Annotated in this window: 50 protein-coding genes and 2 tRNA genes (1 of these 52 running past the window's edge); 25 read left to right on the top strand and 27 right to left on the bottom strand. The window is 64.3% G+C overall.

From position 1 onward, the window contains the following. Nucleotides 1–351: 351 nt before the first annotated feature. The 3 genes from BM052_RS02900 to BM052_RS19805 are packed head-to-tail and all read right to left on the bottom strand — an operon-like array spanning nt 352 to nt 3,282. Nucleotides 352–1,245 carry a tyrosine recombinase gene (locus BM052_RS02900; protein WP_091143070.1) on the bottom strand — a complete coding sequence of 298 codons (894 nt, stop codon included), beginning with the start codon at nt 1,243–1,245 and terminating at the stop codon, nt 352–354. Nucleotides 1,246–1,252: 7 nt separating this feature from the next. Beyond that, nucleotides 1,253–3,127: a hypothetical protein gene (locus tag BM052_RS02905; protein WP_091143072.1), complete on the bottom strand. Its 1,875-nt coding sequence runs from the start codon at nt 3,125–3,127 to the stop codon at nt 1,253–1,255. Then, a complete protein-coding gene (locus tag BM052_RS19805; RefSeq protein WP_177198303.1) occupies nt 3,124–3,282 on the bottom strand; it encodes a hypothetical protein in 159 nt (52 codons plus the stop codon). The genes BM052_RS02905 and BM052_RS19805 overlap by 4 nt, the downstream gene beginning before the upstream one ends. A 58-nt stretch (nt 3,283–3,340) precedes the next feature. Between BM052_RS19805 and BM052_RS02910 the strand changes: the two genes are divergently transcribed. After that, nucleotides 3,341–3,928 carry a shikimate kinase gene (locus tag BM052_RS02910; protein WP_091143075.1) on the top strand — a complete coding sequence of 196 codons (588 nt, stop codon included), beginning with the start codon at nt 3,341–3,343 and terminating at the stop codon, nt 3,926–3,928. Next, nucleotides 3,919–5,034, top strand: a complete 1,116-nt coding sequence (gene aroB / locus BM052_RS02915) for a 3-dehydroquinate synthase (protein WP_091143076.1) — start codon at nt 3,919–3,921, stop codon at nt 5,032–5,034. Before BM052_RS02910 ends, aroB begins: the two co-directional genes overlap by 10 nt. A gap of 70 nt (nt 5,035–5,104) precedes the next feature. Here the strand turns inward: aroB and lepA are convergent, their stop codons facing one another. Continuing rightward, nucleotides 5,105–6,907 (bottom strand): translation elongation factor 4, encoded by a 1,803-nt coding sequence (lepA, locus tag BM052_RS02920; protein WP_091143079.1) that lies wholly within the window; start codon nt 6,905–6,907, stop codon nt 5,105–5,107. A gap of 46 nt (nt 6,908–6,953) precedes the next feature. Then, complete coding sequence (locus BM052_RS02925) at nt 6,954–9,692, bottom strand: EAL domain-containing protein (protein ID WP_091143861.1); 2,739 nt, start codon at nt 9,690–9,692, stop codon at nt 6,954–6,956. A 245-nt stretch (nt 9,693–9,937) separates the two neighbouring features. Here BM052_RS02925 and BM052_RS02930 point away from each other — a divergent pair, with 245 nt between their 5' ends. After that, nucleotides 9,938–11,242: an FAD-dependent oxidoreductase gene (locus BM052_RS02930; protein ID WP_091143863.1), complete on the top strand. Its 1,305-nt coding sequence runs from the start codon at nt 9,938–9,940 to the stop codon at nt 11,240–11,242. Between the two features lie 62 nt (nt 11,243–11,304). Here BM052_RS02930 and BM052_RS02935 read toward each other — a convergent pair whose 3' ends face one another. Continuing rightward, entirely contained in the window at nt 11,305–11,769 is a 465-nt protein-coding gene (locus BM052_RS02935) for an Lrp/AsnC family transcriptional regulator (protein ID WP_091143080.1), read from the bottom strand. A gap of 253 nt (nt 11,770–12,022) precedes the next feature. Here BM052_RS02935 and BM052_RS02940 point away from each other — a divergent pair, with 253 nt between their 5' ends. From BM052_RS02940 to BM052_RS02950, 3 genes are all read left to right on the top strand, one after another. Continuing rightward, nucleotides 12,023–13,840: an ATP-binding protein gene (locus BM052_RS02940; RefSeq protein WP_091143083.1), complete on the top strand. Its 1,818-nt coding sequence runs from the start codon at nt 12,023–12,025 to the stop codon at nt 13,838–13,840. 66 nt (nt 13,841–13,906) lie between these two features. Further along, complete coding sequence (locus BM052_RS02945) at nt 13,907–14,911, top strand: polysaccharide deacetylase family protein (RefSeq protein WP_091143085.1); 1,005 nt, start codon at nt 13,907–13,909, stop codon at nt 14,909–14,911. Nucleotides 14,912–14,978: 67 nt separating this feature from the next. After that, a tRNA-Ile gene (locus BM052_RS02950) sits at nt 14,979–15,054 on the top strand. Between the two features lie 81 nt (nt 15,055–15,135). On the opposite strand, the gene BM052_RS02955 is transcribed toward BM052_RS02950, so the two are convergent. Further along, entirely contained in the window at nt 15,136–15,945 is an 810-nt protein-coding gene (locus BM052_RS02955; RefSeq protein ID WP_091143088.1) for a universal stress protein, read from the bottom strand. A 455-nt stretch (nt 15,946–16,400) separates the two neighbouring features. After that, entirely contained in the window at nt 16,401–17,849 is a 1,449-nt protein-coding gene (locus BM052_RS02960) for an aldehyde dehydrogenase family protein (RefSeq protein ID WP_218151506.1), read from the bottom strand. A 299-nt stretch (nt 17,850–18,148) separates the two neighbouring features. On the opposite strand from BM052_RS02960, the gene BM052_RS02965 reads away from it, so the two are divergent. From BM052_RS02965 to BM052_RS02980, 5 genes are all read left to right on the top strand, one after another. After that, nucleotides 18,149–18,225, top strand: a tRNA-Arg gene (locus BM052_RS02965). Nucleotides 18,226–18,393: 168 nt separating this feature from the next. After that, nucleotides 18,394–18,615 carry a hypothetical protein gene (locus tag BM052_RS19340; RefSeq protein ID WP_143084732.1) on the top strand — a complete coding sequence of 74 codons (222 nt, stop codon included), beginning with the start codon at nt 18,394–18,396 and terminating at the stop codon, nt 18,613–18,615. After that, on the top strand, nt 18,612–20,060 hold the full coding sequence (gene purF, locus BM052_RS02970) for an amidophosphoribosyltransferase (protein ID WP_091143092.1): 1,449 nt from the start codon (nt 18,612–18,614) through the stop codon (nt 20,058–20,060). The genes BM052_RS19340 and purF overlap by 4 nt, the downstream gene beginning before the upstream one ends. Next, nucleotides 20,050–20,799: an SDR family NAD(P)-dependent oxidoreductase gene (locus BM052_RS02975; protein ID WP_091143095.1), complete on the top strand. Its 750-nt coding sequence runs from the start codon at nt 20,050–20,052 to the stop codon at nt 20,797–20,799. Before purF ends, BM052_RS02975 begins: the two co-directional genes overlap by 11 nt. Nucleotides 20,800–20,881: 82 nt before the next feature. Continuing rightward, on the top strand, nt 20,882–21,232 hold the full coding sequence (locus tag BM052_RS02980; protein WP_091143097.1) for a PilZ domain-containing protein: 351 nt from the start codon (nt 20,882–20,884) through the stop codon (nt 21,230–21,232). On the opposite strand, the gene BM052_RS02985 is transcribed toward BM052_RS02980, so the two are convergent. From BM052_RS02985 to BM052_RS03020, 8 genes are all read right to left on the bottom strand, one after another. Beyond that, nucleotides 21,216–22,088 (bottom strand): hypothetical protein, encoded by an 873-nt coding sequence (locus BM052_RS02985; RefSeq protein ID WP_091143099.1) that lies wholly within the window; start codon nt 22,086–22,088, stop codon nt 21,216–21,218. The genes BM052_RS02980 and BM052_RS02985 overlap by 17 nt on opposite strands. After that, complete coding sequence (locus BM052_RS02990) at nt 22,088–22,423, bottom strand: thioredoxin family protein (protein WP_091143866.1); 336 nt, start codon at nt 22,421–22,423, stop codon at nt 22,088–22,090. The genes BM052_RS02985 and BM052_RS02990 overlap by 1 nt, the downstream gene beginning before the upstream one ends. 166 nt (nt 22,424–22,589) lie before the next feature. Next, nucleotides 22,590–25,265 carry a M16 family metallopeptidase gene (locus BM052_RS02995; protein ID WP_091143101.1) on the bottom strand — a complete coding sequence of 892 codons (2,676 nt, stop codon included), beginning with the start codon at nt 25,263–25,265 and terminating at the stop codon, nt 22,590–22,592. Nucleotides 25,266–25,297: 32 nt separating this feature from the next. Continuing rightward, nucleotides 25,298–26,080: an energy transducer TonB gene (locus tag BM052_RS03000; protein ID WP_177198304.1), complete on the bottom strand. Its 783-nt coding sequence runs from the start codon at nt 26,078–26,080 to the stop codon at nt 25,298–25,300. A 122-nt stretch (nt 26,081–26,202) separates the two neighbouring features. Then, entirely contained in the window at nt 26,203–26,634 is a 432-nt protein-coding gene (gene exbD, locus BM052_RS03005; RefSeq protein WP_091143105.1) for a TonB system transport protein ExbD, read from the bottom strand. 25 nt (nt 26,635–26,659) lie between these two features. Next, the gene (gene exbB / locus BM052_RS03010) at nt 26,660–27,436 is read right to left on the bottom strand and encodes a tonB-system energizer ExbB (protein WP_218151507.1); all 777 of its coding nucleotides are present in this window, start codon (nt 27,434–27,436) and stop codon (nt 26,660–26,662) included. A 373-nt stretch (nt 27,437–27,809) separates the two neighbouring features. After that, a complete protein-coding gene (locus BM052_RS03015) occupies nt 27,810–28,835 on the bottom strand; it encodes a FecR family protein (RefSeq protein ID WP_091143108.1) in 1,026 nt (341 codons plus the stop codon). Nucleotides 28,836–28,866: 31 nt separating this feature from the next. Next, a complete protein-coding gene (locus BM052_RS03020; RefSeq protein WP_143084734.1) occupies nt 28,867–29,394 on the bottom strand; it encodes an RNA polymerase sigma factor in 528 nt (175 codons plus the stop codon). Nucleotides 29,395–29,481: 87 nt separating this feature from the next. Between BM052_RS03020 and BM052_RS03025 the strand changes: the two genes are divergently transcribed. After that, nucleotides 29,482–30,231: a hypothetical protein gene (locus tag BM052_RS03025; RefSeq protein ID WP_143084735.1), complete on the top strand. Its 750-nt coding sequence runs from the start codon at nt 29,482–29,484 to the stop codon at nt 30,229–30,231. A 112-nt stretch (nt 30,232–30,343) separates the two neighbouring features. Here BM052_RS03025 and BM052_RS03030 read toward each other — a convergent pair whose 3' ends face one another. The 4 genes from BM052_RS03030 to BM052_RS03045 form a co-directional block, all read right to left on the bottom strand. Then, nucleotides 30,344–32,149, bottom strand: a complete 1,806-nt coding sequence (locus BM052_RS03030; RefSeq protein WP_091143113.1) for an ABC transporter ATP-binding protein/permease — start codon at nt 32,147–32,149, stop codon at nt 30,344–30,346. Nucleotides 32,150–32,230: 81 nt separating this feature from the next. After that, the gene (locus BM052_RS03035; RefSeq protein WP_143084736.1) at nt 32,231–32,863 is read right to left on the bottom strand and encodes a hypothetical protein; all 633 of its coding nucleotides are present in this window, start codon (nt 32,861–32,863) and stop codon (nt 32,231–32,233) included. Nucleotides 32,864–32,998: 135 nt separating this feature from the next. Then, nucleotides 32,999–35,761, bottom strand: coding sequence for a TonB-dependent siderophore receptor (locus BM052_RS03040; protein WP_091143118.1), 2,763 nt, complete (start codon nt 35,759–35,761; stop codon nt 32,999–33,001). Between the two features lie 201 nt (nt 35,762–35,962). Next, nucleotides 35,963–36,433, bottom strand: coding sequence for an Lrp/AsnC family transcriptional regulator (locus BM052_RS03045; RefSeq protein WP_091143870.1), 471 nt, complete (start codon nt 36,431–36,433; stop codon nt 35,963–35,965). A gap of 115 nt (nt 36,434–36,548) precedes the next feature. Between BM052_RS03045 and BM052_RS03050 the strand changes: the two genes are divergently transcribed. From BM052_RS03050 to BM052_RS03060, 3 genes are all read left to right on the top strand, one after another. After that, nucleotides 36,549–36,800, top strand: coding sequence for a DUF6356 family protein (locus BM052_RS03050; protein WP_091143120.1), 252 nt, complete (start codon nt 36,549–36,551; stop codon nt 36,798–36,800). Next, the gene (locus tag BM052_RS03055) at nt 36,797–37,831 is read left to right on the top strand and encodes a YeiH family protein (RefSeq protein ID WP_091143122.1); all 1,035 of its coding nucleotides are present in this window, start codon (nt 36,797–36,799) and stop codon (nt 37,829–37,831) included. Before BM052_RS03050 ends, BM052_RS03055 begins: the two co-directional genes overlap by 4 nt. A 206-nt stretch (nt 37,832–38,037) precedes the next feature. After that, a complete protein-coding gene (locus tag BM052_RS03060; protein WP_091143125.1) occupies nt 38,038–39,426 on the top strand; it encodes an amidohydrolase family protein in 1,389 nt (462 codons plus the stop codon). A gap of 65 nt (nt 39,427–39,491) precedes the next feature. Here BM052_RS03060 and BM052_RS03065 read toward each other — a convergent pair whose 3' ends face one another. The 3 genes from BM052_RS03065 to BM052_RS03075 all read right to left on the bottom strand — a co-directional run bounded on the left by BM052_RS03065 (nt 39,492) and on the right by BM052_RS03075 (nt 41,161). Next, the gene (locus BM052_RS03065) at nt 39,492–40,313 is read right to left on the bottom strand and encodes an NAD(P)-dependent oxidoreductase (protein WP_091143127.1); all 822 of its coding nucleotides are present in this window, start codon (nt 40,311–40,313) and stop codon (nt 39,492–39,494) included. Nucleotides 40,314–40,325: 12 nt separating this feature from the next. Beyond that, nucleotides 40,326–40,769 carry a nuclear transport factor 2 family protein gene (locus tag BM052_RS03070; protein WP_091143131.1) on the bottom strand — a complete coding sequence of 148 codons (444 nt, stop codon included), beginning with the start codon at nt 40,767–40,769 and terminating at the stop codon, nt 40,326–40,328. 167 nt (nt 40,770–40,936) lie between these two features. Continuing rightward, complete coding sequence (locus BM052_RS03075; protein ID WP_091143134.1) at nt 40,937–41,161, bottom strand: hypothetical protein; 225 nt, start codon at nt 41,159–41,161, stop codon at nt 40,937–40,939. 15 nt (nt 41,162–41,176) lie between these two features. Here BM052_RS03075 and BM052_RS03080 point away from each other — a divergent pair, with 15 nt between their 5' ends. From BM052_RS03080 to BM052_RS03100, 5 genes are all read left to right on the top strand, one after another. Beyond that, nucleotides 41,177–42,499 (top strand): Hsp70 family protein, encoded by a 1,323-nt coding sequence (locus BM052_RS03080; protein WP_091143138.1) that lies wholly within the window; start codon nt 41,177–41,179, stop codon nt 42,497–42,499. After that, on the top strand, nt 42,496–42,963 hold the full coding sequence (locus tag BM052_RS03085) for a GreA/GreB family elongation factor (RefSeq protein WP_091143140.1): 468 nt from the start codon (nt 42,496–42,498) through the stop codon (nt 42,961–42,963). Before BM052_RS03080 ends, BM052_RS03085 begins: the two co-directional genes overlap by 4 nt. Nucleotides 42,964–43,107: 144 nt before the next feature. Then, a complete protein-coding gene (locus BM052_RS03090; RefSeq protein WP_091143143.1) occupies nt 43,108–44,415 on the top strand; it encodes a M20/M25/M40 family metallo-hydrolase in 1,308 nt (435 codons plus the stop codon). A 239-nt stretch (nt 44,416–44,654) separates the two neighbouring features. Then, nucleotides 44,655–45,440, top strand: coding sequence for an SDR family NAD(P)-dependent oxidoreductase (locus tag BM052_RS03095; RefSeq protein ID WP_091143145.1), 786 nt, complete (start codon nt 44,655–44,657; stop codon nt 45,438–45,440). A gap of 24 nt (nt 45,441–45,464) precedes the next feature. Continuing rightward, nucleotides 45,465–46,943: an aldehyde dehydrogenase gene (locus BM052_RS03100; RefSeq protein WP_091143147.1), complete on the top strand. Its 1,479-nt coding sequence runs from the start codon at nt 45,465–45,467 to the stop codon at nt 46,941–46,943. Between the two features lie 196 nt (nt 46,944–47,139). On the opposite strand, the gene BM052_RS03105 is transcribed toward BM052_RS03100, so the two are convergent. From BM052_RS03105 to BM052_RS03120, 4 genes are all read right to left on the bottom strand, one after another. Further along, on the bottom strand, nt 47,140–48,870 hold the full coding sequence (locus BM052_RS03105) for an N-acyl-D-amino-acid deacylase family protein (protein WP_091143149.1): 1,731 nt from the start codon (nt 48,868–48,870) through the stop codon (nt 47,140–47,142). Between the two features lie 100 nt (nt 48,871–48,970). After that, the gene (locus tag BM052_RS03110; protein WP_091143150.1) at nt 48,971–50,929 is read right to left on the bottom strand and encodes a CoA transferase; all 1,959 of its coding nucleotides are present in this window, start codon (nt 50,927–50,929) and stop codon (nt 48,971–48,973) included. Nucleotides 50,930–51,395: 466 nt separating this feature from the next. After that, nucleotides 51,396–52,259, bottom strand: coding sequence for a TauD/TfdA dioxygenase family protein (locus BM052_RS03115; protein WP_091143152.1), 864 nt, complete (start codon nt 52,257–52,259; stop codon nt 51,396–51,398). 23 nt (nt 52,260–52,282) lie between these two features. Next, entirely contained in the window at nt 52,283–53,272 is a 990-nt protein-coding gene (locus tag BM052_RS03120; protein ID WP_218151509.1) for an SDR family NAD(P)-dependent oxidoreductase, read from the bottom strand. A gap of 383 nt (nt 53,273–53,655) precedes the next feature. Here BM052_RS03120 and BM052_RS03125 point away from each other — a divergent pair, with 383 nt between their 5' ends. The 5 genes from BM052_RS03125 to BM052_RS03145 form a co-directional block, all read left to right on the top strand. Beyond that, nucleotides 53,656–54,465, top strand: a complete 810-nt coding sequence (locus tag BM052_RS03125) for a TauD/TfdA dioxygenase family protein (protein WP_091143154.1) — start codon at nt 53,656–53,658, stop codon at nt 54,463–54,465. Nucleotides 54,466–54,637: 172 nt separating this feature from the next. Beyond that, nucleotides 54,638–55,369 (top strand): SDR family NAD(P)-dependent oxidoreductase, encoded by a 732-nt coding sequence (locus BM052_RS03130; RefSeq protein WP_091143156.1) that lies wholly within the window; start codon nt 54,638–54,640, stop codon nt 55,367–55,369. 70 nt (nt 55,370–55,439) lie between these two features. Continuing rightward, entirely contained in the window at nt 55,440–56,729 is a 1,290-nt protein-coding gene (locus tag BM052_RS03135) for a cytochrome P450 (protein ID WP_091143158.1), read from the top strand. A 22-nt stretch (nt 56,730–56,751) separates the two neighbouring features. After that, nucleotides 56,752–57,072 carry a 2Fe-2S iron-sulfur cluster-binding protein gene (locus BM052_RS03140; protein ID WP_218151510.1) on the top strand — a complete coding sequence of 107 codons (321 nt, stop codon included), beginning with the start codon at nt 56,752–56,754 and terminating at the stop codon, nt 57,070–57,072. A 161-nt stretch (nt 57,073–57,233) separates the two neighbouring features. Further along, on the top strand, nt 57,234–57,671 hold the beginning of the coding sequence (locus tag BM052_RS03145) for a TonB-dependent receptor (protein ID WP_177198305.1). 1,845 nt of this gene lie beyond the right edge of the window; 438 of the gene's 2,283 nt are visible here — the first part of the coding sequence; it begins with the start codon at nt 57,234–57,236; the stop codon falls past the right edge of the window.

The following is a 57,671-nucleotide window of genomic DNA, read 5'->3' on the forward strand; positions in this document are numbered from 1 at the left end:
CAGTCTGATCAACCGTCGTCCTCAGCCGCCGCTTCCTACCATGTGCAGCGCTAAACACCCTCGCCGCTCATGCGGATCGGACAAGCTCGCCCAAAGCTCTTGACTACGAACATGACAATCAGCAATCAACGCTCCTGTCTACGACCACCCGCGCACAGGTCTCATTATAGTCTTCTCGACCGCACCAGGCAGTTTCAAGAAAGCACTGATTTTCGCCTTCGGGCACCCCCGAACCTGAAGTGGCGCGGTTGATCGGGATTCTGTCCGGGACTTGGCGAAAGACGCTCCCGGCATCCTGACCCATGGGCGCTTGTTCCCGGAATTCGCCGCTGGATTCTCCGCCAAGGCCAGCTATTTCCCGTGATCGCGCTTTCCCGCCAGGGGATGGCGGGCATTGACCAGCGCCACCAGGCGGGCGCTATCGACATGGGTGTATATCTGGGTCGTGGCGATGTCTGCATGGCCGAGCAGGAGCTGCAGCACCCTGAGGTCCGCTCCGCCCTCGAGCAGGTGCGTCGCGAAGGCGTGGCGCAGCACATGCGGTGAGACGCGCGTCGGGTCGATGCCCGCTCGCGCCGCCAGTTCCCGCAGCAGCTGGAACAGACGCACCCGCGTCAGATGGCCGCTCGCGCCGCTGGAGGGGAACAGGAATTTCGCACCGCTCCGCCGCGCCGCAAGCCAGCGCGAAAGGGCGGCGCGCGCGCGCGAACTCACCGGCACCATGCGCTGCTGCCCGCCCTTGCCGGTAACATGGAGGAACGGCGCATCTCGCGGAACCGCGGCGACCGTCAGCGAAACCAGTTCGCTGGCGCGCAAGCCCGAACCATACAGCAATTCCAGCAGCGCCAGCAGACGAACGGCCTCGGGCCGTTCGCCGGCGGTCTCCTCCTCGGCCAGGGCAAGGAACCGTTCGACCTCCTCTCGCGCCAGCAGGCGCGGCAGCGGCCGGCGTATGCGCGGCCGGGGCAAAGCGCCGGACGGATCGTCATCACGCACGCCCTCATCGACAAGGAAGCCGTAGAACTGGCGCAGCGCCGAGCACCTGCGGGCGAGGCTCGAGGCGGCCAGCCCCTCCCAGGCCTTGCCCAGCGAGGCAAGCGCGGGCCCGTCGGCCGATGCCGGATCCCCCAGCACTTCCCGCGCCGCGTCAAGATCGCGGCGGTAAGCTGACAAAGTATTCGCGGCCGCTCCGCGTTCGACCGCCAGCATCGCCAGGAAACGTTCGGCGAGGTCGTCTCCCGCCATCCGCCGATCAGGCTCTGGCGACCGCTTCCGCGGCGATCATGCGTGCTTCGGCCTCGAACCCGACCTGGCGCAGGGCCGATACGATGTGGAACAGGTAGCGCGGCGTCATCCGATGCCAATCCGATCCCTGCATGCCGAAACCGGCGAGCAGCACGACGCTGGCACCATCCCCGCGCCGCGCCGCGCCGTCGATCGCCTCGGTCCAGCGGGTATTGCTTGCAAGGCCGAGCGACATGTCGTTCGAGTAGCGTCCAGTCTCGTCCGCGCCGAGCCGCGCAAGCCCGGCAAGGCCGGCGAGCAGGAAGGCGGCCTTGCGCTTGCCGGCGCTCGCATCGTTGTCGATGAACTTGTTGAGCGCGCCGGTATCCACCGGGCTGGTCCGTCCGGACGCAGCGACCGCCAGCAGTCCCCAGGCCTCGCTGCCGGTGGGGACCACCGAGGCCCAGCGCATGGCGTTGACGTCGTAACCGGCGGATAGCATCGAGGCGATCAGCGGCGCGGCGTCGGCGGCGAGATCCTCGTTCACCGGCATGCGCGCGGCGGCCGCCGCCGTCAGCACCTGGCGCGAATAGCGCGCGGACGCGTCGCCCGCGCCGTCCCACAAGGACTGCATCGCCGCAAAGCGCGCGGCGACATCCTCTTGCGTATAGGCATCGCGCAGGCTTTCCGCGCGGTCCTGCCAATCCCCACCCACATCGGGGTCTGAATAGATCTGCGCATAAAGATCCACCATCGCCGCGTTGGAAAGCACGCCGGCGGCGCAGGCCCGGTCGGCTGCCGCGGCACGGCGTTCAAGCCCGACCATCGGCGCCAGCGCGGTCACGTATGCGTATTCGGGGCCGGCCGCGTCCATCAGGCTTGCCGGCGGTTCGAGCCCTACGCCGATCGCCAGGCCATAGCGCCAGGGCGTCATGTCCTGCACCTGGTCCCACTCGATCGTCACCGCGCGGCGCGCCTTGCCGGCGGCACCGGCATACTTCTGCGCCAGCAGCAGGTCGATCCGGGGCATCGTCCCGCGCGACATGTCGCGATCGAGCGTCGAAAGCGCGGCGGTGCTGTTGCCGCGAAAGGCCTCGCAGATGCGCTTGGCGACATCCCACTGCGAATCGTCGCGCAGGCTGCCCTGCGTGGCCATGACCGGGCACAGGCCGGTGAAATCGGCGGTCTTCTCGTACACCTCGAACGCGACATTGCCGATCGCCGGTGTATAGTTCGCGATGTCGATGTCCTGCAGCACGGCCCGGGCCGCATCGATCTCGCCCATGCGCAGCAGCAGGCCGACGCGCAGCGCCAGGAAATCCTCCGGGCTCATTCCCTGCGGCGCTTGCAGCCGGGAAGCGAGAGCACGGCGCAGCAGGATGTGCCCCCAACGCGAGACCAGCGTGCCCTTGTTGGCCGACAGCGCAAGCGCGATCAGCTTGCCGTTCTGGCCCGCCAGCGAATCCGCGCGCAGCCCTCCCTCGCTTTCGTCGAGCAGGCCCGCGCTTTCCATCGAGCGGCGCGCCTGGGGCGGCGTGTCGAACACGACGTCGCCACCGAGAATCGCTTCGAAATCGTCAGGCGACATCTTGGCAAGTTCATCGAGGCTCGGCACCCGCTTCAGCTTGCCTTCCTCCTCTCCATCCGGCGCAGCCGCCTCGCCCGGGGCCGTTTCGCCCAGACCGGGAATGGCCTGCACCACCGGGTTGGAGACCCCACGGGGCGTTCCCCCGCCGGCCGGCGGATTGGCAGGCGCCGCCGGCTTCGGAGCCGCCGGCCTGGGGTTCGCCGGCGCGGGATCATCGAACATCTTGGGAAGTAGCGATTCGGGCGTATCCTGGGCAACCGCCCAGGCCGAAGTCAGCGCCAGTACGGCCCCCGCCAGCAGATAGGCCGCCCTCATCGCGGCAGCTCCGGAACCGCGATCGTGAACGCCACGTCGCGAACCGGCTGGCGCCCGGCGTCGATCCAGGCCGCGACGCACAGGACGACGAGGGCCAGCGCAAGAGTCCAGGCAATCACGCCCCGTCGCCAGCGCCCGCGCATTTCGATCGTCACTCGCCTTCCTTCACCGATGCTTGCGCTGCGACCTAGCGCAACTATAGGCGGTGGGGCAATGGACGTTCAACAAACCCGCTTTTCCGCGCAGGAGATCGCGGCGCTGGCACGGCGCATCGATCGTCCCATAGTGCTTGTGGGCATGATGGGCGTCGGCAAGTCGAGCGTGGGAAAACGGCTGGCCTCGCTGTTGGATTGCCGCTTCGTCGATGCCGACGAGGAAATCGAACGTTCGGCGCAGATGACCATCGCGGAAATCTTCGAGACATACGGCGAGGCCTATTTCCGCGACGGAGAGCGGCGCGTGATCGCCCGGCTGATAAACCAAAGCACCGGTGAACCGGGCGGCTGCATCGTCATCGCCACCGGGGGCGGCGCCTTCTGCAATCCGGAGACGCGCGCGCTGATCCTGGACAAGGCGATCACCGTCTGGCTCGACAGCGAGATCGATACGCTCATCGAGCGCACCGCGCGCAAGGACCACCGCCCCCTGCTGAAGCAAGGAAACCCGCGCGAGATCCTGGCGCGCCTGCGTTCAGAACGCGAACCCTACTATTCGCAGGCCCCGATACATGTACTCAGTAGCAGCGGGCCGCACGTGCAGACCATCAACAAGGTCCTTCAGGGAATTTCGCAATGGCTGTGATTCCGGTAGATATCGCTGGCCGTCCCTACGAGGTACGCGTGGGCGCGGGCCTTCTTGCCGAGCTGGTCCCGCAGTGCCGCGGCCGTTTGCGCAAGCGCGGCGTGCCTATCATCACCGACGCCAATGTCCATGCCGCGTGGGGCGACATGGTCGAAACGAGCCTGCGCGACAATGGTCACGAGCCGCACTGGCGCATCCTGCCGCCCGGCGAACAGAGCAAATCGTGGGAGGAACTGGCCGCCACGGTGAACTGGCTGCTCGCGCTCGAAGTCGAGCGCGGCGATCATGTGATCGCGCTGGGAGGCGGCGTCATCGGTGACCTCACCGGCTTCTGCGCCGCTGTGCTCAAGCGCGGGTGCAAGTTCATCCAGGTGCCGACTTCGCTGCTCGCGCAAGTCGATTCGAGCGTGGGCGGCAAGACCGCGATCAACACGCCCGCGGGCAAGAACCTGGTCGGCGCGTTCCACCAGCCTTCCCTGGTCCTCGCCGATCTTTCAGTGCTCGAGACCCTGCCCGAACGGGAACTGCTCGCCGGTTATGCCGAAGTGGTGAAATACGGTCTCATCGACGATGCCGATTTCTTCGCCTGGTGCGACGGCAACGCCGCGAGGATGCTCGCCGGCGACAGCACGCTGCGCGAATACGCGGTCGCACACTCGGTTACGATGAAGGCGCGCATTGTCGCCGAGGATGAATTCGAAACCACCGGCCGCCGCGCGCTGCTGAACCTGGGGCACACTTTCGGCCATGCGCTGGAAGCCGAGACCGGCTTTTCCGCGCGATTGCTCCACGGCGAGGCAGTGGCGCTGGGAATGGTTCTCGCCGCCCGCTATTCGGCGCATCGCGGCCTGATGCCGCGCGCCAGCGCCGAGCATGTCGCGCAGCATATCGGCGAAGTCGGCCTGCCCGCGAACCTTGCCGGGCTCGGGCTCGACTGCGATGGGGCCGGCCTTGTGCGGCACATGCTGCACGACAAGAAGATGGACGCCGGCACCCTGCCCTTCCTGCTGATGAAGGGCATCGGCCATACCTACCTCGCGAAGGACGTCTCGCTGGAAGATGTCGCCGCATTCCTGGACGAGGAACTGGCCCGCGTCGCCGCCTGAACCCGGCGGCCATTAACCGGCCGAGACGATCAGAGCAGCGGCGGCGAGAGACTGCCGAAGGCGACGAGCCTCACTCCTCCCCCATCCGCAGCGCCGCGATGAACGCTTCCTGCGGGATGCTCACGTTCCCGTACTCGCGCATGCGCTTCTTGCCTTCTTTCTGCTTCTCCAGCAGCTTCTTCTTGCGCGTGATGTCGCCGCCGTAGCACTTGGCCGTCACGTCCTTGCGCATGGCGCTGATCGTCTCGCGGGCGATCACCTTGGCACCGATCGCCGCCTGGATCGGGATCTTGAACATGTGGCGCGGGATCAGCTCTTTCAGCCGCTCGACCAGCGCGCGACCGCGCGGTTCGGCCTGGCTGCGATGGACGATCATGGACAGCGCGTCGACCGGCTCGTTGTTGACGAGGATGTTCATCATCACGAGGTCGCCTTCGCGCAGGCCGATCTGCTCGTAGTCGAAGCTCGCGTAGCCGCGGCTGATCGATTTCAGGCGATCGTAGAAGTCGAACACCACTTCGTTGAGCGGCAATTCGTAAGTCACCTGCGCGCGGCCGCCGACATAAGTCAGGTCTTTCTGGATGCCGCGACGGTCCTGGCACAGCTTGAGGATCGAGCCGAGGTATTCGTCGGGCGTGTAGATCACCGCCTTGATCCACGGTTCTTCCATGTCCGCGATCTTGACCGGGTCGGGCATGTCGGAGGGATTGTGCAGTTCCTTGACGGAGCCGTCCGTCATGCTCAGGCGATAGACCACGCTGGGCGCCGTGGTGATGAGATCGAGGTCGTATTCGCGGCTGAGGCGTTCCTGGATGATCTCCAGGTGCAGCAGGCCCAGGAACCCGCAGCGGAAGCCGAAGCCGAGCGCGGCGCTCGATTCCATCTCGAAGCTGAAGGAGGCGTCGTTGAGACGCAGCTTGCCGATCGATTCGCGCAGCTTCTCGAAGTCGTTGGCGTCGACCGGAAACAGGCCGCAGAACACCACGGGCTGCACTTCCTTGTAGCCCGGCAGCGCCTGGGTGGCGCCGTTCTTGACCGTGGTGATGGTGTCGCCGACCTTGGCCTGCTCCACTTCCTTGATCTGCGCCGTGATGAAGCCGATCTCGCCGGGGCCCAGTTCGGGCAGGTCCACGCGCTTGGGGGTGAAGCAGCCGACGCGGTCGATAAGGTGCTCGGTCCCGCCTTGCATGAACTTGACGGAGAGCCCCTTGCTGATGACGCCGTCCATCACCCGCACGAGGATGACGACGCCGAGGTAAGGGTCGTACCAGGAATCGACGAGCATCGCCTTGAGCGGCTTGTCGCGCTCGCCCCTGGGCGCGGGAATGCGCCGGACGATGGCTTCCAGCGTCTCCTCGATGCCGATGCCGGACTTGGCGCTGGTAAGCACCGCCTCGCTGGCATCGATGCCGATGATTTCCTCGATCTCGGCGCGCACCTTTTCGGGTTCGGCGGCGGGGAGGTCGATCTTGTTGATGACCGGGACGATCTCGTGGTCGTGCTCGATCGACTGGTAGACGTTGGCGAGCGTCTGCGCCTCCACGCCCTGCGCCGCGTCCACCACCAGCAGCGCGCCCTCGCAAGCGGCAAGGCTGCGGCTTACCTCGTAGGCGAAGTCGACATGGCCGGGGGTATCCATGAGGTTGAGTTCGTAGGTGAGCCCGTCCTTGGCGGTATAGTTCAGGCGCACGGTCTGCGCCTTGATGGTGATCCCGCGCTCCTTCTCTATATCCATGTTGTCGAGGACCTGCGCGGACATCTCGCGCTCGGAAAGGCCCCCGGTGGTCTGGATCAGCCGGTCGGCCAGAGTCGATTTGCCATGGTCGATATGGGCAATGATGCTGAAATTGCGGATCTGCGAGAGTTCGGTCATGCACGCGCCGTTAGCAGTGCTTTTCGAAGCTGTCAGCCTGCGCCGTTCATCCCGTGCGCCGCAGCAGTGCCTGATCGCCGCGCTCGCGCTTCGAACTCGGCGGCGCGAACAGGACCGCACCGTTGGAATCGAGCTCGAGCGACTGGGCGAATTCGACTCCCATGCGGTCTTCCTTAGACCAGCGCGAAGTCGCCATCATGACGAAATCTTCGGACAGGTGCACGCCGAACGCAGTGCCGGGCGGCACGTTCCACAACCCCTCGATCATCGCCCCGCTCCGCGAGATGTTGCGGATGGTGCCGTTGTAGAAATGGTTGCCGTGCTCCAGCATGACCTTGCGCAGCATCGTCTGGCGCGCGGCACGGGCGGATCGCGGCCCGCGCGCGACGGCGATGAGCCCTTCCGCCAGACGCCGGAGCGCGTCTGCCCCGCTCAGCGGCTTTTCGTATATGTAGCCTTGGACGTGGCTGCAGCCCAGCATGCGCACCAGATCCAGTTCGTCCAGCGTCTCTACGCCCTCCGCCGTGGTTTCCATGCCCAGCGCTTCGGCTAGACTGACGATGGAGGAGATGATCGCGCCGTTACGGCTTCCTTCGATGGTCGCGCCCCGCACGAAGCCCTGATCGATCTTGATCTTGTCGAACGGCGCCTTCTTCAGGTAGCCGAGCGAGGAATAGCCGGTGCCGAAATCGTCCAGCGCCAGGCGCACGCCGATGCCCTTGAGCGCGGCGAACATCGCCTCGGTAGACTTGTCGTCACCCAGGAACACGCTTTCCGTGATTTCCAGCTCAAGCCGCGCCGGACTGATGCCGGCGGCGGCGATGGCGTTGGTGACGATTGCCGGCAAGGCCGGATTGGCGAACTGCAACGGCGATACGTTCACGGCGACGCGCACGCTCTCGGGCCAATTGGCAAGATCGCGGCAGGCGGTGCGCAGCGCCCATTCCCCGATCTGGGCGACAAGGCCGGTCTCCTCCGCCACCGGGACGAACTTGGCCGGCGACAAATAGCCGTGCCGAGGATGCTTCCAGCGCAGAAGCGCCTCGAAGCCGGTAATCTGCTCGGTCGTCGTGCGTACCTGCGGCTGATAGTACAGTTCGAACGAACCGTTGGCGATCGCATCGCGCAAGTCCTGTTCGAGCTGCTGGCGCTCCTTCGCGTCGGAATGCAGATCCTCGTCGTAGAAATGGTGCCGGCCGCGCCCGCTGCCTTTCGCCGCGTAAAGCGCGAGGTCTGCGTTGCGGATGATGTCGTCGGAATTGGTGCCGTCATCAGGACAGATCGAAATGCCGATCGAGGCGCCGATAACGACGCGCGCACCGTCTATCGAATAGGGATGGGAAAGGTTTTCGATGATCCGCCGCGCCAGATGGGCCAGCCCCTCGCGCTGGTGGCGTCCAGGCAGGATCACCTGGAATTCGTCACCACCGAGCCGTCCGACCCGACCCTTCTCGCCCACCGTGCTGGCCAGCCGCTCCGCCACCTGCTTGAGCAAGGCATCGCCGGCCGGGTGCCCCATGGTGTCGTTGACATGCTTGAAACGGTCGAGATCCAACAGCAGCACGGCGCAGACACGGCTCTCGACATGAGGGGCACCGAGAATCTTCTCGAGCCATTCCGACATCTGGAAACGGTTGGCGAGCTTAGTCAGCGAATCGAAACGCGCAAGCTGCGTGGCATGCTGCTGCGACTTGCGGGTTTCCGTCAGGTCGGTTCCGGACCCTCGAAAGCCCATGAAGTTGTTGAACTGGTCCATGACCGGGCGCCCGGTGATCGACCACCAGCGCTCTTCATCCTTGCCGGTCGCCGCCCGCACCGGAAGATCCTGGAACGAGGAGCGGGTCGAGAGATGAAAAACCAGCGTGCGCTCGCCCTGCTGTTCCCGGGCCGCCAGCATGAACAGGCTGGTGAAGGGCTTGCCCTCGATCTCGTCCGGGTCCTTGCCGAGCAACTGCGCGATACTCGGCGAGACGTAAGTCACCTGGCCCCGACGGTCGGTCTCCCAGAACCAGCCTTGCCCGGTCTGCTCGTATTCGTTGAGCAGTTCCTCCGCGCGGCGACGTTCGCGCTCTCGCTCCGCCCGCAGCCCCGATTCGGCGGCGGCGCGGCGGGCATCGCGGAAAACCAGATACAGCCCGAAAGTCGCGCCCAGCACAAGCAGCAGTGCCGAGTCCATCGTGCCCATGAAGATCGCCACACCGCCCCACATGGCAACCGTAGCCGCCACGATGGAGGTCGTGCGCCCCTCCAGCAGCGCCGTCACCAGCAGCATGACGACCACATAGGCATTGACTGTCATGTCCCAATCGAGCGGTTCCACGCGCGCCGTCCAGCGCGCCGTGCCGAAGCCGAACAGCGCCATCGGCACGGCGATACCCAGCGCCATGAGCGGATAGCGCGCCCAGCCTTCGTGATGGCATCGGCCTTCCAGCCAACTCAACAGCGGCGCGGCAAGGCAGATCGCGATCGCTCCCGCCATGCACGCGGCGGAAAACGAGCTAGGTGCCGAGCCCGATATCAGGCCCAGCAGCGCCGCCACTCCCAGGAGCCCCGGCGCCATCACCATCCATGTGCGGGGAATGAAAAAATGCAGCGGATCGCTCGACGCCTCGGAAATGAAACGTGCGACACTCCGGGCTTGCGCGCCGAGCCCGGCCGCCTCGGTTCCCGGGGCGACGGAGGATGGCTTTGGCCCGTCGGCGTTCGAATCGCGCAGGAGCGGCCGCGCGGAAGCGACGCCAGAGCGCACCTGTAAACGTTGCGGACGTGGAGCCTTTCTGGCCATCGCCGCTTTATGGCCGAAATGCCATTTCAAAACGGTTAAGTAAGCCTGTCCAATGCAAACTCGCTCATGCAAGCCTTGACCATGCCTTTTCGTCACTCCTTCCAGCGCCCATATTCTCCAGGATCGAGCCCCGACTTCATCGCGAAGGGCATAAGGCCGCGATTTCACTTGCCCGATGCCCTGCCGACATGCTTGCTTGCCCCGCAATGGGCGGCAGCCGATCCGCCTGAATGGGAGACAAATACGTGCGGCAGATAGCAATCGTCGGTTCGGGACCCGCCGGCTACTACACCGCGGAAGCGGCGCTCAAACAGTGGGGCGAAGGCGTGAGCGTCGATATGTTCGACACCCTCCCCGTCCCATTCGGCCTGATCCGCACCGGCGTCGCGCCCGATCACCAGTCGATCAAGGGCGTTTCCCGCCGCTACGAGGCGACGGCCCTGACGGAAAACGTGAGATTCGTCGGCAACGTCATGATCGGCAGGGATATTTCCGTCACCGAGCTTCAGGATTTCTATGATGCCGTGATTCTGGCGACAGGCGCCCCCAACGATCGCAAGCTGGGCCTGCCGGGCGAGGACTTGTCCAATGTCTTCGGCAGCGCCGCCTTCGTCGGCTGGTACAACGGCCACCCCAATTTCGCCGACCTCGATCCGCGATTCTCGCACGATACCGCGGTCGTGATCGGCAACGGCAACGTCGCGCTCGACGTGACGCGCATCCTCGCCAAGGCCCATGAGGAATTCACGGGTTCCGACATCGTCACCCACGCCCTCACCGCACTCGACGCCTCGCGGGTACGCCGCATCGTCGTCCTTGGCCGGCGCGGCCCGCACCAGATCGCGATGACGCCCAAGGAACTGGGCGAGCTTGCGCACCTCGCCCGCGCCCGCCCGCTGGTCGATCCCGTCGACCTGCCCGGTGAAAGCGAGGACGCCGTGCTCGATCCCGGCCAGCGCAAATCGGTCGCCCATTTGCGTGCCTTCGCAGCCGCCGAGCCGCGCGCGGATCGCGAGATCGTCATTGAATTCGATTTCTTCGCTTCGCCCAAGGCCATCATCGGCGACCAACGCGTCGAGGCAGTGGAAATCGAGCGTACCCGGCTGGTCGATGGCAAGGCCGTCGGCACCGGCGAAACCTATCGCATCCCCGCCGGCCTCGTCGTCGCCTGCATCGGCTACCAGACCTCGAAAATCCCGGATGTCCCCTTCGACGAGAAGGGCGGCCGCTTCGCCAATGTGGATGGCCGCATAAGGCCGGGCCTCTATTGCGTCGGCTGGGCCCGGCGCGGCCCCACCGGCACGATCGGCACCAACCGGCCGGACGGTTTCGCCGTGATCGAGAAGGTCGCTGAGGACATGGGCGACGGCACCGGCAAGCCCGGACGCCCCGCCTTCGACGCGCTGGCCGGGAAACGGGGCATCCACTACGTCAAGTTCACCGACTGGCAGAAGATCGACGAAGCCGAAATCGCCAACGCCCGCCAAGGCGCCCCGCGCGAAAAGTTCGTCGCGGTGGAACACATGATAGAGGCGGCCGGCAGGGGGTGAGGTTCGAAAAGTGCGCAGGACCAAGCGCGAGGCGGATCATGCCCTGTGCGCTGCCCGCCGCATCATTCCAGCGGCACGCCCGGCACGTTTTTCGCCGTGCGGATCGTCAGCGAGGTCTTGACGCTGTCCACGTTGGGCGCAGGGGTGAGCTTGCTGGTCAGGAATTCCTGGAAGCTCTGCAGGTCCCGGCTGACGATCTTGAGGATGAAGTCGATTTCACCGTTGAGCATGTGGCATTCGCGCACTTCCGGCAGGCCCTTCATGTGCTCCTCGAAGGCGCGCAGCGATTCCTCGGCCTGGCTCTTGAGACTGACGAGAGCGAAGACGGTAATCGTGAAGCCCAGCTTCGAAGCGTCGAGATCCGCGTGGTAGCCCTGGATGATGCCCGCTTCTTCAAGGCTTCGGACGCGGCGCAGGCACGGCGGCGCGGTCAGCCCGACGCGCTGGGCCAGTTCCACGTTGGTGATCCGCCCTTCCGCCTGCAGCTCGGCCAGCAACCGGCGGTCGATTTCATCGAGATTTATCATGCATGCATTCCTCGGCGGGCTTCGTCTGCGGCATTCCGATGCAATATCCACATCGAAAACACCAGCACCCTGTAATATTATTGTTCCATAGCGTAATCGTCCCGCTTTGCAACGCCCACAAAGTGAACGCTTCCGCTTGTCCGCCACTTTGGTAGGAGAGAACCTTCACCGGTCTTTTCCCGTCAATGGAAGGCGGAAAGACCTCTGGTCCGCACGGCTCGGCTGGGCTGCGCGGATCGCGCCTGGAGCCCGAATGCACTTCGACGATCGCCTGGAAACGGTGCTTCGCTTACCGGATTCCGGCGATGGCCTGGCGCGAATCCAGTATCGCCAGTTGATCGATATTCTCGGGCGCCTGCCTGGCGATGTCCACTCCGAAGCCGTGGATGCGGGACTCGCCAGGATCGAGGCGCTTTCCGCGCGGATTCCCGTGGCCGATCGCGCCCGCCTGCTGCGCCAGCCGCTGCAACCCTTGACCAACCCGCGCCTGCTCTGCCTGCTGGCGCAGGCCGAGCCAGACGTCGCCAGTGCCGCGATCGGCGCCGCGCGGCTCGGCGATGCCGAGTGGCTCGCGCTGATTCCCGAACTGCCCGTCCGCGCGCGCGGAATCCTGCGCCATCGCCGCGATCTCTCCGCGCCCGTCGAAACCCTGCTCGAAAGGCTGGGCATCCGTGACCGGGCGCTGCCGCCGATAGCCGAACCTTGCGGCGAGGCAGCCACCGGCTCCGGTCCAGCCATCAGCGCCGACCAGGAATATATTTCCGGCGATGTCCTGGAACTGCTCGACTTCGTCGACGATCCCCCGCCCCCGACCTCGCTCAGCGAATGGGCCCAGGCCAGGGCGGCCAAGGAACATGCCGCCCTGGCCGCCGCTTCAGCCGCTCCGGTATCGGCTTCCTCCGCCGATGCGGGGATCGGCGCCATCGTCCGGCGGATCGAGGAATTTCGCAAGGCGCGCGAAGCGAAAGGCGTGCCCGAGCCGGGTACGGACGCACCCCGGCTGCCGCTCGGCGATACGGCCCCTGTCCGGCTCGCGGTCGCGGTCGACTTCGCGACCGATCCGGAAGGCCGCATCACCTGGGCGGATGGACCCTGCGCGCCCGCGGTGTTCGGCCTCAATCTCACCGTGACCGGAGAGGAAGGCATTGGCGACCACGCTCTAGGCACGGCCATCCGCCACCGCCTGCCGCTGCGCGCGGCGCGCCTGCGTGTCTTCGGTGCTCCGGCAGTCAGCGGCGAATGGCAAGTCGACGCCGTTCCCCAGTTCGATCCGATGGGCGGCCGCTTCATCGGATACTGCGGCCGCATGCGCCGCTCCACCGCCGCCCCGCTCGACCTTCCCGCCTCGACATCCGGCGAGGCGGACCGCATGCGCGAGATCCTCCACGAACTGCGCACGCCGGCGAATGCCATCCAGGTCGCGGCGGAGATCATCCAGCAGCAGCTCTACGGCCCTGCCCCGCACGAATACCGCGCCCTGGCGGCGGCAATCGCCGGCGACTGCGCCCATATCCTGGCCGGTTTCGAGGAACTGGATCGACTGGTGAAGCTGGAAACGGGTGCGCTTACGCTCGACGCCGGCGAGTGCGACCTGGCGCAAGTGCTCGCCCAGACAATCACCCGTCTGCGGGCCTGGACCGATCCGCGTCGCAGCGGTTTCGCGGTAGACCCGGCGACCACTTCACCCGCCCTTCCCGTCCGCGTCGACCGTGCCGAGACCGAACACCTGGTCTGGCGCCTCTTCGCCGCCCTCGCCGGCGCGACCGCCCCCGATGAAGTGCTGTCGCTGTCCTGGACGCACGAAGGCGGCCGCGCCATGGTCCATGTCACCCTGCCTTCGGCGCTCGCCTCGCGCGAGCGGGACGACCTGTTCGGCACTCCGCCGGGCGAGCGCGGGCAGGCGCTCTCGGCCGGCATGTTCGGGATCGGTTTCACCTTGCGCCTCGCCGCCGCCGAAGCGGCCGCGGCCGGAGGAGGCCTGCGACGCGAGCATAATACGCTATGCCTATGGTTGCCCGACTTGACCCCTGCCGGCACAGGCAATAGCACAGTTGAGAATTACTCGCGCTAATCCCGTGTCTTGTGGCCTTGCTTGGTAACAACGTCGGATGCGGCGCGAACGAGAGGGAAAGTTGCTTTGCCAGGGCCCAATCTCCTGGAACCGCCAGGCAAAGGCAATCTTGCCACCTTCCGCGAAGGTTTTGGCCAACGCTTTATCGTCACTGTCGATACCGAAGAGGAATTCAACTGGGACGCTCCGCTCGATCGGTGCACGCACAGTGTCATCACGGTTCCCGCGTTGCGCAAATTCCAGCAGTTCTGCCAAGGGTTCGGCGTCGTTCCCACCTATCTGATCGACTATCCCGTCGCCTGCTCCCGCTACGCGCCCGAAGCGATCGGGGATGCCGTGTCGAAGGGTCTGGCCGAAATCGGCGTGCAGCTTCATCCCTGGGTCAGTCCCCCGTTCGAGGAAGAAGTCACCGAGTTCAACAGTTACGCCGGCAACCTTCCCTTCGCCCTGGAGCGTGAGAAATTCCGCACCCTTCGCGACCGCATCGCGCAGGCCTTCGGCACCTCGCCCCTGATATACCGCGCCGGGCGCTATGGCCTTGGCCCGCACACGGCGGAAATCCTGCGAGAATGCGGAATCGCCATCGACACTTCGGTACGCCCGCACTTCGACTATAGCGGCAACGGCGGCCCGAACTATCGCGATCACCCGCTGCGGCCCTACTGGATCGACCCCGAACGCAGCCTGCTCGAACTGCCGCTCACCACCGTTTACTGGGGGCCGCTCCGACAGGTGGGTAACGTAATCTACCCCCACCTGTGGCGCGCACCTTCCCTGCGCGGCGTGTTGGCGCGCGCCGGCCTGCTGGAGCGCATTGCGCTCACACCCGAGGGGATCACCTTGGAAGAGGCCCTGCGCGGTGTCGATATCGCGATCGACGAAGGATTGCCGGTGCTGGTGTTCTCGTTCCACAGCCCCTCGCTCGCACCCGGCCATACCCCCTATGTGCGCAGTGACGAGGATCTCGACGCATTTTACGACTGGTGGCGCGCACTCTTCCTCCAACTGGAGCGGCGCGGCGTGAAACCGACGAGCGTGGCCGACATCATGGCATCGGTGAAGCTTGCCTGATCGCTCGAGCCGAGCTAACGCGCACCCGCCCCGGTCGGTCCTTGTCCCGCCGGAGCATGGCGACTGGGGGCCTGTAGCTCAGCGGTTAGAGCTGGCCGCTCATAACGGCTAGGTCGCGGGTTCGAATCCTGCCGGGCCCACCATTTCAATCCGGGCAGCCCGCAACGGCTGCCCGGATAAAATCCCGCCCCCCGGCCACCGATTGACCCCGGCCGATGCCGGGCTCAGTGAGCTAGGAACAGCGGCAAATCGCTGTGGGCAAGCATCGAACGGGTAACGCCGCCAAAAAGCGTTTCGACGGCAGGCGAATGACCGAAGGCTCCCATGACGATATAGGTGGCCTCGACTTCGTGCGCCTTTTCGAGCAGAGCGGCGTAGATCATGCCATCGACATCGGGCCGGGCAATCTCGATCCGGGGATGGATATCGTGCCGGGAGAGATATTTCGCGGCCGACGTAGCGGCAAACGCGCCTTCCGTTTCTTCGACGTCCAGCAGGATCACATTGCCCGACAGCTTGAGCAGCGGCACGGCATCGCGCAGCGCGGCGTCGGCCTCGCTCGACCCGTCCCAGGCGACCAGCACGGTGCCGGACAAGTCCAGCCCGCCCGCGTCCTTCGGAACGGCCAGGATCGGGCGACGCGCCCTTCCCGCGACCTGGCCGACAAGCCGCCGCAGTTCCGAAGGCTGGCCGTGACCGAACGGGCTCGACAGGACGATGAGATCGGCCAGGCCCGCCGCCGCTTCGACCGATTCGCCGGGAAAGCCCACGGCCTCCTTCAGGTCCCATGAGACATTCTCATGTGCGAGCCGTGCCTCGAGGCGAGAGCAATTGGCGGTTTCACGCAGCTGTTCGTCGGCCATCAGTTCCGCCGCGACGGCACCGCTGTAGGAATCGTAGGTGAGAGCCGCGGGCGGCACCACGACATCCAGGCAGGTAAGATGCCCCTCGACGGCCCGGGTAACGTCGAGCGCCACCTGCAAGCGGGCTTCCTGACCTTCATCGTCATGGGCAAGCAGCAGAATATTTTTCATGATAGGCTCCTCGTGCTGATCCAGGCCAGCTTATGAGCGCCTCATGCTGCCGCCATCGGGAATGTTACTGATGCCACGGTCACATCCGCTCCGCCACGGATTCGAAGTCAGCGCGAAATCCAGCAGAATGTCCGGCAGAATTCAGTCGATCGCTTGAACTGCAAAAACGCATATCCGATTGCCGAATTTGGGGAATAGCCTGGCAACAACGCCGAGACGATATGGCAGGCATCCGGCTACGAGGTGATCTATGCTTCCTTCCTTGTTCGTCTCACACGGGGCGCCGACCTGAGGCGATGCGATCTTCGTTGATGCCGCCGGATGGAAGCCGGGAATCGAATCTGACGCCCACGGCATGACGGGCTCCCGAACCCGCCATGCCGCTATCGTCCTCCGGGCAAAGCCGGCGGGATGCGAACCCGCTCGCCGATCGGATATCTACGCATCCTTGCGGCTCAGGTCGCGATGACGGCGGTCTTCTCGACCGTGAACTCCATGATGTCGTCGTGGCCGTAGCCGCTGTCCTTGATGCCGCCGAAGGGCAGTTCGTAGCGGGTCTGGAGGTAGGTGTTCACCCAAACATTGCCCGATCGAATGTCGCGGATGAAGCGGTTCACCCGCGCCAGGTCCCGCGTCCACAGGCCCGAGGCGAGACCAAAGCGGCTGTCGTTGGCGATCGCGATCGCTTCTTCCTCGGTATCGAAAGGGATAACCGCCGCAACGGGTCCGAAAATCTCTTCCTGACAGATGCGCAAGGCGTTATTCGTTGTCATGAACAGCGTCGGCTCGACCCAGAACCCGCCGGGGCGCGAAGGCACCAGCTCGGGCCCATAGCGACCGCCAAAGACAAGCTGCGCCTCCTGCTTGCCGATTTCGATGTAGCCGGTGACTTTGTCGAACTGCGGCTGCGAGATCAGCGGCCCCATCGTAGTTTCGGGATCGAACGGATCGCCAATCCTGATCTGCTTGGCGATCGCCTCCATCCGCCCAAGCATCTCATCCAGGATCGGACGCTGGATCAGGATGCGCGAGCCGCCGACGCAGGCCTGGCCGGCATTGGTGGTGTAGATCGCCTGCGTGGTGACGCCCGGCGCGGCCCGATCAAGATCGGCGTCGGCAAAGACGATGTTCGGGGATTTGCCGCCCAGCTCGAAGATGCACGAAGTGAGATTGTCGGCGGCGGCGCGCTGGATCATCCGCGCGGTATCGGGCGATCCCGTCATGGTGATCTTGCGCACGTCCGGATGGCGCACCAGCGGATCGCCGACATCCGCGCCGAGACCGGACACCATGTTGACCACGCCGGGAGGCAGGATCTCGGCCAGCAACTCTCCGAAGCGCAGGATCGCGGGCGAGGCCTGTTCCGGCGGCTTGAGGACGACGGTGTTACCCGCCGCGATCGCCAGCGAAGCCTTGGACGATGCCATGCCTTGCGGCGAATTGTAGGGCACGATCGCCGCGACCACGCCGTAAGGCTCGCGCCGGGTGATACCCATCGTGTTGGCATCGAGCGGCACGCTGCGCCCGGTGACGGCATCAAGCGTCAGCCCCGCCGCCCGGTCCCAGAGAAACGACAGGCCACCGGCAGGGGTGGGCACATTGCTCTTGCGCGCCTGGCAGCCGATGCCCATCAACTCGAGCCGGGTCAGCTCGTCGCTGTGCTTGCGGAATATGTCGCCCACCTGGCGCAGATAATGCGCGCGCCCGGCAGCCGGCAGCGCCGACCACGCGGGAAACGCCTTCCGCGCCGCATCGACCGCCGCTTCGACATCGGTCCGGTCGCTGGCTGGAACCCGCGCCCACACTTCGCCGGTGGCGGGATTGATGGAATCCAGGTATTTCCCGGAGGCTGGCGCCTGGAGTTTCCCATCGATCACATTGCGATACATTGGCAAATCGGTCAAAATCGCTCTCCGTTGGCTGTTCAAGCATGTTTCGGGTCGGACCCCGAAATCGTTCTGTTCCCAAACCTTCTGGCGCTTGCGCTTCCGGTTATCAAGGCAGGCGCGCCTGTGCATGGAACTGCCCTTCCTTCATAACTATATTTTTTCTTATATAGATAATCGCGAGCTAACAAGACCCGCGACGGGAGGTCGGCGGTCGCCACAAGATTCGCCGCGGCCCCGCACAGACGCGTAAAGCTCGACGCGTGTCAGTTTGCCACTGGAAACCCCCCGCCAGCTCTGCTAACCGCCGCTCCACTGCACCCGTAGCTCAGCTGGATAGAGCGCTGCCCTCCGAAGGCAGAGGCCACAGGTTCGAATCCTGTCGGGTGCACCATCTTTTCAAATACTTGGCGGCAACCCGCCCGATCGACAAAAGACCGAGCAGATGCGCGCAACAGGCAAGGAACGCCGTCGTGGGATGCCGGGCGAACGGGACCTGCGGACAATGGTGACGCTGAAACGAAGAACGGCGCCGCAAAGGAGGTTCAGGGCGGCGGGATGAATGGCAGGCACGGCCGTTGAATGCCCGCAGGAGGGCCACTGGGGCCGCAAGGACGATCGTATCCACCTCACAGGCGTCATGGAAATTTCCAGCAAATGCGGCAGTTTGCGAGTTTGCCCCCGTGCGACCGTCATCGTCGGCGCCCTGCCCCTTGCAATTGCGGACAATCCCTTCCAAATGCGCGGGCGTTTTGAGGCGCCAACGGGCCGGACGAATCCATGAACTTGACTCACCCCTTTCGTGATGCCGACGGGGACAAGCTGCACGAAGAGTGCGGCATTTTCGGCGTTATCGGAGCACGGGATGCGGCTAATATCGCCGCGGCCGGGCTCCATTCCCTCCAGCATCGCGGGCAGGAGGCAGTGGGAATCACCAGCTTTTCGGGCAGCGAATTCCACTCGCACCGGGGCCTGGGCCATGTGGCGCAAGTGTTTTCGCAGCATGAGCTGGACACCCTGCCCGGCATGATGGCCTCCGGCCATGTGCGCTATTCGACCACGGGCGGCTCGGGCCTGCGCAATGTGCAGCCGCTCTTCGCCGACCTTGCCGCCGGCGGCTTCGCGATCGCCCACAACGGCAACATCTCCAACGCGATGACGCTCAAGCGCGATCTCGTGTCCAAGGGTTCCATCTTCCAGTCGACTTCCGACACCGAGGTTATCATCCACCTCGTCGCGACCAGTCGCTATCCCACCCTGCTCGATCGCTTCATCGATGCGCTGCGCATGGTGGAAGGGGCCTACTCGCTGATCTGCATGACGCCCGAAGGCATGATCGCCTGCCGCGATCCACTGGGTATCCGCCCGCTGGTGATGGGCCGGCTCGGCGATGCCATTGTCTTCGCCAGCGAGACGGTCGCGCTCGACGTGATCGGCGCCGAATTCACCCGCGCGGTCGAGCCGGGCGAACTGGTCCAGGTCGACCACAAGGGCACGATCTCCAGCCACCGCCCGTTCGGCTCGATTGCCCCGCGCCCCTGCATTTTCGAGCACGTCTATTTCAGCCGCCCGGATTCGGTGATGGACGGCCGCTCGGTCTATGCGGTGCGCAAGCAGATCGGCGTCGAGCTGGCCAAGGAAGCGATCGCCGATGCCGACGTGGTCATTCCCGTGCCCGACAGCGGCGTGCCGGCCGCAATCGGATATGCGCAGGAATCGGGCATTCCCTTCGAACTGGGGATCATCCGTTCGCACTACGTGGGCCGCACGTTCATCCAGCCCGGCGAGCAGGCGCGCCACGCGGACGTGAAGCGCAAGCACAATGCCAACCGCGCCATCGTGGAAGGCAAGAAGATCATCCTGATCGACGATTCGATCGTGCGCGGCACGACCTCCAAGAAGATCGTCGAGATGATGCGCGATGCCGGTGCCGTGGAAGTGCACATGCGCATCGCCAGCCCGCCGACCGAACACTCGTGCTTCTACGGCGTCGACACCCCCGAACGTTCCAAGCTGCTGGCGGCGACCATGGATACGGCGGCCATGGCCGCGTTCATCAAGGCGGACAGCCTTGCCTTCGTATCGATCGACGGGCTCTATCGCGCGGTGGGCGAAATCCAGCGCAACGCCAAATGCCCGCAGTTCTGCGACGCCTGCTTCTCGGGCGAGTACCCGACCAAGCTGACCGACTTTTCCGAGCGATTCGCCTCCGAACTCAATGCCGCGTGAGGATGAGGAGACGGGCGGCGTGACCGATAAGTCCTTCGCGGATCAGGTGGCGCTGGTCACTGGATCGAGCCGCGGCATCGGCGCGGCAACCGCCCTGGCGCTGGCGGCGGCGGGCGCCCACGTCGTGCTCACCGGGCGTGATACCAAGGCGCTCGAAGCCGTGGAGGAGCGGATCTACCAGTCGGGCGGCTCGGCCACGATCGCCCCGGTCGATCTCGTCGAGCCGGACGGCATCGCGCGCCTGGCAACGGCGGTCTCGCAGCGCTGGGACAGGCTCGACATCCTTGTCATCAACGCCGCGATCCTGCCTGAACTGACCAGCGTCGCCGACATCGACCAGAAGGCCTTCAACAAGGCGCTGACCACCAACGTGCTCGCCACGCAGGCCTTGATCGCCAATTTCGACCCGCTGCTGCGGAAGAGCGCAAACGCGCGCGTCATCGGCATGACAAGCTCGCAATCGAGCAAGCCCCGCGCCTTCTGGGGTGCCTATGCCGCCACCAAGGCCGCTTTCGAGGTTCTGCTCGACTGCTATGCGCAGGAAGTCGCCAAGGTCTCGAAAATACGCGTCGCCATCGTCAATCCCGGCGCCACCCGCACCGCCATGCGCGCCCGCGCCTATCCGGGCGAGGCGCCCGAGTCGGTCAAGCCCCCGGAAGTGGTTGCCGGTCGGCTGGTCGCCCTGCTTGGTGAACAATTCGTCACGGGCCACCGCGAGTCCGTTAACCAACCTGTTTAAGGCGGAAGTAACCGCCCGCTGACATCCTTGCCGAAAGGCCGGCGCCGTGGAGACGCCGCCAACGCTCGGGACACAAGTGACGATGGTCCACACCCAGCAGGAGAAGTACGCGGCGGCGGCACAGGAAGATCGCAGCGCCCACCGCGTCAAGATTTCGATCCCGGCAACGCTGCGTCCCTCGGGCTCGAAGGGATTCCAGACGGCGGTCCGGGACTTGTCGCTGTCCGGCTTTTCGGCCACGGCGATGACCCGGATCCATCCCGGCACTTACTGCTGGCTGACGCTGCCGGGAATGGAGTCGCTCGCCGCCAAGGTGGTGTGGTGGGACAACGGCCTGGTCGGCGGCGCATTCGAGTCGCTGCTCAGCCCGATCGTGCTGGACAACATCCTCACCCGCTGGCGCGGAGACGGCCAGTTCAATCCGGGCGTTTGATATCCTGGGCAGATGACGTCAGGAACGCGCAGAGACTTTCACGCTGTTCATCGCCCCAGCGCTGTACCCCCGCATGGGATGCCTTGTGGGCGGCCATCGCGTGGCCCATCAGGTCGATCCTGCCTTCGCCATCGAACTGCTTGCGCATCAATTCCTCGAAGATTCTCTCTATCTCGACCCGATCCGTCGTATCCAACGCGCGCATCTCGGGCGCGATCCGCGTCTGATAGTCGCGCGCCAGCCGCGTATATTCCTGCTCCAGCGCGTCGGTCCAACCGGCCGCGCGCAGGGCATCGCGCCGCGCGGCGCTACACCAGGCCTGGATCACGTCGGTAATCGCACCGGGAGCCTTGCTGGTGTCCCAGGCCATCGCTTCGACCACCTCGACATAGTCGGCGATATCCGGGCCGGGTTCCGCCGCAAGAGCAAGCCCGCGGATCGCGGCCCGCCAGGCTTCGGCAGGGACTTCGCCCACCTGGCTGTCTTTCACCAGCTGGACTACGGTGCGCGCCGGTTCATGAACCGCGCTCCCCTCCAGCCGCGTCGCGAGCGTACTTTCCCAGCGATCGATCAGCCAGGCGCAAGCGATGCCCCCGGTCGGCTTGTCGAGCGGCAACGCCTCGATGACCGTGGCCACGAACTCCGTCCGCGCCGGCGATGTCGCCATGTCCGACAGCGCCGCGATGAGACGCACCAGCACCGGATCCAGGACATATTCCTGAACGATCACTGCGAAACGCTCCTCTATCGCGGCGCTGTTCAGCCAGATCCGCGTAAGCGCGCCATTCGCCCGAATATCGCTGAGGAGTTCATCGCGCTTGCGCACGGACCCGCGAAAGGCAGGCGCGGCGGCCATCAGTTCGCCTCCTCGATATATTGCTCGAACTTGGCGAGCAGCTTGCCGCGCGAGTGCTGCCCCATCAGCCGCTCCTTCACCTCGCCGTCCTTCATCAAGATGAGAGTCGGGACGCCCCGCACCTCGAACCGTTTGGCAAGATCGGGATTGTCATCGACATCGATCTTGAGAATCCTGCCGCGCCCCGCGACAGCGGCGGCGACATCTTCAAGCGCTGGAAGTAGCGCCTTGCACGGCGCGCACCAGCTCGCCGTGAAATCGAGAAGCACTGGAAGATCGGAGCGGATCGCCTGAACTTCGAAATCGCTGTCGCTGATCGACACAAGGTTTGACACAATCATCCTCCTGAATAGATTAGAAAATCTTGAATTCCGCGTAGGCACGAGCAGCACGGACGACCGCGCCTACGGCGTGGTCGTTGCATCTGGCCCGGGCGACGGCGTTAAGCGGAGAACATCACTTCGCGCGCACTGCGCAGGATCTCCATCGACTCGGTCCCCATCAAAGCCGGTGCCCCTGCGCATCGATATGCACCGCGTCCAATCCAGCCATATGGACCGGATCGCCCACCACGACCCAGCTGTAGCGATCCGGTTCGCCCAGCAGCGCAACCACTCGCGCAAGATCGTGTGCGGTCACGGCAAGTAGTCGGGCCTCGCTCTCACCGTGCCAGTCGTCGGGCAGATCGAAGGCGATCTGCTCGATCACCGCATCCGCCACCGCCCGGTTGGACGCCCAGGTGCTCGGGAGACGGACCAGCAAGGCTCGCCGCGCATCCTCCATCTCCTCGTCGGTGATCGGCCGCTCCCGTGACAGGCCGCGCAGTTCGGCCTCGATCTCGGCGAGGGCATCGAGCGTGCGTGCCGCCTCGACTTCGGCGGCGATGCGGAAGTTTCCGATCTTGGGGCTGACGGCGATCCTGCTGGAGATCCCATAAGTCCAGCCACGACGCTCACGCAGGTTGGCGTTGAGGCGCGATCCGAAGCTGCCTCCGAACAGGTTGTTGAAGAGGTCGAGCGCGACATCGTCCTGCCGGATCGCCGGTGAAGCCATCGCGATGTTCAGCGCGGTCTGCGCGCCGCCGCGCCGCTCGATCATGAAGCGACCGGGCTGCGGGGTCCATATCGATGGAGCGCCGTCGGGCCCGCCGTCCCGCGCGGTCCAGCCGCCAAGGGCACCTTCAACCAGCGTGACCAGTTCCGCCATGGCAATGTCGCCGACGACAACCAGCGTCGCCTGCGCCGGATCGAGCCACTGGCGGTGCCGTGCCATCATCATATGGCGCGTCAACCCGGTAAGGCTGTCCGGCGTTCCGGTCGCCGATCGCCCGAAGGCATGCCCGGCTCCATAAATCAAAGGCCGCGACGCCAGGTCCGCCGCCGACGCCGGCTTGACCGTCGCGCCCAGTGCTTGCGCGATGTGCCGGTCCAGCAGCAGGCTAATCTCATTCTCCGGGAAACTGGCTTCCAACAACAGTTCCGCAAGCAGGTCCAACGCTATACCCGCCTGATCCTTGAGCGCGTTCATCGACAGGATGGCGCTGTCGTGGCGAACGTCCACGCCATATTTTATGCCCGTCTCGGCCCATGTTTCCGACAGCATGTGCTTGGTCCGCCGCGCCGTGCCCCGATCGAGCGCGGCCAGCGCCATGCGCGAGAGCCCTTCCGCTCCCACCGGATCGAGCGTCGCGCCCCCTTGCAGGTACAGCGCCATCTCCACCGATTGCGTTTGCGGGCGGCGCACGAAGCGGATTGTCAGGCCATTGGCCAGCGTCACGCGCTCGACCGCCGGAAAGCCCGGCGCGGAAGTCCGTCCGACCGGGGGCGCGACCGAGCGCATGGCAGGATCCTGCAGCGGCTGCACCGCCGCGAACGGCTGCACGTCCAGCACGACCGCCGGACGCGACAGCCAACGTTCGGCAACCGCGCGAACATCGTCCGGTGCGGCCCGCTCGCGGGCTTCGATTTGCTCCATGTAGCCATCCGGGCTTCCGAAGGTCATCATGCTCGACGCCAGCAGTTCGGTCTTCCCGCTCAGATTGTCCAGCATGCGGAGCATATTGAACCGGGTCGTCCGGCGGACGCGGTCGAGTTCGTCGGGCGTCGGGCCTGCCTTGGCGAGATGCGCCACCTCTTCCAGGATCGCGTGCTCCACCATCGCTGCGTCGACGCCGGGCGCGAGCGTCGCGACGATATAGAATTCACTGCTGAGGTAACGGGCGTCCAGCTGCGCCGCCACGCCGATGCACAGCCGGTCCCGGTCGACCAGGCGGCGCATGAGGCGGCTGTGCGAGCCTCCCGAGAGCATGGCCGCAACCGAATGGAGCAATGCCGCATCGATATCCGCGGCGGGCGGAGCGGACCAGATCATGTACAGGCGCCGATGCGGCACGCGGTCCTGCAACATTACCCGTACCGGTTCCCGGGCATCGGGCAGCCACCGGGTCACGCGTTGAACCGGAGGGCCGGGCGGCATGGCTCCGAACCAATGCTCGACCTTTTCCAGGGCCTCGTCGAAACCGATGTCGCCGGCGATCACCAGCACTGCGTTGGCGGCGCCGTACCAGCGACCGTACCAGTCGGCGACGGTAGCCATGTTCGCTTTGTCGAGATCCTCGAAGGACCCGAGCACGGTGTGGCCATAGGGGTGGTCCCGGGGATAGAGGGAAGTAGCGATCGCATCGATAACGCCGCCATAGGGCGCGCCTTCGCGCTCGCGCTTCTCGTTCTTGACCACCGACAGTTCGTCGGCAAGGGTCGCCGCGTCGATGCCGCCGAGCAAATGGCCCATCCGATCGGACTCCATCCACAACAACTGGTCGATCGCCGCGCTGGGCACGACCTGATAGTAGTTCGTCCGATCCGGGCTCGTCGTGCCGTTGATGCCGATCCCGCCCAGTTCGCGAAGCATGGCGTGCCAGCTTTTCCTGCGGTTCGCGCTTGCCTTGAACATCAGATGCTCGAAGAGATGCGCGAAACCGGTTCGTCCGGCCGGCTCGTCCTTGGACCCGACGTTGAAACGCAACTGGGTCGCGATCAGGGGATGCCGGCGATCCTCATGCACGACGAGGGTCAGCCCGTTGGGCAATGTCGCCGTCCGGAAGTCGATCGTCGGCCACCCGCCTTCATTGCAGGCTTCACGATCGGCGGAAGCGCCGATCAATGCATTCGTCGTCATGTTTCAAGCTTTCGTTTCGGCGCCGCGAAGGATCAGCGTCGTTTCACGACAGAATAGTCGATTGCGAATATGCGGGCGATCCGATCACCCCTGACACTGTCCGGGGGAGCCGGATATGGCCCTGCCCGCCGGGCGAGTTCCAGTGTTTCGGCGTCGAGCTGCGCGAACCCCATGCTCTGCTTCACCATGGCTTCGACCAGTCGTCCCTTGCGGTCCACGACCAGGCGCAGCAGGACCGTGTCCTGCTGGCCCGCACGCTGGGCCCCGGCGGGATAACGCTTGCTCCGCGCGAGCCGGGCGGCGATCCGTTCTTCCCAAGTCTGCTCGGCGTCGCTCGGCGGGGCCTCGTTTTCGCCTTCCACCGGCGCCTGGCTCTTGTTCTTTGGTGCCATGACCGTCTGCGGCGCGGTCGTCTCACGCGCTTCGTTCGCCGCGACCCTGGTTTCGACCGGCTTGGCCTGCGATTTGGGCGGGAGCACGAAGTCCGGCTTGAGCGCGGCGTTCACGAGCGGCGGCGGGTTGATCTTCATCGGTGTCGGCACTGGGGTCGGCTTCGGGGTCGCCTCGACCTGCTTGGGCCCCGGCGCGGCCTCTTCCGGCGGCGCCATGGCCGCCTCCGGCATGGCCGCGAGTTCGACCGTCATCGCGGCGGGCGGCGGCATGTCCGACGGCGCATCGCCAAACTGCCAATCGACCATCATCAAACCGGCCAACACCACGTGAAGCGCCAGCGAGGTGAGAAACGGACGGCGCCATGAGCGAGGGTGCAATTCGTGCAGCCGGCGAGGAGTGTCCCCATCAATCTCGCCTTTCAAGTGGGCTCGCTTTCGTTTCATGCGGGGAAAATCCGGCCTCGGCTCCGCCGATTCCACGCCGCGATAAGGGAATGTCGGCTCCAGGCTCGACGCCTCGGGCATGATCGGGGACGCGACAATGCTCATTGAGGCGCAGGCCCCGTTCCATCCTCGGTCACCAAGCCGACCTTCAGGTAATTGGCTTTGCGCAAGTCGTCCATCAATCCCATGATGTCGCCATAGTCGACACCCTTGTCCGCCCGCAGCAATATGCGCGCCTGCGTATCCCCCTTTGATGCACGCCCAAGTTCCGCCGCCAGCATCGACCGATCGATGGCCCGGTCGCCGATCGAGAGAGTCAGATCGTTTTGCAGGCTGAGGATGATCGGCTCCTGCGGATCGGGCTGCGCCGTCGCCGTCGACACCGGCAGATCGACCGGCACCGTGACGGTCGCCAGCGGGGCCGCGATCATGAAAATGATGAGAAGGACCAGGATAACATCGATGAAGGGAGTGATGTTGATCTCACTCATCTCCTCCATGTCGTCGCCGTCGCCTCCGAGCCTGATCGCCATGGTGTGCCCTTTCTTTTTTCTGTCTTCAGCTCGCGATCTTCAACCGGCCCACCTGCGCACGCTCGGCCTCGTGGCTCGCAAGACACGCCACCCGGACCGAAACATGATGCACGCGCCGCCGGAACTCCGCCATTCGGCGCGAGAAGATGTTGTAGACGAGCACGGCCGGAATGGCGGCGACAAGCCCCAGCCCCGTCGCGAGCAGAGCCTCGGCGATGCCCGGTGCCACCACCGCGAGGTTGGTTGTCTGCGCATGCGAAATGCCGATGAAGCTGTTCATGATGCCCCAGACGGTCCCGAAAAGTCCGACGAATGGCCCGGTCGCGCCGATCGAGGCCAGCACGCTGAAACCAGCGCGCATCGATTGCGCCGCGCTGCCTTCCACCGCGGCCAGCCGGATCGACAGGCGCTCCGTCATGGCGTCGACCGACCTGGCGTTGGACAGGTCGACGCAGCCCTTCACTTCCTCGCGGGCGGCGGCCAGCAATTCGGCGCTCGCAGCGCATCCCAGCGGCTCGACGCCATCCAGCGTCGCGGCTTCCGCCAGCGTCGCCTCGTCCATCGCGAGCGTGCGCGAGGCGCGGCGAAAGTCGTTGTGACGGGCGATGCAGATCGCCCAGGTGGTAATCGAGGCGCAGACAAGGAGCAGCATCACAGCCTTCACCACCCAGTCCGCGCCCAGGAACATCGACCAGGCCGTCATATCATTCGGCGTGACCGGCGCCTGGGTTGCCGCCAATGCCGGTACGGCAAGGAAGCCCGCGTTGGCCACGGCAACGACTGCGATCAAATATCTGCGCATCTCGACCTCGCTCGGATGGCGGCACCGCAGATGCGAGGCCGCCTTTCATATTCCAGTCAAACGAGCGGGGGCGATCGGAATCGCAAGCCATTGCAAATCTCTTGGCGCTAGGCTCGCCTTCTCTCTCCATGCGAGCAGCCAAAGGCAACACGGCAATCCAGGACGTTGGCCAAAAGCGGTTGGCTGGGTGGCTCGGTGCCGCCCTGGATTGCTTCGCTGGCTTCGCCGCCTGGCAACGACGATGGGATGGGGAAGTTCCGTAACGGTCAATGGAACTGGCATCAACGCATGCACGAATGCCGTGCATTCGATCGGGAAACCGCACCTTCGATCGGAATCGCCGCAATTGGATGATCCGGGAGAGATCGACGGGTCAGCGCAGGATGACGACCGGCCCCAGCCGGTTGAGCTTCAGCCCCTGCGACGATGCCAGGACATCGAGCCAGCTGTCGGTCCGCTCCAGGTCAATCACGGCGTTGATCCGCCGCTGCCCCGCCTCGCCGTTCAGAAGCACGGTACGCCCCTCGCGATAGCGGTCGAGTTCGGCCAGTACTTCCGCAAGCGGCCTGTCCTCCATGATGAGGCGGCCCCGCATCCAGGCCGTTGCCAGCGATGCCTCCACGGCGTGAATGCGCCCGAGGCCCTCGGTGCCGAACGATACCTGGTGATCCGGTGTCAGGAAGACGCTACGCGCACCCGAGGTGACCTCGACCCGGCCTCGCGTGACGGTAACGGTTGTCGCGCCGCCGCCATCGCGGCGCACGGAAAAGGCGGTTCCCAAGACACGCACGACACCGACATCCGTAGATACCACAAAGGGATGCGCGGGATCATGACGCACATCGAAATAAGCCTCGCCGCGTGCCAGTGTAACGTGCCGGACGCCATGGGCGAAATCAGTGTCGAGGGCAGTTCCAGGCCCCATCGTGATCCGGGTGCCGTCGGCAAGCGCAAGGTCGGTCGCTACGGTTCCCGCGCTCACATGGTCATATTGCCAGACCCGCACATATTGGGCGCCAATGCCCGCAAGGATCGCGAGCGAGGCCGCCATGGCCGCACGGCGATACGATCGAAAACGGCCCTGACGGGGCGGGGCAACGCCTTCTTCGCATGGCGGAACGGCGCCGGGCGATGCCGGCTCGGCCAGATCCTCGTCTGTCGACTGGGGCCAGCCGCTCGCCTCCTGCTGCGCGAGAATGGGCCCCAGGCCCGTCCACAGCCGCTGGGCGCGCTCATAGCTGACCGCGTTCTCGGAATCGGCTTGCCAATGGTCGAACTCGCGTCGATCCGCTTCGGTCGCATCGCCGGACGAGAAACGCACGACCCATCCCAGCGCCTCCTCCTCGGGATCGCGATTGGCGACACCGCGCCGATAGTTGTCGGAAGGGAAGAAGCCCATGGCACCTACACGATCCAGCGTTGCCGAAGTATCAATCGAGCATATCCAGCCCCCCTAGGGCGTCACGGCATCGTAAAAGCGCCTGCCGGACATATTTGTCAACCAGGCTCTTCGAAACACCAAGGTGCTGGGCGACTTCGACATGCGTCATGCCGTGCAACCGCACCAACACGAACATCTCGCGCGTAAGCTTGGGCAAACCGACAAGTACGGCCTCGATCTGCCGGGCCTTGTCGCTTGCCAATGCGTAAGCCTCGGGCGAGGTCGCCTGCTTGTCGAAGCTTTCGTAAACCGGCGCGAGATCGCCCAGGATGACCGTGCGACGCCCCTCCACGCGGACGTGATCGATCGCGAGATTGGACGCCATCCGCAAAAGATAGGCACGGGCATCCTGGCGATCCGGAAATTCGATCCCGTTCCGGCGACATTTGAGATAGACATCGTGGACCAGATCCGCGGCAAGATCGGATGACCCGACCCGGCGACGCATCACCCGTTCGACATCGCCGCGCGCTTCCAGGAACACGCTTTCAAGGCTGACGCGCCCAGCGGGCCTCAAGGCAGCCGCCCGAGGTTGAGCCAAGGTCTGTCAGGATATCGGTCCAATGCTACCCCCTGATGACAGTCGCCGGCGGTTGACGATTGCATGACGATGCTGCGCCGCACCAAAGCTTGTCAACGGGTATATTTTCGATTTCGATTTGCTACCTGCACCCCTTCCCAGTCGTTGGAAGAATGGACGCGCATTCGTTCTCGCTGCGTGACGGCGTCCGCAGGGAGTGGAAGCATGGAAAAATCCTTTTTGCGGATGGTCGGCGCTGCCTTCGTCTCGGTGACGCTGGCCACGTGCGGCCCCGCGAATCACGAAATCGTGCGCACGGAGCCGACGTTCGATCTCAGCGAAATCCAGGCGCTCTCGGCACCCGTACGCGCCGGGACGCCCCCCACAACGACACCCCGGGCCCTGCGCAAGGATGCCCCGAAGCTTGCCCGGACTTACGCGGAAATGCTGCATCGCTTCGATAGCATCTATGGCGACGGGGTGGGTCCGGCCAAGCGCGCACCCAGCTATATCGCCTGCAAGCAGGCATTCGAGACCGTGCAAAAACGCATCGAAGCGGTTCCGGCAGCAGTGTCCGACGCCGACCTGGACACCGCTTGGGGATCGCTCATGTCGTGCCGGCACTTTGCCGATCGATGGTCCCGCGCGACGGAGATGGCCACGTTCGGAGAGGACTTGAAGACCCTCACATACGGGTCGATGCTGGTGCTGGGCTATGTCGCGAGCGCGAGCGGATCGACGCTGGGGCCGCGCTTCTTCACCGAAGCAGACAAAGGCAGCCAAGCACCGGGCGATACGGAACATGGGGAAAGCGGGCCGGCTGCGGGGCCGTGAACGACTGCATCCGACCGTTCTCGGCCTCGGGGGGAATCTTTCATCGTTAAGAAGCGGTGAAGCCGGCGAAGCGATCCTGGGCAAACCAACAGCTTGGGCCAACGCCCCGAATTCACGCCCCCGCGTGAACCGGCAATAGCCCGCTTTCGAGATCGACCCTGCGTGCCTTGCCGAGCGGCTCGATCGTGCTCGTCTCGACCGTTTCGGCATTCAGCAATTCCCACTCCCCGCCAGGCAGGAGCCGCAGCGCCCGATCGTGAAACTGGAGAATCGTCTCCCGATGGCCGACGCTGATGAAGGTGGTGCCGGTCTCGATCAGTGTCCGATAGAGTTTCGCCTCGGTCGGCACGTCGACCGCGCTCGTCGATTCGTCCAGAAAGACGAAACGCGGTTTCGATATCAGGATACGCGCGAACGAGATGCGCTGCTGCTCGCCCAGCGAGAACAGCTTGCCCCAGTCGCGCTGCGCGTCCAGTCCTCCCGCCTTCTCGATCAGGTCGGGCAGGCATACCCGCTCCAGCACGGACTGCAATTCCGTCTCGGTCAGGGACGCGCTGCCATGCGGATAGAGCAGTTGCGCGCGCAGGTCGCCCAGCATCATGTAGGGCTTCTGCGGCACGAACATCATGTCGTCGACATTCGGCATCGTCATGGCGCCCGATCCGCGCGTCCACAATCCCGCCATGGATCGCAGGATAGAGCTTTTGCCGACCCCGGTCTGGCCGATGATGATAAGGCTCTCCCCCGGATTGATCGAGAGCGAGACATCCTGTGCCAGCTTCTGCTCGCCGCCCGGCGTTTCGAAACAGGTCCTGTCGAGCGCGATGCGATCGCCGCGATGGATGCGGATCTGCCCCTCGTGCCGCGCCGCGTCGGCGTCCATCGCATCGAACCGCTCGACGATCTGCGCCAGCCGCACCACCCGCGGCGCGACGCCGGCAATGAACGGAATATAGTCCTGCAGCGACATGATCGAGGTGCGCATCTGCATCGCCGCGCCCGTGGCAAGCGCGATGACGCCGAATTCGATCTTGCCCGAAAAATACAGCGGATAGATGAGAAACAACGGCGCCAGAGTCCACAAGTCACCGAACAGGCGGGTGACGAAGCTGGTCTTGAACTGATAGTAATAGATGTCCATCTTGTTATGGACGACCCGTCGCAATCGCCCTTTGACCTGCTGCTCTTCCATGCCCTCGCCGCGGAAAAAGGCTATCGTCTCCGCATTGTCGCGCACGCGCAGCAAACCGAAGCGAAAGTCCGCCGCCGCCGCGACGGCATCGAAATTCTTGCGGATCAACGGCCAGTAGATGGCAGTCTGGATCGCGATGCCGGCCAGCGAATAAGTCAGCACGAAGGCGGTCATCGCCGTCGTCACCTGTGTCAGCAGCAAGCCATTGGTGACGACGCCCAGTATCGTGGCGAGCACGCGGGTAGGAAAGCTGAGAACGCCTTCGACGAACGGTTCGACATTGTCCTGGATGCGCTCATCCGGGTTATCGATGTCTTCCCGCGCGGCGATGTCATAATAGGTCTTGTTCGTCAGATACCGCGCGACCACCCATTCGGTGAGCCAGCGATACCACTGCATCTTCATCAGCATTTCGAGCAGGGCGAGGACCGTATCGTAGAGCCACTTGCCCAGCGCCAGGAAAAACAGCAGCCAGAACAGCGCGTGCCACTGTGCCTCGTCCCTGGCGACCAGCAGGTTCGCCTGCTGCGCAGTGATTTGCGCCACGCGATAATTGTAGAAGGCCCATAGCGGCCCGATCAGCAGCCCGAAGGCCAGCAGCACCCAGCTCTTCCAGTGGGCCTTGTCGGTCCAGTACGGCTTGGACAGGCGCCAGATGCGCCGCGCGAGGCGCGCGTCGAGGCGATAGTCTCGGGGATCGATCTTGATCGTCGCGGCGTCGGTCATGAAAGAGTGTGCATCCGGGCTGGGCTATGGATGTCCGAAAAACGAGTCCGCTGGGCGCGGATTGCAGGCCTTGACCGTCGGTCAGTAGCCATAGAAAGCCTTGGCATTGAGCTGGAAGCCGGGCTGGTCCTTCGCCACCAGCTCGTTGCCCTGCCGCCAGACGGAGAGGCCGGCCGCCTCCTCGCCCCGCCCGACTACGGCCATGCCCACCAGGACCACGCCGGCCGACGCGAAACGGCTGAGCGTGGCGGCCGCCTCCTTGTCCTTTCCTTCCGCGATGCGTCGCTGCATCGCGTCCCGGCACGCGGTCAGCGCACTGGCGACATCTCCGGCGGCAGCGGCGTTCGATCCGGCCGGGCGCGCCTGGAAGTCGCTGGCGGCGGCGAAAGCCGTGCGGCACCGGTCGCGGAGCGCCGCGGCATCGCCCGCCATCGCCGCCACGGCCTTGTCACCGTCCAGCTTCTTGCGCAGCCCGTCATACGTCGCGCGGTAAGTGCCCGACTGGCCCGCCGCCCAATCACGCCGGACATCCTTGTCGCGACGGACGTAGAACGACTGACTGGGAAGGCCGCTTTCGAGCGTGGCATAAGGATCGCCCGCCTTGGCCGCCTCGCGATCCTTGACCTGCTGCTCGAAATCGGCGCTCGGCGTGCTGTCGCAAGCCCCCAGACAAAGCGACAGCACGCCGAGCACCGCTCCACGAAGTCCATTCACGTTCGATCTCTCCGCTTGAAACATGGGCGATGGCGCAAGGTCCGCCGCCCCATGTGTCAAACGAGCCGGGCCGGACGATATAGCAAGACGGGAACCGGCGGTGGCGACCCTGCAGCCGCCGGCCCCCGCCCCGCGTCACCACTTGCCGCGCAGGGACACCAGCACGGATCGTGGAGCACCATACCAGTTTCCGCGGATCGTGGCCGCCCCAACCGACTGGTAATAAGTCTTGTCGAAGATATTATCGAGGTTGACCGAGGCGCTCCACTCATCGGACAATTGATAGTCAATCCGGCCGGAGACAACGGCGTAGGCCGGCACGGTAAACTCGTAGGGCACGTAATTGGGAAGGGCGTACGTCGCGCAGCGGCTGACGCCCAGCGCATTGGGCGCAAGCAGGTTGATGCAGGAATAACCTGATCGATAGGCGGACGATTGGCCGCTGACGCCGCCCGAAAGCGTCAGGCGAGACAGGATCCCATTGTAGCCTGAAGCTCCGAAATCATAGCTGGCCCAGACCTTGTAGACATTCTTCGGCTGGATCGACACACTCGGCTTGCCATTCGCCGTACCAAACGTGGTACCGACCTGGTTCGAACGGTTGTATGCATAGCTGGCGGCGATCTGCAGGCCGGTGATCGGTTCACCTGTCACTTCGGCTTCAAACCCCTTGTTAATAGAGGTTCTTTCCGGATCGACATAATAGCAGCAGTTGTTGCCATTACCCACATCCACTTCGTCACCGTCTAGGATGCCCCATCCCGTCTTGCGGGTGCGATAGACGGATATCGTTGCATTCAGCTTGCCATCGCGCGCCTGCCACTTGAAGCCGGCCTCGATATTGGAGCCGGTGATAGGCGGCAAAGGCACGCCGCTGGCAGTTTCCAGGTTTGCCTGGTTGTCGTAGATATCGGAGTAACCGGCATAGGCGACCAGTGTCCGGGTCAGATCGAACGACAGTGATGCCGTCGGCGGCCAAGCGAAGCGGGACTGGCTATTGGCGCTTTTCGAGGAGGCAATGACATCGCCGAGACTGTAGCCGTACGCGGTGCACCATGCCGCGCCGTCGCACAACGATTCAAAGACGCTATCGCTCTCAAACCGCGTCCAACGCAGGACGGTATTCAGATGTATCCGATCGAATGCCGTCAGGCGCAAGTTGGCATAAGCCGTGGTTTGGACAGTGTTGCTGGGGTCGAGACGGTTAATGGCAAACGGAGTTGCGGGCTCGCTATACCGTGGATCGGACGGATCGAAGTTGAACACATCAATGGGCGGATATGCGCCATTGACCGACCCGGAATAATAAGCCGGTCCGCCCGGATAGGGCACATAAGGAGACGCCGCAGTCGCGTATCCCATCAGAATGCCATAGTTGGTCCTGCCCGCCTGGTCCCGCTTTGTCCGGTTGAGGCCAAAGGTGACCTCCTGACGCTGCCCCAGAACCTCAAACGCCCCGTCGACAGTCAGTTCGTAGGAATATTGCTTGCTGGGAAAATTGTTATAGAGGCCTTGCATCGTTGCTCCGGCATCCGTCAACGGATTGACCGATCCATTACTATAGCCAAGCTTGCGAACTGAATTCTGCTGATTGTAAGTGACATTCAGTTTGGCCGACCAGTCATCGCCAAGCTTTTGATTTACGCTCCCGAAAATCTCGGTCGTTCTAAAATTCCAGCGATTCCATGGAAAAACAAAGGAGGTCGATCGCGGCAGATTGAGATCCGCACCTGTGATATAGCGCGGCAGGCCATGGAGCCACGGCACGCTGTTCTGGCGCGTGTAACTGCCACCCATGGTCACCAATGTCGTCGGCGTTGCGTCCAGCTCGACGATGCCGTAAATCAGCGCCTTGTTGTCTTTCGCGGTATTATAGAAAAAGTGACGGTCCTGGTAAGTGCTGACCAGGCGCCCCCGCAACTTTCCGTCGAAGCCGAGCGGCGAACTGATATCGGCGACAATTCGGTAGTTCTGCCAGCTGCCGGCCTGGAGCTCAACCGCGACCTGCTGATGATCGAGCGGCTTCTTACGCGCCAGGTTCACGGTGCCGGATGGATCGCCATAGCCGTTGAAGGTGGCCGCGCCGCGAAGCAGCTCGATATGATCGTACATCGACATGTCGATCTGCGCGAATATGCCGTCACTGACCTTGAGCGGTGCCCCCCCGTCAACTTGGACCGAATTTACCGCAAAGCCACGCGAATAGAACGTCGTCTCGATGCTCGAGTCGCCCTGGGCCGACGAAATGCCCGGCAGGACCTTCAACGCCTCGTTGTAGGTGGTGATGGCCTGCTGCTCCAGCCGCTCGGAGGTCATCACGCTCACCGATTGCGGCGTATCCTTGATCGACTGGACCGACTTGCCGCCGACCGTCAGCGCGCCCGAAGTGAAGCTTTTCGTGCCCTCAGTCGCGGTGATATCGCGAGAGCCGTTGACGCCGTTTACGCCCGCCGCCTGTCCGGCGCCGCCATTGTAGGGGCTGCCCTGCACGCCTTCCACGCGCACCGTGCCGGCTACGCGTTCGCCATCGGCGGCCACCGTCTCATGAAGGGTCGCGTTCCGGCCGGTCAGCGTTGCGGTGATGCCGGTTCCCGCCAGCAGGCGCGCCAATGCTTCCGGGACCGTCGCCTTGCCGTGCACGGCGCTCGAAGTCTTGCCTGCGACCAGCGCCGTCGAATATCCGAGCTGCACGCCCGTGGCCTCGGCGAAGCGACGAAGCGCATCGCCCAGCGGCTGGGCGGGAATGTCGATCTCCAGCGTCGCCGCTTGTCCATCCGTCGAAGCCGACGACGAAGTCTGCGCCATGCCCGCCGCTGGAGTCCCCAACAGCATCAGCGCGATCGCCGCCGTGGAAACATTACCCAACGTCACGCGCCTGCTCGTCCACACCTTGCTCATGAAACCCCCTTGCCTTGATCCCCGGGGCCGCGCCGTTCACTTGCGCACTTCCGGATCGCTTTACCAAACGATTGGGGGGAAACATTTGTGTAAGCGTAAAATGCGGGCGCCTCCCTTGCCGACCGCTACGAGTCCGGCGGCGGCAAGGTCATCGCGCATCGACCGCCCATGGGCCGCGCCCGGAAACCGTTTCGACGGACATCATTCCGAAAGGGGCAAAGCCGTCGTCGACTTGATCTCCTGCATCGCGAAGGAGGAACTGACATCGTGCAGTTCGGCCACCTTGGTCAGCTTGCGATAGATACGGTCATAGTCGGCGATATCGCGCACCACCACCTTGAGCAGATAATCGATCTCTCCGCTCATCCGGTAGAATTCCACCACTTCCGGAATCCGCGCCACGCCTTCGGAAAAAGCCTCCAGCCAGACATCGCTGTGCCTCGCCGTGCGGACGGCGACGAAGACGGTCACGCCAAGGCCGAGCCGCTCGCGGTTGACGATCGCGACCCGCCTTTCGATCAGCCCTTCCCGTTCCAGTCGCTTGATCCGCTTCCAGCAGGGCGTCGCCGACAGCCCCACCGCTTCGCCGATCTCCGATATGGGCACGGTGCAGTCCGCCTGCAGCAAAGCCAGGATCTTGCGATCGATCCGATCGAGAGAAATTTTCTCCATCATCGCCCAATGTGTAGAACAAGATATTCGCCTTATCCGCGAACTAGGAAAAGATTGGAACAAATTTCTCCAACGCCTCCTCTATCCTCGTGGCCTGTCACGGAGGATCTGGACGATGCGGCTGTTCACCGAGCATCCCGAAAGCGTGGATGAAACCTATTTCGAGCACATGGGGGTGGCACTCACCTTCGGACGCGCCATGTTCGGGGCGGCGCTGGCCTGCATCGTCCATGCTTTCCTGCCTTTCCTGTTCGAGCGCACGGGCAGCCAGTGCGTGACCCGCCTGCATGACCGGATGGTGACCCATCGGCGCCGCAACGCGGCCGTCCCATCCGCCGCCCCGAGCCCCGCATCGACCGTGGAATGACGAGCCCGCTGCCCCGCGCGGCCGATCTATATTGCGACATCGAGCCGCCCGTTCGGACGGGGTGGCGAAAACGGCTCTACGGGCTGACCGTGGTTGCCGCCGCCACGCTTGCCGCCGCCTATATCGCGGACCGCTATGGCGCACCGCTGACCCTGATCGCCCTGCTCGTGGGGTTGGCGCTCAATTTTCTCGGCGAGGACCCGCGGCTGGACCCCGGTCTCGCCCTGGTCGCCGGCCCCGGTCTCCGGCTCGGCATCGTGCTGCTCGGCGCCCGTGTCTCCATCACGCAGGTGATCGCGCTCGGCCCGCAAGCGCTGCTGGTGCTGACCGGCATTGCCTGCCTGACCATCCTGACCGGCCTGCTCGCCGCGCGCCGGGCCGGTAGGTCGGACGATTTCGGGCTGCTCGCGGGCGCCGCGGTCGCGATCTGCGGCGCGTCGGCGGCCCTGGCCGTGGCCGCCCGGCTGGGCGAGCGACGCCTTGGCAAGGCCGAACTGGCGCAAGTGCTGGTCGGGATCGCGGTGGTCAGCGCCGCCGCCATGTTCCTCTATCCGATCCTGGCGCATTTCCTGCACCTCAGCGATCGCCAGGCGGGCTTCGTGCTCGGCGCCTCGATCCACGATGTCGCCCAGGCGCTGGGCGCCGGCTATTCCTTCTCGCGCGAGGCCGGCGATACTTCGGCAATCGTCAAATTGAGCCGGGTGGCGCTGCTGGTGCCCGTCCTGATGCTCATCGGCCTGCGGCTGAATGGCGGCGCGACGGGCAAGGCCGCACCCCGCCCCTGGTTCGTCGCCGGCTTCTTCGCGATGATGATCCTGTCGTCGTTCCTGCACCTGCCGGCGCCGCTTGCCGGCGGCATCCAGCTCGTCTCGGCCATGCTGCTCGCCGCCGCCGTCACGGCAACGGGCATCCGCGCGCCGCTCTCTGCCATGCGTGAGCGCGGATGGAGGGCGCCGCTGGCGATCATCCTCGCGTCCAGCATGGTGGCGCTGGCATTGGCGCTGATCGCCTCCCTGGTCATCTGGCGCTGAAGGCCGAAGCCAATTGCAAGCAGCCGCCAATTGCAAGCAGCCAAGGACGGCGCGGCAATCCAAGGCAGTGGCCAAAGCGGTTTTGGCCCGGGACGGCCTCCATCTCCTTGCCGAGCCGCGACGACGAGTCCATAATCCGACCCGCATCAGGCTGATGAAGAAATCGCGGTCAAGCTGATAACAAGAAATCGACGTAGGAGAGCGACATGGAAAAGCTTGTCATAGCCTCGGCCGACAGCCACGCCGGAATGCCGCCCGAATTGTGGGCGGAATATCTTGAGCCGAAATACCACAAGTATCTGGCGCGCCTGCGCGACGAGCACCGGCTGTTCGGCGATACGATGCAGATGCTTTGCGATTTGCGCACGCCCGATGCGGCGCGGCCGATCTTCGACCGGGACGGATGCTTCGAACGGGGCCACCTGGGGCTGTGGGATCTCGATGTCCGCCTGGCGCAGATGGACCGCGAAGGGATCGCCGCGGAACTCGTGTTCCCCGGCGATTTCCGGTCGTTCGACATGTTCTGGAACACGGTCAACGGCACTTATTCGCTCGCGGCCGTCGACGCCGGCGCGCGCGGATTCAACCGCTGGTGTGCCGACGCCTTCGGCAGCGCCGGCGATCGGCTGCTGCTGATCGGCGCGCCGCTTTCCGGACTCGATCGGCAGGCGGTGCTCGACGAGGCCGACTTCATGGCCGGCCACGGCTTTGCCGGCGTGTTTACGCCCGGCTATTGCGCGTTGCCGACCCAGATCCCGGTTTTCGAGGCCGAGTGGGATCCGGTGTTCGCCGCCTATGCCGAACGCAACCTGACGCTCATCACCCATGCCGGCTACGGCATACCCCAAGGCTTCATGTTCTCCGAAGTCGAAGCGGCAGCGGCGGAAGTGAAGGCCGAGGACGGCGGCCCGCAGGATCTGATCCGCAAACTCACCACCACGGTGTTCAACGACAGCGGCGTCTTCGCTGATCTGCGTTCGCGGCAGGGGCTGTGGCAATTCATGCTGGGCGGCGTCTTCGATCGTCATCCCGCGCTGAAAATGATGGTGACCGAAATCCGCGCCGACTGGATTCCAGCGACGCTGGCGCTGCTCGACCGGGTCTGGGAAAGGAACCGCGACAGGTTGCCGGCCAGGCGGGCGCCAAGCGAGTACTGGGGCACCAACTGCATCGCCGGCCTCTCGTTCATGAACAAGGCCGAACTGGCGATGCGACACGAGATCGGCGTCGAGACCATGGCTTTCGGACGCGACTATCCCCATGGCGAAGGCACCTGGCCCAATACGATCGACTACTTCGCCGACATTTTCCAGGGCGTACCGGAAAAGGAAGTGCGCGCGATCCTTGGCGGGAACATGATCCGCTTCCTTGGCCTCGATCCGGCGCATCTGGCAGCCATCGCCGAGCGCATCGATGCGCCGACTTACCGGGAAATCGCCGAAAAGGGATCGCTGTCGCAAGACCTCGCGGCACATCTGGCCATGCGCTGCGGCTATGCAAAACCCTCGGAAGGCGATCGCCGTGTCGCGGAAATGGAGCCCCTGCTTGAACGCGATATTCCGCGCCTGGCTGCGGCTGGCTCCGCCTGGCGGTGAAGCGTGGAGCGAGCCGCCCACTTCAGGGAAAGGCGCGATGAAACCGACGGCGCCGTCGCGCGGGCTCAGCGCTTGGCGTAATAGGCCGCGGTGGCCGCGAAGGCGCTGACGTCGAGGCCCGACTCCTCGGCCGCAGCGAGCGCTACGGCGACATCCTTCTCCAGGTAGTGGCGCGATGCGTCCATGATCTTGGCAACGGGCTGGTTCTGGAACAGGCGCATGGCGTAGCTGGCGCCGCTGGAGGCCTGGATGATCCGGGCCACTGTGGTGGTATCGAAGCCGAGTCCTTCAGCCATCCGCAAGAGTTCGACCGCGTTCATCATATTGGCGCCGAGCAGCAGGTTGTTCATCAGCTTCACCAACTGGCCCTGGCCGAGCGCCCCGACCCGGTAAATCCGGGCGGCATAAGTATCGAAAACCGCCCGCGTTCGCTCAAGCGCGTCGGCATCGCCACCGACCATCAGGGTCAGGCCGCCCACTTCGACATCGGCCGGGCCGCCGCTGAATGTGACGTCCAGCACCTGCACACCCGGCGGCGCTTTTTCTCCCAGTTCGCGCATCAGTCCCGGCGAACCGGTAGTATGCAATGCCAGCACCGAACCCGGCCGCATGGCGGCGAGCGCACCGTTATCGAACAACACGCTGCGCACCTGCGCGTCGTCATAGACGCAGACCACCAACAGGTCGCTGTCGCTGCCGAGCCGGGCGTATTCGGGCTGCAGCTTCGCGCCGCCGGTGGTCACATCGTCAAGTCCGCCGCCGCGCGGGTAGACGGTTACCGGATAGCCGGCCGCCAGCAGCCGCTTGACCATCCGCGTGCCGATGTCTCCAAGGCCGATCCACCCGATCTTCGTGGTTACATCGCCTTGCGTTCGATCGTTGGTCATCCTGCACAAACCTCAAGCCAGCTTTTCAGCGCCCTGCTCGACCAGCAGACGGGTAAGGTGGTGCTCCTTGATTACCCAACGGCCGGCGATCTTCTTCAGCGTCTGGCGATAATGGCCATAGGCCCTCATCCAGCGGCGCTCCCCGTCCTTCTCCCAGGACAGGATGTCGTTGAGCGGCCAGATACCCTTGGCGGTGTCGTCGGCCAGGAACTCGATCTCGGGTGCATGCACTTGATGGACCGTGGTGATCCCGCTGAGCGCCTTGGCGAGCCAATCGGCGATCTGGCGGTTGCCCACGACCTTGCCGCCAGGCGCGGAACTCATGGAGAAGGACTCCGCATCCTCGGCATAGCACGAAGCAAAGCCGGCCCAGTCCTTCTCATCGATGCACCGGACCCGGCGCGCCATCAGCGCCTTGATGTCCTCGAGCGCGATCAGCCTTTCCACGTCGTCCATGCCGCCTCCCCGCTACATGTCGTTTCTGTCGGCGGATCATGCGAGGTATCCTGGCGATCCGGCTCTTACCCCCTATGCCCTGCCCCGGATCGGTGTCAACATAGCCAGAGGACCATGCCGGGGAATCGCTTGAACGGCGTAAGCTTGCCATCGGCGCCGCGGTGGGGTCATGGCCATATTTCGGAATCCGCCCCCTTTTCCGAGAGCCGGTCACGAGGCCCGGAAGCCATTGTGTCCTGCTCGAAGATGGACAGTGTCCAGCGTGCATTGCCGTGCCGATCGTCCACCGACAGCGGAAAACCGGGCAATACCGCCGGGTGGTCCGCGACATTCAGGCATATCGGTTGCAGGAACCGGCATGCGCTGCCATAGGCGCCGACCGCCTGTGGCATAGAAGGAACTCCCGCATGCCGGCCGCTCAGGCCCCCGTCCGCTCAATCGGCATCGACTTCGGCACGACCAATTCGGTGGTCGCGTGTGCTGGCGGAAACGATACGGCTCACCTTGTCGAATTCGCTGCCCCGAACGGAGCGACCGGCATATTTCGCTCAGCGCTGTGTTTCTGGCAGGACGAGGCAGTGCGCGGCGGACTTGCGCATGAGGCCGGGCCCTGGGCGATCGCCGAGTTCCTCGAGTTTCCGCAAGGCTCGCGCTTCCTGCAATCATTCAAGTCGGTCGTGGCCAGCCCGTCGTTCGAGCAGGCCAGTCTGTTCGAGAAACGGCTGCGTTTCGAGGAACTGGGCCAGGTATTCCTGGGCCACCTGCTTGGCCACGGCGGCGCGATGCTGCGCGACCTGCCCGAGCGCATCGTCGTGGGACGGCCGGTACGTTATGCCGGCGCCCACCCCGATGAGGCGCTCGCGCGAATGCGTTACGACGCCATGTTCGCGTCGCTCGGAAGGCCGGTCCACTACGTCTACGAACCGCTGGGAGCGGCCTACAGTTTTGCCCAGCGGCTGACGGAGCCCGCGACGCTGCTGGTCGCGGACTTCGGCGGCGGCACCAGCGACTTTTCGATCGTGCGCATCGAAGCCCCGGGGGCACCGCGGCGCTCCGTACCGCTCGGTTCGGCCGGCGTCGGTATTGCCGGCGACCGCTTCGACTACCGGATCATGGATCATCTTGTCCTGCCGCTTCTCGGCAAGGGCGGAACCTATCGCTCGTTCGACAAGGTGCTGGAGATCCCCGCCGGTCACTTCGCCGGCTTCGGCGACTGGTCCCGGCTCGCCCTGATGCGCAATCGAAAGACGCTGGAAGAACTGGCGCGGCTGCAGCGCGCCGCCACCGATCCGCAGGCGATCGGCCGCATGATCGCGGTCGTTGAACACGAGCTCGGTCACGGCCTCTACGAGGCAGTCGGCCGGTTGAAGCGCACACTTTCCGCCGAGGAACGCGGCGTCTTCCACTTCGAGAGTGCCGGCCTGACCATTGCGGCGGACGTGGCGCGGGCGGACTTCGAACGCTGGATCGCGCCCGATCTCGATCGCATAGCCGCCACGGTCGGCGATGCGCTGGATCGCGCGGGCCTCGCCCCCGAACAGATCGACCATGTGTTCCTGACCGGCGGCTCGTCGCTGATCCCCGCGGTGCGCCGGCTGTTCGAGCAGCGTTTCAGTGAAGATCGCATCGCCGGCGGTGACGAACTGACCTCGATCGCGCACGGGCTTGCGCTGATCGGCCAGGCGTCCGACCTTGCCGACTGGATCGTGCCTGAAGAGGACATGCCATGAGCGTCGCATTTCGCCGAGACAGCGACGAGGAGCACCTGGAGCCGACCTTCGAACTGCCGATCCCTCCGGGACCAAATCTGGTCACCGCGCGAGGGCTTGCGCGGATACGAGCCAGGGTGGCCGAACTGGAAGACCTGATGCAAGGCCTCCATGATGAGAATGCCGTCAAAGCGGCGCGGCGCGAGCTGCGGTACTGGAGCACCCGGCAAGCAACCGCCAGGCTGATGGACAAGCCCGACGGCTCTTGCGTCGCGTTCGGCTGCAAGGTCACCTTTGCGATGAACGGCAAGCAGCGCACGATCACCATCGTGGGTGATGACGAAGCCGATCCTGCGGCCGGCCTGCTGTCGTTCTCGGCCCCGCTGAGCCGGGCAATGATGAACGCTGAAGTCGCGGACAAGCTGGACTTCACGGGAAAGCCCGAAGCGATCGAAATCATCGAGATCGGCATCCCGGCCGACTGAAGGACCACATTTCGGCCGTTCGCCAGCCATTGAGCCGCTTCCACCGGCAGTCGTGCATTCATGTCCAGACCCGCTGCGTTCCTTGGGGCCTTTGCCCGATATCCCGACGCTTGCGCCGCCGCCCATGCCGGCTATCGTGCGTCCATGACCCGCGCCCGCCTCATTGCCCTCTCGTTCCTCCTGTTCTCCACGCCGGCCTTCGCCAAACTCTCCACTCCCGAGCGGAAGATCGTTGCAGCGGCTGATGAAGGCCTGGACCGCGACATCGCGCTCCTCGAAAAGCTCGTCGCGCAGAACAGCGGCACGCGCAACGTCGAAGGCGTCAGGAAGGTTCGTGACATGGTGGCGCCGGAACTGCAGGCACTCGGCTTTTCGACCAGATGGGTGCCGATGGACGCGGTCGGCCGCGCCGGACACCTGATCGCGATGCATGAAGGCAAGCCGGGCACGACGCGCATGCTGCTCATCGGCCATCTCGACACGGTGTTCGAGCCGAGCTCGCCGTTCCAGGCGGCCACGCGCGAAGACGACAGGATGCACGGTCCCGGAGCGGGGGACGACAAGGGCGGTATTGTCGTGATGCTCGCGGCACTGCGCGCGATGAAAGCGGCGGGCACGCTGCGTGACGCCAATGTCGACATGGTGCTCACCGGCGATGAGGAGGCGGTGGGAGAGCCGGTCGGCACTGCGCGCGCGGATCTGATCGCGGCGGCCAAGCGTGCCGACGTGGCGCTCGATTTCGAAGGGTTGATCGTCATCGACGGACAGGATTACGGCTCGATCGCACGGCGCTCAGCAGGTGAATACACGATCACCGCCATTGGCAAGACGGCGCATTCGAGCGGCATCTTCTCGACGCAGGTGGGCGACGGTGCGGTCTACGAGTTGGCACGGATCATCGACAGCTTCCGGGAGCAGCTGCCAGAACCCAACCTCACATTCAACATCGGGCTCGTGGCCGGCGGCGCGACGACCGTACTGAGCCCGGATGAGGCCGAGATCGAAGCGACAGGCAAGACCAACATCATTCCGCCCATCGCGATCGCCAAGGGTGACTTTCGCGCGCTGAATCAGGAGCAGATCGACCGAGTGAAAGCGAAGATGGAGGCCATCGTCGCCGGGCATTTATCGCAGACCGACGCCAGGATCGTCTTCAAGGAAGGCTATCCGCCGATGGCGCCAACGCCTGGCAATCAAGCGTTGCTCGATAAGCTCAACGCGATCAACGCCAATCTCGGGCTGTCCACGATGCCGGCACTTGATCCCCTGAAGCGCGGCGCCGGGGATATCGGCTTCGTCGCGCAATATCTCGACGGACTTGCCGGGCTGGGACCCAGCAGCAGCGGCGACCATACGCCCGAGGAACGCGTCGACCTCTCCAGCTTCCCGCGCCAGATCAAACGCGCGGCGCTCCTGATGACCCGGCTGAGCCAGGAGAATACACGGCACTGATCGGCCGCGAGAGGGGTCACGTAGCCGGAACCATGAGAAGACGCGCAAGCTCACTGCCCAACGCCGCCGCTTCCGCTAACGGGCGCCATGCTGGCGTGCAAGGCTATTGGCCATGCCTTCACGGCGCACCGATATGCACCACGCACCGTTGACAGCCTCATCGCCCGCCGACATAATCTATGAGAACCATACTACTAGATTATGGATAGCCCGTCAGGCGGCCAAGTGGAGAGGCAACGGTGAACGAGATTTTTTCCCTCGAAGGCAAAGTCGCGCTCGTTACCGGCAGCAGCCGCGGCATCGGCAAGGGCATCGCGCGGATGTTCGCCAAGGCCGGCGCCGCCGTCGCGATCACCGGACGCTCCGCCTCCGAGGTCGAAGCAACGGCGGCGGAAATCCGCGAGGCCGGTGGACGTGCGGTCGGCCTTCCCGTCGATATCGGCGACGCCGCACAACTGCCCGGCTTGATCGACGCCATCGTCGCGGAATTCGGCGGGCTCGACATCCTGGTGAACAATGCCGGCGGCGGAACGTCCTCGGCCTTCGTCGATACGACGATCGAAGAGCTCGAGGGACATTTCCACCTGCTCGTCTCGATATCGTTCGAACTGGCACGGCTGGCGCTGCCCCAGCTGCTGGCGCGTCCAGGCGCATCGATCATCAACATCCTCTCGCCAGGTTCGTACAAGGCGACGCGCGGCAACCTGTCGTACTATGTCGCCAAGTCCGCGCTCCAGCACCTGACCAAGCTGATGGCTGCCGATCTCGGTCCCAGGGTGCGCGTCAACGCGATCATTCCCGGCCCGATCGAGACCCCCGCGCTGCAACGCGTCTTCGCCGCGCGGCCCGAGATCCTGGGCGTCGCGGTGAATTCCACGCGGCTCAAGCGGATCGGCAAACCGGACGAGATCGGCTACGGCGCGGTCTACCTCGCCTCCGAGGCGGCCAGCTTCGTCACTGGCGCGATCCTGCCGATCCATGGCGGCGACGTCGAAGAGCTTCGCCAGATCTCCCCCGATCTCTGATCCATTCGAAAACAGGAGAGCGCCGTGGACACCGCGACCGCCCCCATCGCGCATCCGGACCGGTTCTTCGTCGGCGGCGAATGGATCGCCCCCTCGACCGCGAAAACGATCGACGTCCTCAACAGCGGGACGGAGAACTTGTTCGTCAAGGTCGCCGAAGCGCAGGAGAAGGACGTCGAGCGCACCGTCGCGGCGGCGCGCGAAGCCTTCGACAATGGCCCCTGGCCCCGGCTGACCCATGCCGAGCGAGCCGACTACCTGCGCGCGCTGGCCGATGCGATCGAAGTGCGCGCCGAGGCTACGGCGCTGACCTGGACCGTCGAATCGGGCTTCCTGCACAGCCATGCGACGATGGCCGGGCGGCATGGCGGCGCCACTTACCGATGGTACGCGGATCTCGCCGAGACTTACCCCTTCGTGCAGGAGCATCCCACGAAGGCCGCGAAAGTCGCGCTGCTGGTACGCGAACCCGTTGGAGTTGTCGCCGCGATCATTCCCTGGAACGGGCCGCCTTCAACGATCGCGTACAAGATCGCGCCGGCGCTGCTCGCCGGCTGCACGGTGATCGTGAAGCCCGCGCCCGAGGCGCCGTCGGCAGCCTATATCCTCGCCGAAGCCTGCGAGGAGATCGGCCTGCCGCCCGGCGTCGTGAACTTCATCACCGCCGAACGCGAGGTATCGGAAATGCTCGTCCGCCATCCGGGCGTGGACAAGGTCACCTTCACCGGATCGACCGCGGCCGGCAAACGCATCGGAGCGGCCTGCGGCGAGCGCATCGCGCGCTGCACGCTCGAACTCGGCGGCAAGTCGGCAGCGGTGATCCTGGACGACTACGACGTGGAAACGGCAGCCCGGACCATCGCCCGCCTAGCCCCGGTGATGGCCGGCCAGGTATGCTCCTCGCTCACGCGGATCGTGGTGACGCGCGACCGTCACGACAGGCTGGTCGAGGCGCTGGCTCAGTCATTCGGTGCCACCAGGGTGGGCGATCCGTTCGATGGGGAGAGCCAGATGGGCCCACTGGCGATGGCGCGCCAGCGCGACCGCGTCGAAGGATATATCGCCAAGGGCAAGTCCGAAGGCGCCACGCTCGCGACCGGCGGCGGCCGGCCGAAGCACATGAACCGAGGCTATTATATCGAGCCGACCGTGTTCGGGAACGTCGACAACCATTCGACCATCGCGCGCGAGGAGATCTTTGGCCCGGTCCTCAGCGTGATCCCCGCCGACAGCGAAGCGCAGGCCATCGCGATCGCCAACGACACGATCTACGGCCTCAACGCATCGGTTTTCACCAACGACGTCGATCGCGCCTACGCCGCCTCGCGCGCGCTACGCACCGGCAACGTGGGCCACAACGCGCTGCGGTGGGATCAGAACATCGTGTTCGGCGGCTTCAAGCAGTCGGGCATCGGCCGCGAGGGCGGAGTGGAAGGCCTGCTGCCGTTCCTGGAAGCCAAGCTGGTGCTCCTGGATGGGATGCCGAGCAAGCTCCAGGCCTGACGGCAGCCAAAGCAAGGGCCGCCCGGGCGATCGCCCCATTTCATGCGCGATGGCAAGGAACCCGAAATCCGAATCAAGGTCCTGCACGTCCTGATCTCGACGAAAGACGCTGGCGCGGCGCTGGGCCAATACCCTTCGATGAGCTCAGGGTGAGCGGCAGGGCACCGGGGTGAAGCGGTTTTTCCGTATCACGGCGTCAGGCGGCCTTCGGCGCCGGCTGGCGACCACGGATGAGGCGGCCCGGCAACTTGCCCGTTTCCTTGTCGTCACGCCGCGTGACCTCGCCGCTGACGATGGTTGCACGGTAACCCTTGGTCGGCATGATTACGCGGCCGGCATTGGCCGGCATGTTCTTTATCAACAGCGGGCGATAGAGCGTGAAATTCTCAAGGTCGATCACGTTGAGATCACCCTTGTAGCCGACCTTGACGACACCGCGATCGAGCATGCCGGCGGCAATGGCGGGGTCGAGCGTGATCGCCTTGATTCCCTCGGCCAACGGAATCGAGCGTCCGTGACGTCCCTTGATCCAGCGTGTAATCATGTAGGACTGCGCGCTGGCATCGCAGATCTGCGTCGAATGCGCCCCGCCGTCGCCGAGTGCGAGCACGGTGTTGGGGTGCTTCATCATGCGCTCGATGGCATCCATCGCCACGTCCACCATCGCCGTCGAAGGTTTCATGAACATGGTCATGCCGCCCTCGTCGATCAGCCGATCGTAGGCGTAGTCCTTGGCGGGAACGCCCAGTTTTTCCGCCATCGCCGCCAGGCTGTTCTCCGGGAACGGCTCGAGCTCGGGTTCGACTTCCTTGAGTTCGTAAATGGTCTCGAGCATCGTATAGGCCTTCGAGGCACGATGCTCGGTGATGGTCGGGAACTCGTCGAGGATCGCCTTGCGCACTTCAGGCTTCTTCATCTCGGCCACCCGCTCCGCCAGCGGCAGATGGGCGATCGCTTGGTAGCTGGGCGAAAAGGCGAAGGGATGCCCGAACACCGACAGGCCGAAGATCGTGGTGGTCGGCCGGCTCAGCACCTGGCCGCGGATCTCGAGCCCCTCCTCGTTGGCCTTCTCGATCATCTCCATCGTCTTGACGTGACGCAGCAGGTTATCGTCCTTCTGCGTCATCGTGAACGAGACCGAGCAGCCGGATTCGCGCGCCATCTCCTCGATCAGGCCGAACTCACCTTCATGGTCGATGAAATCGGTGATGAGCTGGATCGCACCGCCGCCGCCGCGCTGCACCCCCTTGGCTATGCTCACGAGTTCCTCGCGCGTGGCGTTGAGGCAGGCGGGCTTCCAACCGTCGCGGCTCTGGTGGTGCGAGGTGCGCGAGGTGGAAAAACCGATCGCTCCGGCACGGACCGCATCCTCAGCGATCTTACCCATCATCTCGATCTCTTCGGGGCTCGCCGGTTCGCGATGGATGCCGCGCTCACCCATGACATAGGCACGCAGGGGAATGTGACCGATGTGCGCGGCGACATCCATGTCGAGTTTCCGCTCCGCAACCGCGTCGAGATACTGCGGGAAAGTCTCCCAGGTCCACGGCAGGCCCTCCTCCATGACTTCCTTGGGAATGTCCTCGACACCTTCCATGAAGTTCAGCATCGCGGCGCGGGTCTCGGGCTTGCAGGGTGCGAAGCCGACGCCGCAATTGCCCGTAAGCGCGGTGGTAACGCCGTGGTTCGATGAGGGCTGGAGGTGCGTGTCCCACAGCACGTGACCATCATAATGTGTATGCAAATCGACAAAGCCTGGCGTGACGATGCAGCCCTCGGCGTCGATCTCCTCCTTGCCTGGCAGGATGACCTTGCCGATCTCGACGATCTTGCCGTCGCGAATGGCGACATCGGCCTGGTAGGGCTCGCCCCCGGTGCCGTCGACGATCAGGCCGTTGCGCACGATGAGATCGGCGGTGCTAGACATGGGAAATCTCCTCTATCCTGATCTGTTCGGAGCCATTCCGAGGCTCCTTGCGGGTAAACTCGGCCGGCTGCGTCATGACATGGTATCGACCTGCGGGTGGTCAGGCCCCCACATGCGCGTTGAGGAATTGCACCGTCTTGGCCCAGGCCACCTTCGACGAGGCTTCGTGATACGAACCGCGGTCGTTGCAGTGGAAGCCATGATCGGCTTCGGGATAGCGGTTGACCTCGGTGGGAACGCTGGCCTTCGAAGCCGCCGCGCGAAGCGCGTTGACCTCGGCGACGGGAATGCTCTGATCGAGATCGCCGAATTCGCCCAACCAGGGTGTCTTGAGCGAAGGGGCCCGCTCGGCCATCGCGGGCAGACCGAAACGGCCCTGGGTAATGCCGCCGCCGTAGAACGTGATCGCCGCACCCAGGGCCCATTCCGCACCGGCGTGGAACGCGATCGTCCCGCCCATGCAGAAGCCGATGATCGCGACTTGCTTGCCCGAAAAGCCCGCCACCGACAAATGGCCCAACGTGGTCTTGAGATCGGCTTCGATGTCACCGCGATTGAGCTTCGAGATGTGGGGCATCACCTCCTGCATATTATCATAGCCGATCACCGGATCGCCGGTGCGGTGGAACAGGTGCGGCGCGACCGCGAAGTATCCTTCGGCTGCCAGACGATGGCAGATGGTCTTGATGTGGTCGGTGATGCCGAAGGCTTCCTGGATGACGATGACCGCACCTTTGGCGTCACCTTGCGGCTTTGCTTCGAAAATCTTCATGGGGACACTCTCCGAATGGCTCGAACTCGATGATCTGGGTTTCTGCTCGGGCCGGATGGTGCGAATTACACCGTCCTTTTCGAGCCGCCCTTGCTCCGCAGGGCCGAGATCGACGCGCGCGAGGATCTCGGCGGTGTCCTGACCGATCCACGGCGCCACGCGCGGCGCGGCGAGAGGCGGATTGCTGCGCACGGGAATTTTCATCGTGACGGTCGACTGATCCGCCTCCAGCCACTCGATCCGCGCCTTCATCTGCGGGTTGTCGGCGACCTCGGCGCTTTCGTTGACCGGCACGACCGGCACGTCGGCGCTCGCGAGGATCTCCATCCAATCGTCGATATCCTTGGTGGCGATCACCTCGACGAGCACGTCGTCGATCTCCTTGGAACCGCGCACCAAGTGCCCCTCACCCGCATGCGCCAGAAGATCCATGCGCCCCGTGGCTTCAGCCAGCCGCACGAAGAACTTGCGCTCCAGCGCCATCAACATCAGCGGCTTGCCGTCACGCGTGCGATAGGCCTGGATCGTCGGCGCGTGCGCGGCGGGGGCCGCGTCGGCGGCCGGCGCCTGAGTGACGCCCGCGGCGATCGCACGCTGCGAAGCGGCGCGCTCCTCGACCTCGTAGTTGGCGAAAGCCGCGACATCGGCCTGAGCAACGTCGAGGAACACCGGCTTGCCCTCGCGGCGGCTCCAAGCCAGCGCGGCGAGCGCCGACGAGACGCCGATCAGCGGCGCGATCACCGCGCCGTGATAGACGTGCCGACCCGGCACGCGCGGTCGACCTTGCCCGTCCTCCTCCACGCCGGCGAGGCCCGCGATGGCATCGAAGCCGACGCCGTGGCTCGGCAGGTCGCGATAGGGACCCGTCTGCCCGTAGCCCGAAAGCGCGATCATCACGAGGCGCGGATTGAGCGCGGTGAGAACGTCCCAGGTCAGCCCCATCTTGGCGAGCGCACCCGGGCGCAGACCTTCAACCAGGATATCGACGGTCGGGACCAGCCGCTTGATGACTTCCAGCCCGTCCGGAGTGCGCGTATCGAGCGCGAGGCTGTGCTTGCCCCGGTTCCAGCGGCGATGGAGACCAGAATCGGTAAAGCCGGGGCGGGTGCCCATGACGCGGGTGGTATCCCCGCGGATCGGCTCCACCTTGATGACCTCGGCACCAAGGTCCGCTAGGTACATGCCGAACTGGGTGGGCGACAAGCTGGCGATCTCCAGGACACGCACATCGTCGAGAAAGCGGACTCCCTGGGTATCGGGCTGGTCTTCGGTCTGGGTTGAGCTCACGTCAGGTCCTCGTCACATCCTCGGCATGGGGTGGTCGCGCAATACGACGGGGCCGGTCCCCACGCCAGTACGAACCCAATACCGGCATTCGCCATCGATCGTGTTAATATTTGCCGTACAGAACTCGATCTTGCAGTCCGAATTACGCTCTTCGACTTTCCAGCAAAGTTCTGCGAAAATATACGGCGATTTAACGACCCGGTTGACGAACTGCACGTCAGGCCAGTGACACCTCGTAAGTTGGCCCGCCGTACCGGCGGGCCGTTCGTCCAAAATACCGTCGACGCCGACAAGTCGCCGGCGTGTTTCGCCGGACAAGCGTGCGTGATCGCGTCCTCGTTCAGCACTGTGCGCTCGCAGTAACCACTAGGCAATTTCTCTCACCGATTGGATTGGCAACGGCCGACGCGAGACATCGGTGCCGCTGCAAGCAGCGGCACCGATGTCTCGCGCGGTGTCGCAGGCTTCAGTCGCCAACCTTGCTGTACGTCGCCAGCCCCGTCGCGAACTTGGTCGGATTGGGGATCATGACCTTGCGAAGCGTGCGCGCCGGCCCCTGCATCGAGACGTTTGGCCGGGCATGCTGGAGGGCGATATTATCCCAGACCACCAGGTCTCCTTCGCGCCAGTGATGCTCGAGGATCTGGTCCGGGGCATAATAGTGATCGAACAGGGCCTCAAGCAGGGCTTCGCTCTCTTCATGATCGAGCCCTTCGATGTGGTGGGTCATCTGCGGGCAGATGTAGAGCAGCGTCTCGCCCGTCCGCGGATGGCTGTATCCGATGGGCAGGGTCAGAAGCACTTCCTCCTCGAAGGTCGACACCAGTACATCGTCGGGAATGCTGCCGCCCCGCTGCGCCGTCGCATCCTGGCAGGTGACGGCGGACAGACCCTCGACGCGTGCGCGCAGGTCGGCCGGCAAGCTAGCCCATCCATGAGCCGCGCTGACGAACAGCGTCGGGATCGCCGGCTGCGCGATCGTCTGGCCGAACAGTGACAGGACCGTGCATCCGCTTTCGATCCACATCATGTCCGAATGGAAAAGCAGCCGCCCAAACGGTGCGCCGCCGCGTTCCTCACGATTGGAAACCAGCATCTCGAATATGGACAGATCGTCGGGGTCGACGGCGCCGCCGCCGAGGATCTCCGAAATATAGGTCTGAACCTTGATGTCAGCAGCACCGAAGTCCCGAAATACCAATATGCCGCGCGTATCGAACAACGCTTGCAGTTTCTGGCGTGTTTGCGGGTCGAGCGGGATCGATGGATCCAGCCCGATCACTTCCGAACCGAATTCGGGCCGCAGATCGCGAACGATCAATTCAGTCATCGCCTTACCTCTCGTGTCGATTGTCAGGAAAAACTCCGGCTCTCCATTCTCGCAGGCAGTTCCTTGCCATCGCGTGCCGCCAGTTGGTCGGCGATTTCGCGAAGTTCATCATAGATCGAATTGGGCACGAGGAAAGAACTTCGATCCTCGATCTCATCAAGGTGCTCGGCGATGTCTTCGGCGGTAGGAATCGAGTCGGTTTCACTGAGCCAACCGCTGGTGACGCCGACGAAGACCCGCGCATAACGCCCGCCCCCGCCGGAAAACGATTCGCCCGAGACCGTGCAGGCGCTGCTCGCTAGATAGGTCGGCAGAGGTACGAGCCTCTCGGTGGTGGCCTCTTCAGGAATCGGGCGCGGAAGCCCGGTCACCTTGTAGTCTTCCAGCATCTCCTTGGGCGGCATGTAGGGATACTTCTGCACCGGCGAACGCGCGATCGGCATGAGACAATTGGTGAAAACGCCATGCTCGCGCCCTTCGAGCGAAAGCGTTCGGCCAAGGCCGATGAGCCCAGCCTTGGCGGCCGAATAATTGCTCCCGAAGCGGCGTCCGAACACTCCGGTGCTGGAACTGCACAGGACGATGCGACCGTAACCCTTGGCCTTCATGACCGCCCAGGCCGGCCCCGTGACGAAGAAGGCGCCGCGAAGGTGGACGTCGAGCACGGGATCGAGCTGATCGATGGTCATGTCGTCGAACAGGACGCTCCGCCAAGTGCCGGCGTAGTGCAGGATAGCGTCGACGGTGCCGAAATTGTCCAGCGCACACTCGATTATGGCGCGGCCGCCTTCGGGCGTCGCGACCGAATCGTAGGAGGGAACAGCCTGGCCGCCGGCAGCGCGGATCTCTGCCACGACGTCGTCCGCCGAAGGACCTTCGGGCCGATCAAGACCGCCGACGTCGTTCACCACGACCGACGCCCCCCGCCGCGCGAGTTCGAGCGCCTGCATCCGGCCGATACCGCCCCCGCCGCCGGTGACAACGGCAACCTGGCCTTCGAACGAGATCATCATGCTCCCTCCCTATTATTCGCCGGACCGCCGGCATCTCGCCGCTGACCAAGCAGATTGACGGCCGGAGCCACTGTCCGCCGAATCCCTATCTAGTGCTATTGTTCTTAATGATTGACGAGCTGAATGGAGCTGTCAACGGTGCACCGGCTTCGACGGCCCCTATTTCTGAAACCTGCCCCTTACCTATAAGTTGCCCAAAGTACCAAAATTTCGGCACTCCAGGTCCCTGGCGCATGACGGTACACCCAGATCAGGGGCGCGGGGACGGTCGTTTTCGCCAGCACAGTTGACATGGCGGCATGATGCTGAAAAACTATAGCAATAGTTAGTGTAGATTCGATGATCCACGAAGGTTTGGGACATCATCGAAATGGAGAGGTGACTTGCTGGATACCGTTAAACTGACGCCGTCGATCGGTTCGGAAGTCCGCATCGACGCGAAGGCGCTTGTGGAGGGCACTCATGCCACCGAGATTCGCGACCTGCTCATCGCGCGAGGGGTCGTGGCGATCAGGGGCGCCGAACTGAACGACGAGCAGCTCGCCGCGTTCACCGCCACCATTGGCGAGGTGCGCCGGGGTGCGCTTCATGAAGAAGAAGGCATGCTCAAGGTCGTCCATATCCCGGGCAGCTTCTTCTGGCACGTCGACGGAACTTATACGCGCATGCCGCCGTTCGCCACGGTGCTCGCCCCCCGCGTGGTAGCGCCGAAAGGCGGCGAGACCGAGTTTGCGAACATGTACGCCGCATTCGACGATCTACCCGCCGACGAGCAGAAATACCTTTCTACGCTCGAGGTCGTACACACCATGAAAGCCGCCCATAACTACGCGGTTCCCGAGCCCACGATCGAGCGCTTCCAATCCTGGCAAGGGCACCGCAGCACTCGGCCACTGGTGTGGCACCACAAGTCCGGTCGCCGCTCGCTGGTCATCGGTGCGACGGCTTCGCACATCGTCGGCATGCACTTCGCCGAAAGTCACGACCTGCTCCAGCGCCTGACAATTCACGCGACGCAGGACAAGTACGTTTATCGCCATAGCTGGAAGATGGGCGATGTGGTCATCTGGGACAACACGGGCACCATGCACCGCGTTCGTCCGTTCGATCCCGAATCTGGAAGGCGCCTGCACCGTTTCGCAGTGGAGGGGATCGAGCCTCTGGCCACGGAATCGCAGCTTTCCGCCGCATGATGTGACAGGCACCCTGCCCCGTATCATCGACACACTTCCTAGCATCCCGGAAATGCGATCGGAAACTGAAATTCTCCGATAAAATCTTAGAAAATATGAATAATTCCTTCGTGTCAAATAAACCATACAATACATCGCCATGAATTGGCGGGAACTGACGAGAGGTGACAGGATGAGACTTCTGGAAGGCAAAGTCGCGGTGATTACCGGCGCGGGCTCTGGGATGGCCAAGGCGGCGGTACGGATCTTCGTCCGCGAAGGCGCCAGTGTCGTCGCTGCGGATATCAGCGGCGCCGAGCAGGCCACCGCCGCGGAAGTCGGCGGCGATACCCTTCCCGTTCACTGCGACGTCACCAAAGAAGCCGACATCGAAGCGATGATCGCGGCGGCGCTCGACAGATTCGGGCGCATCGACGCCATGCTCAACGTGGCCGGGATCAGCCGCCCGCAATTGCTCGATGAAATGACCATCGAAGACTACGATGTGACGATGGACGTCAATCTTCGCGGTGTGCTTTTCGGTATCAAGCACGGCGCCCGTGCAATGAGCCGCAACGGCGGCGGCGCGATCGTCAACTGGTCTTCGACCGGCGGCATGAACGGATTTGGCCGCACCGGCGTCTACGTCGCCGCCAAGCACGGCGTCATCGGCGCCACCAAGACGGCAGCCATAGAATATGGCCCCCAGGGAATTCGCGTCAACGCGATCGCCCCCGGGGCCATCGTGACGGAGGGCATGGGTGCGCAGGCGGGTGCCCTGGGCGAGGCGAAAGCGACGCTCAAGCGCGCCGGCCGGCCGGACGAAGTCGCGGAAGTTGCCGCGTTCCTGGTCTCCGATCGCGCGTCCTATGTGAGCGGTGCGGTGATTCCCGTCGATGGCGGTTGGACCGCGCGCCTCGCCTGACCGATGATGAATTCGCCCCTCGCCGCGACATCCCGGCGGGCCGGATAACTGCAAGTATAGAGAAGAGCTCATGGAACTGGAATTGACAACGAAGCGGTTCGAGGACGTCGACTATTTCACCGACCGCTCGCTGCCTGACGAACCGCATTCCTACTTCGAGTTCCTCCGCGCCCAGGGACCTCTGACCCGCCTGCCGCTACGGGGCGTGGTTGCCGTCACGGGATACAACGAAGGCAACGCGATCTTTCGAAACGAAGAGCGCTTCTCCTCCTACAATGCCGCCTATGGGCCCAATCCGCTGCCGTTCACGCCCGAAGGCGAAGACATCACCGACCAGATCGAGAGCCATCGCGACGGCAACATGATCTTTCGGATGATATCGACCTTCGATCCACCCAACCATACCCGGCTGCGCATGCTGCTTCGCGGGCTTTTCTCACCCAAGCGGCTGGTGGAAAACGAGAAGTTCATGCGCCGCCTGGCCGATGGGCTGATCGACGAATTCATCGCCAACGGCACGGTGGAAATCGTGTCGCAGTTCGCCCTTCCCTTCGCGACGCTCGTGATCGCCGATCTGCTCGGGGTCCCGGAGGAGGATCACAAGCTATTTCGCAGGATCTTCTCCGCATCGGGTATGCGCACGGGCTCGCTCGATGGAGTTCCGAAGCAGGAAGACAATCCGATGCCCAAGATCGAAGGGCACTTCATCGGATATATCGAGGATCGCCGCAGCAACCCGCGCAACGACGTGCTGACCGATCTTGCGAACACCAGATATCCGGATGGGTCGCTGCCGCCGGTCAAGGACGTGGCGGCGCTCTCGGCCTTCCTGTTCGCCGCCGGCCAGGAAGCGACCGTTCGCGTGGCGGCCGCCATGTTCCACATCCTTGCCGAGGACCAGGCGCTCCAAGCACGCCTCCGCGAGGAGCGCTCGCTCATCCCCAACTTCGCCGAAGAGACCTTGCGCCTGGAAAGCGCGGTCAAGAGCGGCTTCCGCCTCGCCAAGGTTCGCGCAACGATCGGCGACGTCGAAATCGAGGCCGGCACGCCGCTGATGATGTGCATCGCCGCCATGAACCGCGATCCCGCCAAGTTCGAGGATCCCAACGCGTTCAAGCTCGACCGCAAGAACGCGCGCGATCACGTGGCGTTCGGCCGGGGCATCCACTCCTGCATCGGCGCCCCGCTGGCCCGGATCGAACTCAAGGTGACGGTGGAGCGAATGTTCGACCGGATAGCGGACATCCGCATCGATGACGCGAAGCACGGCCCGGTCGGGAACCGGACGTACCGCTATGCCCCCAGCTACATCGTGCGCGGGCTGACCGAACTGCATCTCGCCTTCACGCCCGCCTCTTGATCGCTTCCGCAAGGATAGACTCGTGAAGATCACCTACATCGAAAGCGACGGTACACCGCACACCGTCGACGCGACCATCGGCTGGTCGATCATGGAGAACGCCGTGAAGAACGGGGTTCCAGGCATCCTCGCCGAATGCGGCGGAAGCGCGACCTGCGGGACGTGCCGAATCTATGTCGAAGCCGATTGGCAGGGAAAGATGAGCCCGCCGCATCCGGATGAGACCACCTTGCTCGAATACGTTGAGGAAGAGCGCCCGGACGCGCGGTTGTCATGCCAGGTCAGCATGACCGAAAGCCTGAACGGCCTCGTGGTGCGCATGCCAGAACGACAATATTCATGAGATGAATTCCAGTAATTTTCCATAATAAATATATAAAATGGGGAGTCGAGGATACTATGAAAGGTCCACACTTGCGCGTTGCGTTGCTCGCAACGGTATCTGCCCAGTTCTTGGCCAGTGGCCCGGTACGCGCTCAGTCGGTCGACGATGCGGCAATTATCGTGACGGCGCGGCGCGTCGAGGAACGTCTGCAGGACGTGCCGATCTCGATCACCGTGGTCAGCCAGGAGAAGCTGACAAAGGCAAACATCTCGTCGGCCGAGGACCTGACCAGGGTCGTCCCCGGCCTGAACGTCCAATCGCGCTTTTCATCCGAACAGACGTCGTTTTCGATTCGCGGCTTCTCGCAGGATCTGCGTACTTCGGCCTCGGTCGGCACCTATTTCGGTGAAGTCGTCGCGCCGCGCGGCGGCGGTGCGACGCTTCCCGGGGGCGATGGCGCGGGGCCCGGCAGCCTGTTCGACCTCCAGAACGTACAAGTGCTGAAAGGCCCGCAGGGCACGCTATTCGGCCGTAACACGACCGGCGGCGCCGTGCTGCTCACGCCGCGCAAACCTGCCTACGACTTCGAAGGCTACGTCGAGGGTTCCTATGGCAAC

Origin of the sequence: Novosphingobium sp. CF614 (genome assembly GCF_900113255.1) — a bacterium.
GTDB lineage: Bacteria > Pseudomonadota > Alphaproteobacteria > Sphingomonadales > Sphingomonadaceae > Novosphingobium.

What these genes read in the sequence shown, in the direction of transcription:
- BM052_RS03105 (WP_091143149.1), bottom strand. Translation starts at nt 48,870, where the DNA reads ATGTCTAGCACCGCCGATCTCATCGTGCGCAACGGCCTGATCGTCGAC.
- BM052_RS03040 (WP_091143118.1), bottom strand. Translation starts at nt 35,761, where the DNA reads ATGAGCAAGGTGTGGACGAGCAGGCGCGTGACGTTGGGTAATGTTTCC.
- BM052_RS03025 (WP_143084735.1), top strand. Translation starts at nt 29,482, where the DNA reads ATGACGATGCTGCGCCGCACCAAAGCTTGTCAACGGGTATATTTTCGA.
- BM052_RS03045 (WP_091143870.1), bottom strand. Translation starts at nt 36,433, where the DNA reads ATGGAGAAAATTTCTCTCGATCGGATCGATCGCAAGATCCTGGCTTTG.
- BM052_RS02980 (WP_091143097.1), top strand. Translation starts at nt 20,882, where the DNA reads ATGGTCCACACCCAGCAGGAGAAGTACGCGGCGGCGGCACAGGAAGAT.
- BM052_RS02910 (WP_091143075.1), top strand. Translation starts at nt 3,341, where the DNA reads ATGGACGTTCAACAAACCCGCTTTTCCGCGCAGGAGATCGCGGCGCTG.
- BM052_RS03115 (WP_091143152.1), bottom strand. Translation starts at nt 52,259, where the DNA reads ATGACTGAATTGATCGTTCGCGATCTGCGGCCCGAATTCGGTTCGGAA.
- BM052_RS02985 (WP_091143099.1), bottom strand. Translation starts at nt 22,088, where the DNA reads ATGGCCGCCGCGCCTGCCTTTCGCGGGTCCGTGCGCAAGCGCGATGAA.
- BM052_RS02925 (WP_091143861.1), bottom strand. Translation starts at nt 9,692, where the DNA reads ATGGCCAGAAAGGCTCCACGTCCGCAACGTTTACAGGTGCGCTCTGGC.
- BM052_RS03015 (WP_091143108.1), bottom strand. Translation starts at nt 28,835, where the DNA reads ATGGGCTTCTTCCCTTCCGACAACTATCGGCGCGGTGTCGCCAATCGC.
- BM052_RS02955 (WP_091143088.1), bottom strand. Translation starts at nt 15,945, where the DNA reads ATGAAAAATATTCTGCTGCTTGCCCATGACGATGAAGGTCAGGAAGCC.
- BM052_RS03120 (WP_218151509.1), bottom strand. Translation starts at nt 53,272, where the DNA reads ATGATGATCTCGTTCGAAGGCCAGGTTGCCGTTGTCACCGGCGGCGGG.
- BM052_RS02940 (WP_091143083.1), top strand. Translation starts at nt 12,023, where the DNA reads ATGCACTTCGACGATCGCCTGGAAACGGTGCTTCGCTTACCGGATTCC.
- exbD (WP_091143105.1), bottom strand. Translation starts at nt 26,634, where the DNA reads ATGGCGATCAGGCTCGGAGGCGACGGCGACGACATGGAGGAGATGAGT.
- BM052_RS03080 (WP_091143138.1), top strand. Translation starts at nt 41,177, where the DNA reads ATGCCGGCCGCTCAGGCCCCCGTCCGCTCAATCGGCATCGACTTCGGC.
- BM052_RS03135 (WP_091143158.1), top strand. Translation starts at nt 55,440, where the DNA reads ATGGAACTGGAATTGACAACGAAGCGGTTCGAGGACGTCGACTATTTC.
- aroB (WP_091143076.1), top strand. Translation starts at nt 3,919, where the DNA reads ATGGCTGTGATTCCGGTAGATATCGCTGGCCGTCCCTACGAGGTACGC.
- BM052_RS02975 (WP_091143095.1), top strand. Translation starts at nt 20,050, where the DNA reads ATGCCGCGTGAGGATGAGGAGACGGGCGGCGTGACCGATAAGTCCTTC.
- BM052_RS03085 (WP_091143140.1), top strand. Translation starts at nt 42,496, where the DNA reads ATGAGCGTCGCATTTCGCCGAGACAGCGACGAGGAGCACCTGGAGCCG.
- BM052_RS19340 (WP_143084732.1), top strand. Translation starts at nt 18,394, where the DNA reads ATGGCAGGCACGGCCGTTGAATGCCCGCAGGAGGGCCACTGGGGCCGC.
- BM052_RS03075 (WP_091143134.1), bottom strand. Translation starts at nt 41,161, where the DNA reads ATGCCACAGGCGGTCGGCGCCTATGGCAGCGCATGCCGGTTCCTGCAA.
- BM052_RS02935 (WP_091143080.1), bottom strand. Translation starts at nt 11,769, where the DNA reads ATGATAAATCTCGATGAAATCGACCGCCGGTTGCTGGCCGAGCTGCAG.
- BM052_RS03055 (WP_091143122.1), top strand. Translation starts at nt 36,797, where the DNA reads ATGACGAGCCCGCTGCCCCGCGCGGCCGATCTATATTGCGACATCGAG.
- BM052_RS03050 (WP_091143120.1), top strand. Translation starts at nt 36,549, where the DNA reads ATGCGGCTGTTCACCGAGCATCCCGAAAGCGTGGATGAAACCTATTTC.
- BM052_RS03060 (WP_091143125.1), top strand. Translation starts at nt 38,038, where the DNA reads ATGGAAAAGCTTGTCATAGCCTCGGCCGACAGCCACGCCGGAATGCCG.
- BM052_RS02905 (WP_091143072.1), bottom strand. Translation starts at nt 3,127, where the DNA reads ATGAGGGCGGCCTATCTGCTGGCGGGGGCCGTACTGGCGCTGACTTCG.
- BM052_RS02995 (WP_091143101.1), bottom strand. Translation starts at nt 25,265, where the DNA reads ATGACGACGAATGCATTGATCGGCGCTTCCGCCGATCGTGAAGCCTGC.
- BM052_RS03070 (WP_091143131.1), bottom strand. Translation starts at nt 40,769, where the DNA reads ATGGACGACGTGGAAAGGCTGATCGCGCTCGAGGACATCAAGGCGCTG.
- lepA (WP_091143079.1), bottom strand. Translation starts at nt 6,907, where the DNA reads ATGACCGAACTCTCGCAGATCCGCAATTTCAGCATCATTGCCCATATC.
- purF (WP_091143092.1), top strand. Translation starts at nt 18,612, where the DNA reads ATGAACTTGACTCACCCCTTTCGTGATGCCGACGGGGACAAGCTGCAC.
- BM052_RS03030 (WP_091143113.1), bottom strand. Translation starts at nt 32,149, where the DNA reads ATGACCGACGCCGCGACGATCAAGATCGATCCCCGAGACTATCGCCTC.
- exbB (WP_218151507.1), bottom strand. Translation starts at nt 27,436, where the DNA reads ATGCGCAGATATTTGATCGCAGTCGTTGCCGTGGCCAACGCGGGCTTC.
- BM052_RS02900 (WP_091143070.1), bottom strand. Translation starts at nt 1,245, where the DNA reads ATGGCGGGAGACGACCTCGCCGAACGTTTCCTGGCGATGCTGGCGGTC.
- BM052_RS03090 (WP_091143143.1), top strand. Translation starts at nt 43,108, where the DNA reads ATGACCCGCGCCCGCCTCATTGCCCTCTCGTTCCTCCTGTTCTCCACG.
- BM052_RS03065 (WP_091143127.1), bottom strand. Translation starts at nt 40,313, where the DNA reads ATGACCAACGATCGAACGCAAGGCGATGTAACCACGAAGATCGGGTGG.
- BM052_RS03130 (WP_091143156.1), top strand. Translation starts at nt 54,638, where the DNA reads ATGAGACTTCTGGAAGGCAAAGTCGCGGTGATTACCGGCGCGGGCTCT.